This is a genomic window from Stenotrophomonas sp. YJH_SMC_57 (genome assembly GCF_059369755.1).
Genome location: NZ_JCAFSZ010000010.1, coordinates 164599 through 212247, shown reverse-complemented (window position 1 = coordinate 212247; position 47649 = coordinate 164599). Strand labels below are relative to the sequence as shown.

The following is a 47649-nucleotide window of genomic DNA, read 5'->3' as shown; positions in this document are numbered from 1 at the left end:
ATGCCGACCTTGGTCGGCACTGCACGCAAACGCTGCGACCGGAAACGCTGTCGGTGTGCCGAGCAAGCTCGGCACCTACGGAAAATGCCGCCTGCAAGGGCGGCATTTTCGTTCCGGCGGGCAGACTTCCGGTAGATGCCGACCTTGGTCGGCACTGCACGCAAACGCTGCGACCGGAAACGCTGTCGGTGTGCCGAGCAAGCTCGGCACCTACGGAAAATGCCGCCTGCAAGGGCGGCATTTTCGTTCCGGCTGCGCCGGAACCGTAACGCTGCGCGTTACTGCTTCAGCGGAATCACGCGGATCTCGACGCGGCGGTTCTTGGCACGGCCGGCATCGGTGCTGTTGTCGGCAATCGGGTACGACTTGCCGGCGCCCAGCGTTTCAATGCGCACGCTCTGCACGCCCTGGCCGATCAGGTACTGCGCCACCGAGTCGGCGCGTTCCTTCGACAGGCGGTTGTTGACCGCATCGCTACCGATGCTGTCGGTGTGGCCGACCACTTCGATCATGGTCTGGTTGTAGTCACGCAGGGTGCCGGCAACACCGTTGAGCGAACCATAGAACTGCGGCTTCAGGGTCGCCTTGCCGAAGTCGAAGGTGATGCCGTCCGGCAGGTTCAGCATGATGTTGTCGCCCTGGCGCTGCACATCGATGCCGGTGTTGGCAGTGCGCTCGCGCAGTGCACGTTCCTGGCGATCCTGGTACTGGCCGACAGCGGCACCACTGAGTGCGCCGATACCGGCACCGATCAGCGCGTGCTGGCGGCGCTCGGTGGCGCTGTCGCCGGTCAGCAGGCCGGCGGCCACGCCGATGGCGGTACCGATCAGCGCGTTGCGGCCGGTGCGGTTCTGCTGCTCGGTCGGGTTGCCGTACTGGTCACTCTGCACATAGGAGCCGCCGGTGGCGCAGGCCGACAGGACGGCCGCACTCATCAGGGCCAGTGCGACGTTGCGGGTGGTGTTGCGGATCATGGGGTTCTCCTTGGTTTCCGGTCGGCCGGCGGCTTGCGGGCGCAAAGAGAATAAACAGCCCGATGCGATGCCGGAATGATGATGCAGCGCGCCGACAGGGCCGCGTTCAGCTATCTGACCGGATCGCTCAGCTCGCGCTTTACCCCGCTCCCGACTGGCGGTAAGCAACCAGAGCGGCATCGCGACCCGCCGCCAGGTCCACCAGAGGCGAGCGCGGATAGCCAGGGGCATGCGCCTCCAGCAGCAACGGGTGCTGCCACGGCGCGAAGCGTGCCTTCATCGGCAGCGCAGCCAATTCCGGCACCCAGCGGGTGATATAGCGGGCCTGCGGATCGAACTTCTCGGCCTGGGTAACCGGATTGAACACGCGGAAGTACGGCGCGGCGTCGGCGCCGGTTCCGGCCACCCATTGCCAGCCCATCGTGTTGTTGGCCAGGTCGGCATCGACCAGGGTGTCCCAGAACCAGCGCGCGCCGTGCAGCCAGTGTGCGCGCAGGTGCTTGCACAGGTAGCTGGCCACGATCATCCGCACCCGGTTGTGCATGTAGCCGGTGTGCCACAGCTCGCGCAGGCCGGCATCGACGATCGGCACGCCGGTGTTGCCGCGCTGCCAGTCATGCAGTTGCGCCGCGCTGGGCGTGGCCCACGGGAAGCGATCAAAACGCGGGTTGAGATTGTCGGTGGGGGTCTTCGGGAAGTGGTGCAGCAGGTGGTAGGCGAAGTCGCGCCAGCCCAGCTGGCGCAGGTAGCCGTCGATATCCGCGTCGGTGCCTGCACTGCGCAGGGCCTCCAGCGCATGGGCGATGCGCCACGGCGCGATCTCGCCGAAGTGCAGATGCGGCGACAACCGCGACGTTCCAACGCGATCCGGCAGGTCGCGCTGCTCGCGGTAGCCGCGCAACGCACCGTCCTCGAACACGGACAGCGCCTCCAGCGCGCCGGCCTCGCCCGGCTGCCAGTGCTCCCAGAAACCGGCATCCCAGTCCAGCGCAGGCGAAAGCCGCAGCTCATCCAGCGCAAGGCTGTCGACCGCGTGCGCAGTCAGTGCCTTGGGTGCGGCCGTCAGCGCCGGCAGGCGCCAATGACTGAGCACGTTGCGCCAGTACGGAGTGAACACCTTGTACGGCTGGCCTTGCTTGCTCGCGATGTCCCAGGGTTCGAACAGCAGGCTGCCATTGCAGCTCTGCGCATCGATGCCCTGCTCGCGCAGCGTGCGCTTGATCTCCGCGTCGCGCGGCTGGGTGGCCGGTTCGTACTTGCGGTTCCAGTACACCGCCTCGGCGCCGGTCTGTTCGACCAGCGCCTGCAGCGTCGCCAAACTGTCGCCGCGGCGCAGCACCAGCGACGAGCCGCGCGAACGCAGGTCGGCATCCAGCGCCGCCAGCGAATGCTGGCGCCACGCATCGGAGGCCGCGCCCGGCATCCACTCGCCTTCCTCGTGCGGCGCATGTATGTAGACCGGCACCACCTCGTGGCCTGCGTCCAGCGCGGCCTGCAGGGCCGGATTGTCCTGCAGCCGCAGATCTCGACGGAACCACACCAACACTACCGACACGTGCATCGCCTTCATTCTGGATGGCGCACATGATAGCCAGCGACGGTGAAGGTGATGCGTGCGCGGGGCATCCACGCATGACGTGGATCTACCGGTTGAAGCGTTGCATCGCCTCGCTGATCAATGCCCGTGCTTCGGCAGCGTTGCCCCAGCCATTGAGCTGCACCGGGTTGCGGCCGGCCGGCAGGTCCTTGTAGACCCGGAAGAACGCCTCGATGCGCTGCCGTTCGATCTCCGGCAGATCGGCCAGGTCGCGGATGTTGGCGAAGGTCGGGTCGACCTTGTCGGTGGGCACGCCGATGATCTTCTCGTCATGCTCGCCGCCATCGATCATCTTCAGGTAGCCGATCGGCCGGAAGCGCACGATCACCCCCGGATGCAGCGGCTCGCGGGTCAGCACCAGCGCATCCAGAGGGTCGTTGTCACCGGCCAGCGTGCGCGGCATCGAGCCATAGTTGGCCGGATAGGCGACCGGCATCGACTGGAAGCGATCAACATGCACCAGCCCATCTTCCTTGATCTCGTACTTGGTGAAGCTGCCGGCCGGGATCTCCACCGCCAGGTTCACTTCCTGCGGGGCCTGCTTCGGCTGGGCCACCAGGAAAGGATGCAGCACGGCATCGGCGGCGGTCACTGCACTGGCCAGCAACAGCAGTGCGGTACCGATGGCAGCGAGGGAAAGGATACGAGAGCGAGTGGTCATCGGTGTGTGCTCATTCCCAGCAACGGTCGGCGCGACCCTTGGCGGTCTGCGAACGGGGGCAGTCGCGCGGCGTGATGCGGCCGTCGATCAGTTCCGTTCGCGTCTTGCTGCCCTTGGCGTCACGCTGCAGTTCGAAGGCATCGTAGAGACGGCCCGTCACCGTGCGCGCTTCATAGCGCAGGCGCTGCGGGTCAACGTTCAGGACCTGGAACAACTGGGTGTCCTCGGCCACCGGATCCATCGTCCTGCGTGCTTCGTCGGAAAGGCGGTACTGCTTCGGCCCGGCCACGGTCACCACGTACTGTGGCGTCGCGGCCTGCCCTTCACCACGGCGGCCGTACGTGTGATCGTGGCCCTGCAGCACCAGATCGACGTTGTGGCGGCGTACCACCGGCAGCAGCACGTCACGCAGCGCGGCGTTCTCGCGGCCTTCGCGCGGCGAGTAGAACGGCTGGTGCAGCAGCACGATGGTCCACGGCTGCGGATTGCCGGTCAGCACCTTGTCCAGCCACTGCGCCTGCGCCTTGGCCGTACCCAGGTCGAGTGCAGAGGTGCCATCGACCACCGCCACGCGCAAACCCTGCGCATCGAACCAGTAGCTGGTCTGCTGCGCTGCACTGGCGCCATTGCCCGGCAACGCGAAGGTTACCGGCCAGTGCTTGCCCAGCACGCGGCGTTCCTGCGGGGTGTCCTCGAACTCCTCGAAGTACTCGTGGTTGCCGATCGCCGGCGCCACCAGCGTCTCCTGCGCCAGCCAGCCGGTGGCGGCGAACCACTCGCCCCACTCGCTGTCGTCCATGTTGTCGCCGCCGCTGACCAGGTCGCCAGCGAACAGACTCATGCGCGCCTGCGGTGCCGCCTTCTGCGCAGCACGCACGACCCGGCTGACATGGCTGACGTTCTTGTTCTGGGTGTCACCGAAGTACAGCAGGGTCAGCGGCTGATCGGCGGCCGCCAGCGTGCGCAGCTGGCTCCACGCGCTCCAGCTGCCGTTGCCCTGCACGCGGTAGACATACTGGGTATCCGGCTGCAGGCCGCCGATGTCAGCACGATGGTGATGCGACAGCCCGTTCTCGGTCTGCAGCGCACGGGTCGTTGCGCGTACCTGGCGGATGCCCTCGATGGCCGGTGAATCTCCGGCCACGGCGATTTCCAGCAGCGGCGCCTGCACACTGCCGTCGGTCCGCCAGGCCACCGCAAAGCCGTGGCTGGGATCGGCCGCGGGCGAGGCGACGATGCGGTCCGGCACCGTCGTCGCTGCGTAGTGGTGGCTGCCTGCCGGTACCTGGGTGTTCGGTTCGGCCGCCGCGAACGACAGCGGCGGCAACGCCAGCATCAGGCCCAGCGCCAGGCCACGCATCATGTGAAGCCCGCTCATGCGCCACACTCCAGCGGCAACGCCAGCTGCTTGGCGATGCTCTCCCAGTCGAACGCGACCACGCCCTGATCATCATGCACCGCGTACAGCGCACCGTGCGGGAACCGTGCACTGGGCTGCTGCATCATCCAGATCCCATCGGTGTTGGCCACGGTATTGCCCTGGAACGCGCCCACCGGCTTCAGCGTGTGACGGTCGAACAGGTGGAACACGCTACGCTGCTTGCCCTGCTCGGTGGTGATCCACCAGCCGTCCTTGCCACAGGTGCGCAGGGTCACGCCTTCGGCCTGCGCCTTGAACACGTCGCGGCCGAAGGTGGTGCCGGTGAAGCGGCCGGCCAGGGTGTAGACCTTGAACTCGCTGGCGTAGCTTTCGTCCTCTTCGGCAATCAGCAGGCGATCGTTCTCGGGGTCGCCCCAGATCGATTCGACCACGCGCAGCGCACCGGCCTCGGTGGTATCACCGATGCTGGCTACAAGCTTCGCTTCGACCTTCGCACCGTCGCGGGTCACGTGGTACTGGCGCACGCGCTTGTCCAGTTCAGCCAGCGGCGGCAGGATGTCACGCCCCTGCGCATCCTCGCCGTTGTCCCAGGAGTCGGTGACGTAGACGCTGTAGCCATCGGCCCGGCGGTCGACCCACAGGCCGTACGGCTTGCGCAGGTCGTCCGCAGCGAACGTCGCCAGCGGGGTGAAGTCCGGCAGGCCCAGCACCTGCACGCGGTGATTGTCGCGCTCCACGATCCACAGCAGGTCGTCGGTCACCGCGATGCCGTTTGGGCGGTCGAACTGCCCCGGCGCGGTACCGCTGCTGCCAACGTCACGAAGATGCTGGCCGGTGCTGCCGTCGTAGACCACCAGCTTGTCGGTGGCCTTGGCGGTGGCGATCAGCCACAGCGTTCCGTCCGGCGCACGCCAGGCCGCCGGCGAATCGATGTTGTCGGCCGGCGTCATCGGCGAAAGGAACGCCTCGGCGATGGTGGCCACCGCACGCTCACTGGTGGCCTTCGCTGCCGTCGCGGCCGCCGCCGGATCATTGCCCGTGGCCGGCGCGCAGCCAGCCGCCAGGCTGGCCATCAGTGCGGCAGCCAGGACGGTGATGCCACGCCCCATCACAGTGCCACCTTCAGGCCCAGCGCGTAGGTGCGGCCGTACTCTTCCATCTGCAGAGTGCGCGAACGCGTGCCCTGGTACAGCTCCAGCGGCTTGTCCAGCAGGTTCTGCGCTTCGAAGTACATGCTCACGCGCGGGGTGAACTTGTAGTCCAGCGAGAAGTCCAGCTGGGTGTTGGGTGCCACATAGATGTCGAAGGCACGGCCCTTGCCGATGCTGTCCAGGTATTCGCTGCGGTACACCGCTGCCAGCCGCGTGCTCAGGCCGTACTTCTCATAGCCGACGTGCGCGCTGTAGACGTGCTTGGAGGCGCGCGGCAGGGTGAAGTCTTCGCCCGCACGATCCTTGATGCCAGCATCGAACGTAGTGTCGAGCCAGGTGCCGCTGGCACCGACCAGCAGCCCGTCCAGGCCGGCCGGCAGGAACGCCAGCTGCTGCTGCCAGTTGAATTCCGCACCGCGCACCGTGGCCTTGCGGCCGTTGATCGGCTGGGTCACGTCGAAGCCGCCATAGTCCGGGTCATTGGTGCGCACGGTTTCCACGATGTAACCGTCGATCGACTTGTGGAACAGGCCCAGCGACACGATGCCGGTGCTGCCGATGTACTTCTCCACCGACAGATCGATGTTCTTCGATTCGTAAGGATCCAGCTCCGGATTGCCCAACCGCACTTCCTCGTCACCGCGGCTGTAGCCCACGCGCGGCGAAATGTCACCGAACGAAGGGCGCGAGACGGTCTTGTTGGCCGAAGCGCGCAGCACCCAGTCGTCTGCGGCGTCGTAGCGCAGGTACAGGCCTGGCAGCACGTTGGTGTAGCTGCTGCTGGCCACGCGCGGGGTGACGGTGAAGCTGCGGCCGTTGGCCGCCACGTCCACCTGGTTGCCGGTAGCCTTGAACTGGGTATTTTCCACGCGCACGCCGCCGATGATGCGCAGTGCGCCGATGTCCCAGGTACCCATCGCGTAGCTGGCGAAGATGTCCTCGCTGGCCACGTAGTCTTCTTCCAGCGAGGTCATTGCATTGCCGCCGACATCCTGCGGCCGCGCACTGTACTGGCTGCCATTGGCCGCCCAGAACGCGCGCATCGCGGCCGAATCCATACCGTCACCCATGTTGCCGTGGCGATGCTCCGGCGAGGAGGTGGTCCAGCTCGACAGCGCCACCTTCGGGCCGACGCGCAGCTCGTTCTCGTCGACATTGACGTCACGGTCGCGCCAGCGGCCCAGCAGGCCGATCTTGATGCTGCCGCTGTCGCCGTCGAAGCGCACGTTGACCTGCGCGCTGTGTTCCTTGTCATTGACCTGCTTGGGCGAAAGCACGAAGCGGTCGAACGCGTAGTTGCCGTTGTCCAGCCACTGCGGGTTGTCGAAGCTGTAGCTGGGCAGGCGGCTGCGCTGGTCCAGGGTGCCGTTGAATGCCTTGCCGTTGAGCTTGAAGCGGGCCTCCATCTCGTCGTTCACACGCTCTTCGGTGCGGGTGTAGCCGACCTTGTAATCGACCACGGCATTGGTCAGCTTGTTCTCGCCGCCCAGGCTTGCCGCAAAGGTGTTTTCCTTCTTGGTGCGGTAGCGCATGCGCTTGTCGATCGAATCCTTCGGCATGCCATCCAGGCGGTACTGATCGGTGCCGGTCTTGACCATCTTCGCATCGTCGAAGTTGAAGATCACCCGCTGGCGGGTTTCGGCGTCGTCGAACTGGCTGTACAGCGTGCGCAGGTAGTACTTGCTGTCTTCGTTCGGGCGCCAGTCGAGGTTGAGGTTGGCACCGATGCGCTTGCGCTCGATCTCGTACTTGCGGTGCTGCAGGTTGATCGCGGTGACGTCGCCCGGCGCGGCATCGTCCTCGCCGTCGTATTCCACTTCGGTGTTGTCCGACTCGAACCTGCGCTTCTGGTAGTTCACGCCCAGCGCCACGCCGAAGGTGTCGTTGAACACTTCGCTGTAGTTGAATGCGGCCTTGGGGCTGGTCTCGCCGGACAGCTGCTGATGGCTGCCCTCGATCTTGGCGCGCAGGCTGCGGCCGTCGCGATCGAAGGCCGAGGCCGACTCCACCAGCACCGCGCCACCAATGGCATCGCCCGGCATGTCCGGGGTCGGCGACTTGACCACGCGCAGGCGCTCGGTGGAATCGGAGGGAATCACGTCCAGCGGCGCAGCGCGGCTGGAATCTTCCGGCGTGCCGATGGCGATGCCATCGACGCTGACACTGTTGAGGTTGGCGTCCAGGCCGCGGATGACCACGAAGCGGCCCTCGCCCTGGTCACGCGTCACGCTGACGCCCGGCAGGCGCTGCAGCGACTCGGCCACGTTCTTGTCCGGGTACTGGCCCAGCGCATCGGAGGACACGGCGTCCTCGATGGCATCGCTGCTGCGCTTGAGGTCGACCGCGCGGATCTGCGATTCGAGCTGCGCTCGCACTTCGATGCGGTCGAGGTCGACCGCGTCGGCGGCCACCGCGCCGGTGGCGGCGACCGCCTGCTGCCCGGCGGCCTGCAGCGGTGCAGCCACCCCCATCGCCAGGGTCAGGGTGATGGCAACGGCCAACGGAGTCTTGATATGCACTGGGAATCCCCATTCCTGTTAAGAATGGGTCTGCACGGTATGTCCGCAAGGTTGCATGGCCATGACATGGATCTGCACATTTGGCGAAGCGCGGGTTTGGGTTCGGCCCACCGATCCGGCAAAATGGCGTCCTCTCTCCTTTTCCCCTTCCCGACCATGAAGATCGTCGAAGTGCGCCATCCGCTGGTGCAGCACAAGATCGGCCTGATGCGCAACGCCGCGCTCAGCACCAAGGATTTCCGCGAACTGGCCAACGAGCTGGGCACGCTGCTGGCCTACGAGGCCACCGCCGACCTGGACACAGAGCCGCATACCCTGCCCGGCTGGGCCGGCCCGGTCACCGTGCAGCGCATCGCCGGCGCCAAGATCACCGTGGTGCCGATCCTGCGTGCCGGCCTGGGCATGCTCAGCGGCGTGCTGTCGCTGATCCCGGCCGCCCGCGTCAGCGTGGTCGGCCTGCAGCGTGATGAGGAAACCCTGCAGCCGGTGCCCTACTTTGAACGCTTGACCGGCCGCCTGGAAGAGCGCGATGCGCTGATCCTGGACCCGATGCTGGCCACCGGCGGCACCCTGATCGCCACCATCGACATGCTCAAGCGCGCCGGCGCGCGCCGCATCAAGGGCATCTTCCTGGTGGCCGCACCGGAGGGCATCGACGCGGTCAAGGCCGTGCATCCGGACGTGGAGATCTACACCGCGGCCATCGATGCCCAGCTCAATGACAAGGGCTACATCCTGCCGGGCCTGGGCGATGCCGGCGACCGCATCTTCGGTACCCGCGTCGGCTGATCCGCTGAACCGGGGTCAGAGCCCTTTCGCTGTGAAGGGGATCTGACCCCAGGCACGGCATTACAGGCCGGCCGCGAAGGCTTCCAGCTGGCCGATGGCAGTGTTCCAGCCGTCGAAGAAGCCCAGCTGCTCATGCTGGTCACGCAGCGCCTTGTCCGGGTGCATCACCCGCGCGGTGTAACGGCAGCCCTGGCCCTCGTCCTCCATTGTGATGATGGCGGTGAAGCCCAGCCACGGCGACTGCGGGCGCCAGCCCGCGCCCAGCATCGAGGTGAACACCAGGTGCTGCTGCGGCACCACCTCCAGGAAGCTGCCCGGATTGTCACTGCTGCCGCCGTCGGGGCCCTGCATGAAGGTGTGGAAGGCCCCGCCAGGGCGCAGGTCGAACGCACGCACCTCGGTGGTCCACGGCTTCGGGCACCACCACTGGCGCAGCAGTTCGGGGTCTGTCCAGGCCCGCCAGAGTGCCGCGCGCGGCGCGTTCAATACGCGGCTGATGACCAGATCGGTGTCGGGGTTGCTACCTGCGTCCACGGCCATGGGCCTGCTCCTGTCGGTGAAGGGTTTCAACGAACGCGACCATGCGGTCGGCGCGTGCTTCCCACACAGCACGCTGCGCGGCCAGCCATTGCTCGGCCTGCTCCAGCCGCGCCGGCACCAGTTCGCAGGTGCGTATGCGCCCCTGCTTGTGGCTGCGCACCACGCCGCTGCGTTCCAGCACGGCCAGATGCTTCATCAGCGAGGGCAAGGCCATCTCGAACGGCTCGGCCAGCACCGACACGGTGCACGGCCCCTGCCCCAGCGCGGCCACGATCGCGCAGCGCGTCGGGTCGGCCAGCGCGTGGAAGACGGCCTGGAGGCCTGGCTCATACTTACCCATATGGCTAAGTAATACGCCGATCTGAATGCCGATGCAAGCGAGTACGGCCAAGGCGGTCTTTCTTCACGTGGCCTTCCCGCCCACAAGCCAATGCTCCGCGCACCCGCCACCGCTTGGAGTCACCCGATGAAAGCGTCTTTCCTGCTGGCCGCTGTCCTGCTTGTCGGCCTGCCACTGGCCGCCAACGCCACCACCCCGCAGCAGCAGCGCATGGCCGACTGCTCGGCCAAGAACAAGGGGCTGAAGGGCGACGCCTACAAGACCGCGCAGAGCGCCTGCCTCAGTGGCCACGCCGCCGACGCCAAGCCGGCCAATGCGCAGCAGGAGCGCATGCGCAAATGCAATGCCGATGCGGGCGCCAAGAAGCTGGCCGGTGATGCACGCAAGACCTTCATGAGCAGCTGCCTGAAGGCATCGTAATCGTCGCGTCCGCATAGAACGCCATCCATGCATGGCGTGGATCTGCTGCGTCAGTGAAAGGCCGGGCACTTCCCGGCCTTTTCATTACCCCAACGCGCGCGCCTTCAGTTCCCCCTGCTCGTGCAGGGTGACGAAACGCCCCTTGTCATCACGACCGAGCTGCGCCAACGCCACCTGCGGATCGTGGGTGAAGAACAGATGCACGTTGCGCGCCAGTTTGTCTTCGAGGAACTGCCGCTTCTCGTCGATCAGCAGCTCGGCGTTGCGGTCGTAGCCCATGGTGATCGGCACGTGTACCCATGAGCGGCCCGGAATCAGGTCGGCGCAGAACACCACGCCACCGCGCGCACGCTCGCCGGCATCGGCATGGCCGACAATCTCGGCCAGCATCAGCCCCGGCGTATGCCCATCGCTGTAGCTGAAACGCACGCTGCGTCCCAGCGCCCTGGAGTACTCCCCGTCCACCACTTCCAGGCGGCCACTGGCCTGCAGCAGGCCGGGCAGTTCCGGAATGAAGCTGGCCCGATCCCGCGGATGCGGCTGCACGGCGCGCTGCCAATGCTGTGCGCCCACCACGTAGGTCGCGTTGGGGAACAGCAGCTCGGGCTCGCGCCCTTCGCTCCATGCCGCCAGCAGGCCACCGGCATGATCGAAGTGCAGGTGGCTGAGCACCACCACATCGATGTCCTCGTGCTCGAAACCGGCTTCGCGCAGCGAATCGATCAGCACGTGCTGGCTTTCCTGCACGCCATAGCGCTCGCGCATGCGCGGATCGAAGAACGCGCCGATACCGGTTTCGAACAACACCGTCTTGCCTTCCAGCGGGCTGGCAAGCAGCGCACGGCAGGCCAGCTCGATGCGGTTGAGCTCGTCCGGCGCTGCCCATTTTTCCCATAACGCGCGCGGCGCGTTGCCGAACATCGCACCGCCATCGAGGCGCTGCGAGTTTCCACGAATAGACCAGAGTTTCATGGGTCGATTATCGGCGCCGGCTCGTTAAATAATCGCTAGAAAGGAAACGGAAAACCCCGCCGTTGCGGGCGGGGTTTCGATGATCCAGCGGATTGCCGGCCAGCGGCCGGCACAACCGGATCAGCGCGCTGGCACGACCTGGGCGCTGCCCACCGGGTTGCGCGGGTCGCTGCCGCCGAACAGCGTGTTGGACTTGCGGTCCCATTCCACGGTCTGCAGGTTGCCCCACACATGGCTGGAACCGCGGCCACCGGCAGCGACGTTGCCTGGCAGGTCGATCCTGTGGCCCATCGCCTGCAACTGCTTCACCGTGCCGGCATCGAACGCATCGTCTTCGGCTTCGATCAGGTCCGGCAGCCACTGGTGGTGGTAACGCGGCAGCGCAGCCACCTGCTGTGCGTCCAGGCCGGCGTCGTAGCCGAGGATGCCCAGCAGCACCATGGTGATGATGCGGCTGCCACCCGGGGTGCCCAGCACCACCACCTTGTCGGCGTTCTCCATGAAGGTGGGCGTCATCGAGCTGAGCATGCGCTTGCCCGCCTTCGGCGCATTGGCTTCATAGCCCATCACGCCGAACGCGTTGGGCGTGCCCGGCTTCAGCGCGAAGTCGTCCATCTCGTTGTTCAGCAGCACGCCGGTGCCCTTCGGAATCAGCCCCGAGCCGTACAGCAGGTTGACGGTCTGGGTGGCGCCAACACGGTTGCCGTCGCGGTCGATGATCGAGAAGTGGGTGGTCTCGTCATCTTCCAGCGGCGTCGGGTTGCCCGACAGCAGGTCGCTGGGCGTGGCCTTCTCTGGGTGGATGGTGGCCCGCAGGCCCTGCGCGTAATCCTTGCTGGTCAGCACCTTCTGCGGGATCTGCACGAAGTCCGGATCGCCGAGGAAAAAGGTGCGGTCACGGTAGGCGCGGCGCATCGACTCCACCACCAGGTGGGTGCGGTGGGCCGGGTCCATCGTCTTGATGTCCCAGCCTTCGAGGATCTGCAGCATGCTGGCCAGCGCGATGCCGCCGGACGACGGCGGCGGCGCCGTGGTGATCTTCCAGCCGTTGTAGTTGAAGACGATCGGTTCGCGCTGCTTCACCCGGTATCCGGCCAGTTCCTCGGCGGTCCACTTGCCTCCGGCCTGCTTCACGCCTTCCAGCAGCAGTCTGCCGGTCTGGCCCTTGTAGAAGCCGTCGAAGCCACCGGCGGCCAGGCGTTCCAGCGTCTGCGCCAGTTCCGGCTGCTTGAACAGGTCGCCGGTGGCGATCGGCTTGCCGTTGCGCAGGTAGACCTCGCGGGTGCCGGGAAAGCGCTCCATCACTTCACGGCGCGAGGCATAGCCCTTGGCCATGCGCTCGTACACCGGGAAACCTTCGCGGGCGATGCGGATGGCCGGCTGCAGTGACGCCGACAGCGGCAGCTTGCCGTGCTTGGCCGACAGTTCGACCAGCGCCGCAGGCAGGCCCGGAATACCGGCCGACCAGGCGCCGTTGACCGAGCGGTCACGGTCGAGGTTGCCCTGCTTGTCGAGGAACGCCTTGGGCGTTGCCGCAGCCGGTGCAGTCTCGCGCGCGTCCAGCATCACATCCTTGCCGGTGGCCGCTTCGTGCAGCAGGAAGAAGCCACCGCCGCCCAGCCCGGAACTGATCGGTTCGACCACCGCCAGCGTGGACGACACCGCCACTGCGGCGTCGAAGGCATTGCCGCCCTGCGCCAGGATGTCGATGCCGGCCTGGGTGGCCAGCGCATGGCCGCTGGCAATGGCGGCGCCGTCGGGGCGTTCGGCACGGACCGGACTGTCGGCCCAGGCGATCGGGCTCAGCAGCAGGCCGAGCAGCAGCAGGGGGCGGACGATCAGCGTCTTCATTCGGATGGGGGCTCCGCATAGAGTTCGGGGTGATCGTGCTGCAGCTGGCGCAGCTTGGCCAGCAGCTGGTCTTCCGTTTCCACGATCTCCGGGTCCGGATCGATGCATTCGACCGGGCAGACGACCACGCACTGTGGCTCGTCGAAATGACCCACGCATTCGGTGCAGCGCGCAGGGTCGATCACGTAGATGGTTTCACCCATCGCAATGGCCTGGTTCGGGCAGGCCGGCTCGCATACGTCGCAGTTGACGCAGAGCTCGTTGATTTTCAGCGACATGGCGATACTCCTCGCCCGCGCCTTGGGACAAGGACCGGCCAGCGCGGGCGCGCGGGCCGGTCAGGTCATCAGCGGCGCCCTTGCGGAGCGTCGCCCGGGCCATGCCGGAGCATGGCCGCCATGGCTCGGTCTTACTTGGCTTCGACGAAAATGTACTCGGCACCGGTCGGCTGGATCGCAGCCTGCACGCGGGCGTTGTCGGCCGACTGGCCGATGAAGACGACGCGCACGCCCTTCATCGAATCCGGCCCCACGTCCTTGAACACGGCCTGGATCATGTCAGCCATCTTGCCCGAGGCCGACGAACCGAAGGCCAGCATGTTGCCCGGCTGCACGCCACGGGCCACGGCCTGGGTCGCGCTCTCGGTCTGGCGCTCGTACTTGGCCTGGAAGTCCGGGTCCGATTCCGGCGAGAGGTAGTACAGGAACGGGCTGTTGGTGATGTTGCCCATGTTCTGGATCGCCACTTCCTGCAGGTACTTCTTCCAGCCTGCATCGTCGTCCTTGGACGGAGCGACCAGGGCCTGCTTGGCCTCGTCGACCGGAGCGGCCTCTTCCTTCTTGCAGGCGGTGAAGGCCAGGGCCAACGAAGCGATCAGCATCGCGCGCATGGTGGTGTTCATGGGTTTCCTCCCGGAATGGTGCGTGGTGGTGTACGTAATGGGGTGCGGGTGCAGCGGGGCTTACGACTGTGCCGACTTCGCTTCGCGGACCTTGCGCAGGGCTTCGAGCACCGCGGCCGGCACGAAACCGGACACGTCACCGCCCAGGCGCGCGATCTCGCGGACCAGCGAGGACGAAATGAAGCTGTGCTGCTCGGCCGGGGTCAGGAACAGGGTCTCGACCTCGGGAATCAGATGGCGATTCATGCTGGCCATCTGGAACTCGTATTCGAAGTCGGACACCGCGCGCAGGCCGCGCAGCAGCACCCCACCCTGGACCGAACGGACGAAATGGGCCAGCAGCGTATCGAAGCCGATGACCTCGACATTGCCGTGGTGGCCCAGTGCGCCGCGGGCCAGCTGCACACGCTGTTCCAGCGGCAGCGCCGGGCCCTTGGACGGGCTCTGCGCCACGCCGACCACGACCTTTTCGAACAACGGCGCGGCCCGGCTCACCAGGTCGATATGACCATTGGTGATCGGATCGAACGTGCCGGGATAGACGGCAATGCGGCGGTTGGCCACGGTCATGGGCGGATGCAGATGTTCAGATGAAGTCAAAGTGTAGCAGTGGCGCGGCGGTACAGGGCAAAGCGCACCTCACGGGTGCCGCCCTCGCGGTGCAGCAGCCATTCCGCCGGCAGCACGGGCACGTGTCCGGCCGGCGACTCCAGGTACAACCAGGCATCGGCGGCCAGGTGCCGCGGCAGCTGGGCCAGCACGTCCTGCCACAGGCCATCGGCGAACGGCGGGTCGATGAACACCAGGTCGGCCTGCTGCGCCGGGGCGCTTTGCAGCCAGCGCAGGGCATCGGCCTGGACCACGGTGACCTGGCCGGTGGCCTGCAGTTTGGCGACGGCGGCGGACAGGTTGCGCCCGAGCTGGGCATCGCGCTCGACCAGAGTGGCGTGGGCGGCGCCGCGCGAGACGGCCTCCAGGCCCAACGCGCCGCTTCCGGCGAACAGGTCGAGCACCCGCGCCCCGCCCAGCCGGGGCATCAGCCAGTTGAACAGGGTTTCGCGAACGCGGTCGCTGCTCGGCCGCAGGCCCGGCAGGGTCGGCACCGGCAGGCGGGTATTGCGCCAGCGGCCACCGATGATGCGGACCTGGCCGTCATTGCCACCGCGGCCGCTCACCGGCGCCCCCGGCGGGAGGTATTCGAGAATTTCAGCATGAAGGGGATTGTAGTCGTCCGGGCGGCGCCCGGAACCCGCAGAAGCCACAGCAACAGCCGAAGCAACTTCAAAAGCTGGCTTCCTGTGGATTGGCGGGGTGGGTCAGGTTGTGGGGGACGCCGTGAATCCGTCCATGGAGGCTCGGTCGCGCCATCCATGGCGCTCACGCCCCCGCAACCGGACCCACCCCGCCTTCGACAGTTTCCTGCGATCTGCAGTAGATCCACGCCATGCGTGGATGAACATCTGTCAGATATCGAAGGAATTGATGAGATCAGAAGCCCAGCCGTTGCCACCGTCACCGGGAACCTGTCAGAGGCGGGGCGGTGTGGGTGGGCAGGACCGTTGGCGCCATGGATGGCGCCATCGAGCCCCCAGGGGTGAGGGCGCTTTGCTTGCGAAGCACTGCTTCGCAAGCGCACGAACGCACAGCCGCCAGCGGCTGGGCCGGTCTGGGGGTTTACGGCGTGTCCTGCCCACCCACACCGCCCCGCCATCCCACGGAATGCCCGCTGTTGCTGTTGCTTTTGCTGTCGCTGTTGCTTCGGCCTCTGCGGGTACAGGGTGCAACCCTGCCAGACCAACCCCTTGATTTCGGGACAATCAGCCATACCCCTTGGCCAGGCCGCACGCGCTGGCGCGGCATTGCACATGGAGCCTTATCGATGACCGAGACCCCCCAGACCGAAACCCTTGGCTTCCAGACTGAAGTCAAGCAGCTGCTGCAGCTGATGATCCACTCGCTGTACTCCAACAAGGAAATCTTCCTCCGCGAGCTGGTCTCCAACGCCGCCGACGCCGCCGACAAGCTGCGCTTCGAGGCCCTGACCCAGCCGGCCCTGCTGGAAGGTGACAGCGAACTGCGCGTGCGCGTCAGCTTCGACCCCGCCGCCCACACCATCACCATCGAAGACAACGGCATCGGCATGAGCCGCGCCGAAGCCATCGCCCACCTCGGCACCATCGCCAAGTCCGGCACCGGTGACTTCCTGCGCCAGCTGTCCGGCGACCAGAAGAAGGATTCGCAGCTGATCGGCCAGTTTGGCGTTGGCTTCTACAGCGCCTTCATCGTCGCCGACGAAGTGGAAGTCACCTCGCGCCGCGCCGGCCTGGCTGCCGGCGAAGGCGTGCGCTGGAGCTCGCGCGGCGAAGGTGACTTCGACGTCGCCACCGTGGACAAGGCCGAGCGCGGCACCCGCATCGTGCTGCACCTGAAGGACGGCGAGCACGACTTCGCTGACGGCTGGCGCCTGCGCAGCATCCTCAAGAAGTATTCGGACCATATCGGCCTGCCGATCCAGATGCCGAAGGAAGGGGGCGAAGAGGGCGCGGCCATCGAATGGGAAACCGTCAACCGCGCCAGCGCGCTGTGGACCCGCCCGCGCACCGAGATCAGCGACGCCGATTACACCGAGTTCTACAAGCACGTGGCGCACGACCACAGCGACCCGCTGGCGTGGAGCCACAACAAGGTTGAGGGCAAGCTGGAGTACACCTCGCTGCTGTACGTGCCTGGCCGCGCGCCGTTCGACCTGTACCACCGCGACGCGCCCAAGGGCCTGAAGCTGTACGTGCAGCGCGTGTTCGTGATGGACCAGGCCGAGCAGTTCCTGCCGCTGTACCTGCGCTTCATCAAGGGCGTGGTCGATTCCAACGACCTGTCGCTGAACGTCTCGCGCGAGATCCTGCAATCCGGCCCGGTCATCGATTCGATGAAGGCCGCGCTCACCAAGCGCTCGCTGGACATGCTGGAAAAGCTGGCCGCCGACAAGCCCGAGCAGTACGCCACGTTCTGGAAGGAATTCGGCCAGGTACTGAAGGAAGGCCCGGCCGAGGACTACAACAACCGCGAGAAGGTGGCCGGCCTGCTGCGCTTCGCCTCCACCCGTGGCGACGGCGACGCGCAGAGCGTGTCGCTGGCCGACTACATCGGCCGCATGACCGAAGGCCAGGACAAGATCTACTACCTGACCGGCGAGAGCTACAGCCAGGTACGCAACAGCCCACACCTGGAAGTGTTCCGCAAGAAGGGCGTGGAAGTGCTGCTGCTGACCGACCGCATCGACGAGTGGCTGATGGGCTACCTGACCGATTTCGACGGCAAGGGTTTCGTTGACATCGCCCGTGGCGACCTCGACCTGGGCGCACTGGAAACCGAAGCGGACAAGCAGGAGCAGGAAGCGGCGGCCAAGGACAAGCAGGGCCTGGTGGAGCGCCTGAAGACGGTACTGGGCGATGATGTGGCCGAAGTACGCGTCTCGCATCGCCTGACCGATTCGCCGGCGGTGCTGGCCATCGGCGAACAGGACCTGGGCCTGCAGATGCGCCAGATCCTGGAAGCCAGTGGGCAGAAGGTGCCGGACAGCAAGCCGGTGCTGGAAATCAACCCGGGCCACCCGCTGATCGCCAAGCTGGATGCCGAAGCCGATGGCACGCGCTTCGACGACCTGGGCCGGGTGCTGTTCGACCAGGCCGCACTGGCCGCCGGTGACAGCCTGAAGGACCCGGGTGCCTATGTGGCGCGCCTGAACAAGCTGCTGCTGGAGCTGTCGGCCTGACCGACAGGACGGTCGCCGGGCATGGCCCGGCGCTACCGGGTGCGGGTGGATGCCAACCTTGGTTGGCACTCCTGCTCTGGTAGATGCCAACCTTGGTTGGCGCTCCAAAGGCGTGCCAACCAAGGTTGGCACCCACCAAGGGCAGCGGTTGGCACCCACCAAAGCCTAGCGGCTCAGGCGTCCCGGTCCAGCAACGAGCCCAGCATCTGGTCCTCGCGGCGGATCACCGAGGCGTTGGCGTCGAACGCCAGCACTTCGGCCCGGGCCGCCAGCAGGTCGCCGAGCGGCGCGCCGGATTCGGTGCCGGTAGTCGTCACCACAGCCTGCACCCCGCCCTGCTCCGCGGCACCACGCTGCAGCTGCAGGTGCTGGGCATCGGGGGTCGCCAGGTTGGCCACGTTGTGTGCGGCCACCTGCACACCCTGCTGGGCCGCACGCATTCCGCCGAGGGCCATTCCCATCACGTTGTTCATGGCGGTCTCCGGGCCACCCTGCGCAGCCCTCCGGACCGGTTAACGGCCGGCAGGCCGCGTCCTTGAGTCCACATCGGCCCGACAGGCCCGAGTGGTAGCATATCCCTCTGATTTCAGCGCCTTTTGCCAATGCTCAGTTTTTTCCGCCGCAAGAAGCCCCAGGACGCCCCCGCAACCGAGGCGCCCAAGACCCAGCACTACTCGGCTGAAGAGCTGGCGGCGGCATTCCCGTCCGCTGCCCCGGTCGACCAAGCCCCGGCCGCTCCGCCAGCCGCGCTGAACACGCCCGAGGCTGCCACGCCCACGCCGACGCCTGCACCTGCGCCGGTCGCAGTGCCCGAAGCGCCGGCCGCCGCACCGGCACCGCCGGCCGCGGAACGCGTCATCGCCGCAGAAGACTTCGAAGCCGAAGCCCTGGCCGCTGCAGCCGTACTCGCACCGCTGGCGCCGGTCACCCCGGCCGAAGCACCGGCTGCGCCCGCCGCTGATCTGCCGGTGCTGGTCGACGCCGCCCCGGCTCCGGCCGGCAAGCCGGGCTGGCGCGAACGCCTGCGCAACAGCGTCATCGCACGCAGCTTCGGCGGCCTGTTCTCGCGCAATCCCAAGCTCGACGACGACCTGCTGGACGAGCTGGAAACCGCGCTGATCACCGCCGACGTCGGCGTGGGCGCCACCACCGACCTGGTGGAAGGCCTGCGCAAGCGCATGAAGTCGCGCGAATTCGCCGACGCCAATGCGCTGCTGGCCGCGCTGCGCAGCGAACTGATCGCGATCCTGCAGCCGGTGGCCAAGCCGCTGGTGATCGACCGCACTGCCAAGCCCTTCGTGGTGCTCACCGTCGGCGTCAACGGCGTTGGCAAGACCACCACCATCGGCAAGCTGGCCAAGCGCTTCAAGGACGAGGGCCACAGCCTGATGCTGGCCGCCGGCGACACCTTCCGCGCCGCCGCCGTGGCCCAGCTGCAGGCCTGGGGCGAGCGCAACGGCGTGGCCGTGGTCGCCCAGGGCCAGAACGCCGATGCCGCATCGGTGGCATTCGATGCGCTGCAGGCCGGCAAGGCCCGCGGCACCTCGGTGCTGATCGCCGACACCGCCGGCCGCCTGCACACCCAGTCCGGGCTGATGAACGAACTGGGCAAGATCCGCCGCGTGCTCGGCAAGATCGACCCCACCGCCCCGCACGAGGTGCTGATGGTGATCGATGGCACCACCGGCCAGAACGCGCTGTCGCAGCTGCGCCAGTTCAATGCCGCGGTGAACGTGACCGGCCTGGTGGTGACCAAGCTGGACGGCACCGCCAAGGGCGGCGTGGTGTTCGCGCTCGCCCGCGAGTTCGGCATCCCGATCCGCTTCGCCGGCATCGGCGAGCGCCCGGAAGACCTGCGCGTGTTCGATCCGGAAGCCTTCGTCGACGCCCTGCTGCCTGAAGCGCTGGGCGCCTGATATACCGCGCAGCCCCCCGTGGGGTGGTTCTACTGGAACCGGTAGAGCCACCCCATGGTGGCTGCCCTCCTCCGGAACACCGATGCCACGCCAGCCGCACGCCAGCGCCAACACTGCCGAGGAAGACGGCTTCGTCCGCCGCCTGCTGCACTGGTTCGACGGCCACGGCCGCCACGACCTGCCCTGGCAGCACCCGCGCAGCCCGTACCGGGTCTGGCTGTCGGAGATCATGCTGCAGCAGACCCAGGTGGCCACGGTCATCCCGTATTTCCAGCGGTTCCTGCAGCACTTCCCGACCCTGCCCGACCTTGCCGCGGCCAGCAACGACGCGGTGATGGCGCAGTGGGCCGGGCTCGGCTACTACGCCCGCGCACGCAACCTGCATGCCGCGGCCAAGCGCTGCGTGGAACTGTACGGCGGCGACCTGCCGCGCGATTTCGATGCACTGCACGCGCTGCCCGGCATCGGCCGCAGCACCGCTGGCGCGATCCTCAGCCAGGCCTGGAACGACCCGTTCGCGATCCTCGACGGCAACGTCAAGCGCGTACTCAGCCGCTACCACGGCATCGACGGCTTCCCCGGCCTGCCGGCCATCGAGAAGCAGCTGTGGGCGATCGCCGAGGCACATGTGGCGCAGGTCCCAGGCGGGCGCATGGCCGACTACACCCAGGCGCAGATGGACCTGGGCGCGACCGTCTGCAGCCGCGCGAAACCGGCCTGCGTGATCTGCCCGCTGCACGACGACTGCATGGCGCGCCGCGAAGGCCGCACTGCCGAACTGCCCACGCCCAAGCCCGTCAAGACGCTGCCCGAACGCGAAGCGGTGGCGCTGCTGCTGCGCGACGCCCAACAGCGCGTGCTGCTGCAGAAACGGCCGGACACCGGCATCTGGGCGCAGCTGTGGACCCTGCCGCAGGCCGAAGCCGGCAGCATGCTGCAGGACTGGTTCGATGCGCACGTCGACGGTTCATTGGAAGATGCCGAGGAACTGCCGGTGCTGCAGCACACCTTCAGCCACTACAAGCTGCATCTGCAGGTACTGTCACGGCAGGTAAGCGGCCTGCGCGTGGAAGAACCCACGCTGCGCTGGGTCGCTGCCGACGAACTGCCCGCGCTGGGCCTGCCCGCGCCGATCCGCAAGCTGCTCGACGGCACCGCCATCAAGGCGCCGAAACGAAATTCCAAGAAACCCCGCAACCACGAGTGAGTGCCATGTCCCGAACCGTCTTCTGCCAGTACGAACAACGCGATGCCGAGGGCCTGGACTTCGTGCCCTACCCCGGCGAACTGGGCCAGCGCGTCTTCAACAACATCGGCAAGCAGGCCTGGTCGGCGTGGCTGGCGCACCAGACCATGCTGATCAACGAAAACCGCCTTTCGCCCCGCACGCCCGAACACCGCGCGTTCCTGGAAGGCGAACTGGTCAAGTTCCTGTTCGAGAAGGACGCGGAGAAGCCGGCCGGCTTCACCCCGGAAGCCTGATACCCCGGTAGTGCCGGCCGCTGGCCGGCAACACGGCATCTGCCCGAAGCCGGCCAGCGGCCGGCACTACGCCGCTATTTCGTGTCTTCCTCGCGCTCCTGCACTTGGGCCTGGCGCAGCTCCTGCTCGGACGCGCGCAACGCCTTCACATCCAGCTTGCGGATGCTCTTGATGAAGCACGGCATGCGTGGGCCGCCCGTGGGGTCGCGCACCAGCACCTTGTCGAAGCGCGTCGAAACGCGATTCATCTGGCTGGTCAGGCCGATGGCGGTGGCAAACGTCAGGTCCTGGCAGGGGCCGTTCAACTCCAGCAGATAGGCTTCGCTGGGGCGGGTCCATACCGCCAGCGCGCTGTCTCCCAGTTCGGTCCAGCCATTGAGGCTGCCGAAGAACTGCATGTCGTTCTGCGGCGCACCGGCATGCGCACGGTACAGGTCCAGCTTCTCGGCGCTGCTGAGCCGGCCGGTGGTCGCACAGGCGGCCAGAGCCAGGCAGAGGCCGGCCATCAGGATCGGGGTCTTCATGGCGATCTCCTCGGGGTACTGTCGCCATCATGCGCCTGCCAGGGTGGCGTCCGTGCGACGACCGGGCCCCCATTCAGCCGCCGGTCGGCGGTCGACCAAGGTCGACCTCTACCAAAGCAGGCCCAAGGCTCCGGAATCCGGTAGTCGCCAACCTTGGTTGGCGCTTGCCCCGCAGCAGCAGCCGACCAAGGTCGGCTTCTACCAATGCGGGCCCAGCGCCTCAGACGTCGGCGTGGGCCAACGCGTGCAGCCGCCCTTCGCGCAGTTCCAGCACCCGATCGAGGCGACGCGCCAGGCTGCGGTCGTGGGTGACCAGCACCAGGCTGGTGTGGCGGGCACGGTTGAGTTCCAGCATCAGGTCGAACACGGTGCCGGCGGTGCGGTCATCCAGGTTGCCGGTCGGCTCGTCGCCGAGCACGCAGGCCGGATGGTTGACCAGCGCACGCGCCACCGCGGCGCGCTGGCGTTCGCCACCGGACAGCTCGCCCGGCTTGTGGTCCAGGCGATGGCCGAGGCCGACCGCCTCCAGCAGGGCCGTTGCGCGGCTGGACGCCTCAGCCACGGCGGTACCGGCCAGCAGCACCGGCATCATCACGTTTTCCAGCGCGGTGAATTCCGGCAGCAGGTGATGGAACTGGTAGACGAAGCCCAGCGCCTGGTTGCGCAGCAGGCCGCGCGCGGTATCCGACAGCGCCGACATGCGCTGGCCAGTCACATAGACCTCGCCGGCGGTCGGAACATCCAACCCGCCCAGCAGGTGCAGCAGCGTGCTCTTGCCGGCGCCGGACGCACCGATGATCGCCACGGTTTCGCCGGCTGTCACGGTCAGGTCCAGGCCATCGAACACCGGGGTCTGCATGCGTCCTTCGGCGTATGTCTTGCCCAGTGCTTCGGCGCGGATCACTTCATCGCCGCGGTTGAAGACCTTATTCATAGCGCAGGGCCTCCGCCGGCTGGGTGCGTGCTGCCCGCCAGGCGGGATACAGGGTGGCCAGGAAGCTCATCAGCAGCGCGACCACGGTGATCGCCACCACGTCGCCGGTCTGCATGTCGGTCGGCAGGCCGGTGATGTAATACACGTCCTCAGGCATCAGCTTGACGTTGAACACCGCCTCGATGGCACCGAGGATGCGTTCCAGGTTGAGGGTCAGGGTGATGCCACCGATCAGCCCGGCCAGGGTGCCGAAGATGCCGATCAGCGAACCCTGAACCATGAACACCTGCATCACCCCGCCCGGGGTCAGGCCCAGCGTGCGCAGGATCGCGATATCGGCCTGCTTGTCGGTGACCAGCATCACCTGCGAGGACACCAGGTTGAACGCACCCATCGCGATGATCAGCGACAGCAGGATGCCCATCACCACCTTCTCCATGCGCAGCGAGTGGTAGAGGTTGGCGTTCTGCTGGGTCCAGTCACTCACGCGGTAGGCGCCGCCGAGGCTCTGCGCCAGGTCCACGCCCACCTCCAGCGAGCGGTCCATGTCGTGCAGTTTCAGCCGCACGCCGGTAGCACCGTCGCTGCGCAGCACGCGCTCTAGGTCCTGCATGTTGGCGAAGCCGACGCCACGGTCGACCTCGTTGTAACCGGCCTCGAAGATGCCGCTGACGGTGAAGCGCTTCATCCGCGGCACTGCACCGGCAGGCGTGCCCTGAACTTCAGCGAAGGTCACCAGCACCTGGTCGCCGACGTCCACGCCCAGCCAGATCGCCAGCTCCTTGCCCAGCAGCAGGTTGAAGCTGCCCGGCTTGAGGCTGTCGTAGCTGCCCTTGGTGACCTTCTTGTCGATCACCGACACCTTCGGCTCCAGCGCCGGGTCGATGCCCTGGATGATCGCGCCCTGTACGCGCGGGCCGCTGATCATCGACTGGATCTCGATGTACGGCGCAGCACCCGCCACGCGCGGATCCTTGCTGGCGATGTCGACCACACGCATCCAGTCCGGCATCGGCTCGCCGTCGCGGCTGATGGTGGTGTGCGCGGTCATCTGCAGCAGGCGGCTGCGGATTTCCTTCTGGAAACCGCTCATCACGGCCAGGGTGGTGATCAGCACCGTGACGCCGAGCGCGATGCCCAGGATCGATGCCATCGAGATGAAGGAGATGAAGCCGTTGCGGCGCTTGGCGCGCAGATAGCGCAGGCCGATCGCCACGGGGATGGGTTTGAACATGCAGGCACGCCAGTCAATTCAGCTTATGGTGCCATCGTACGCGGCCGACGGGAAACGGCACGTGCGGCCACGGCCAGTCGCAGTTCACGTCGCTGCCCGGAATCGAGCACATCCGGCCAGAACAACAGGCGCCGACGGCGTCGGCCCTCACGCCAGGACAACAACAGCCAGGCACCACGCACCACCAGCCGTGGCACCTCGATGTCCTGCCCGGCCACCTGCAGCGGCTCTGGAAGCGGCGGCAGCCGCACCTGCAGGCGCGGCCTGCGCAGCCGCCAGGCCAGCTCGGCCAGGCCAAGGCCCCAGGCCAGCAGCACGGCGGGCATCAGCAGGCGTGGCGGCAGCTCCGAGGCGCGCAGCAGCCAGGGCGCGGCCAGCAGCACCGCCAGCTGGGCGGCGGCCTGCAGCCGCGAGGGACGCCACTCAAGGCTTGAGGGCGAGGATCTTCTGCATGAGAGGGATCGCGTGCGCATGCGGGCAGGCCTCATAGCCCATGAACCAGCGCCACAACTTATCGTCCTCGCAATCGAGCAGGAACAGGAAAACCTCGCGCTCTTCGGTCGGCGCAGTGCTCCATTCGTGGTCCAGGTAACGGCCGAACAACTGGTCCAGTTCGCGCATGCCGCGGCGGCAACGCCAGCGCAGCTTCTTCAGCAGAACATCTTCTTCCATCGTGCTTCTCCAGATACAGCAAAGCCACGCATGGCGTGGCTCTGCTGGGGTCATGCAACTACCCGGCGCCGTATCAGGCGCGGCGTTCCATCATCAGCTTCTTGATCTCGGCGATCGCCAGCGCCGGGTTCAGGCCCTTCGGACAGGTCCGGGCGCAGTTCATGATGGTGTGGCAGCGGTACAGCTTGAACGGATCTTCCAGATCGTCCAGGCGCGCACCGGTGTCCTCATCGCGCGAGTCGATGATCCAGCGGTAGGCCTGCAGCAGGATCGCCGGGCCCAGGTAACGCTCGCCGTTCCACCAGTAGCTCGGGCAGCTGGTCGAGCAGCAGGCGCACAGGATGCACTCGTAGAGGCCGTCCAGCTTCTTGCGGTCTTCCGGCGACTGCAGGCGCTCACGGTCCGGCGGTGCCGGGGTCTGGGTGCGGATCCACGGCTTGATCGACGCGTACTGCGCGTAGAAGTGGGTCAGGTCAGGAACCAGGTCCTTGACCACGTTCATGTGCGGCAGCGGATAGATCGGCACTTCCTTCTTGCCGCAGTCCGAGATGGCTCGGGTGCAGGCCAGGGTGTTGGTGCCGTCGATGTTCATCGCGCACGAGCCACAGATACCTTCGCGGCAGGAGCGGCGGAAGGTCAGGGTCGGGTCGATCTCATTCTTGATCTTGATCAGGGCGTCCAGGACCATCGGGCCACAGGCGTCCAGATCGACTTCATAGGTATCGGTGCGCGGGTTGCTGTCGTCGTCCGGACTCCAGCGGTAGATCTTGAAGGTGCGCACGTTCTTGCCGCCGTTCTTGACGGGGAAGTGCTTGCCCTTCGTGATCTTGGAATTCTTGGGGAGTGAAAACTCGGCCATGGCTGCTCTCGTTGGCTCAGGCGGCCCGCGCCCGTGGGCGCGGATTGCATGGTAGGCGGGGTCGGATCAGTACACGCGCGGCTTCGGCGGCACTACGGACACGTCGTCGGTCAACGTGTACATGTGCACCGGACGGTAGTCGAAGCTGCACTTGCCCTTCTCGTCGACGCTGACCAGGGTGTGCTTCTGCCAGTTGACGTCGTCGCGGTCCGGGAAGTCCTCGTGCGCATGCGCGCCGCGGCTTTCCTTGCGCTGTTCGGCCGAGTTGATCGTCGCCACCGCGTTGAGCAGCAGGTTGTTCAGCTCGTAGGTCTCGATCAGGTCCGAGTTCCACACCAGCGAACGGTCGGAGACCTTCACGTCCTGGAACGAGTCGAAGATCTTGTCCATCTTCTCGCAGCCTTCCTTCAGCGTCTGGCTGGTGCGGAAGACCGCCGCGTCGGCCTGCATGGTGCGCTGCATGCGATCGCGGATGACCGAGGTCGGGGTATCGCCGTTGGCGTGGCGCAGCTTGTCCAGCAGGCCCAGCGCCTTGTCGCAGGCATCGGCCGGCAGCGGCTTGTGCGATGCGCCCGGCTTGATGGTCTCGGCGCAGCGGTTGGCCACCGCACGACCGAACACCACCAGGTCCAGCAGCGAGTTCGAGCCCAGGCGGTTGGCGCCGTGCACGGATACGCAGGCCGCTTCGCCGATGGCGTACAGGCCCGGCACCACCGCATCGGGGTTGTCGCCGACCTTGCGCACGACTTCGCCGTGGTAGTTGGTCGGGATGCCACCCATGTTGTAGTGCACGGTCGGGATCACCGGGATCGGCTGCTTGTGCACGTCGACGCCGGCGAAGATGCGGGCGCTTTCGGCGATGCCCGGCAGCTTGTCGTCGATCACGCCCGGGCCGAGGTGGGTCAGGTCGAGCAGGATGTGGTCCTTGTGCTCACCGACGCCGCGGCCTTCGCGGATCTCGATGGTCATCGAACGGCTGACCACGTCGCGCGAGGCCAGGTCCTTGTAGTGCGGTGCATAGCGCTCCATGAAGCGCTCGCCGCTGCTGTTGCGCAGGATGCCGCCTTCACCGCGGACACCCTCGGTGATCAGGCAGCCGGCGCCGTAGATGCCGGTCGGGTGGAACTGCACGAACTCCATGTCCTGCATGGCGATGCCGGCACGCATGGCCAGGCCGCCACCGTCGCCGGTGCAGGTGTGCGCCGAGGTGGCGCTGAAGTAGGCACGGCCGTAACCGCCGGTGGCCAGCACCACGCCCTGGGCGCGGAACAGGTGCAGGGTGCCATCGGACATGTCCAGGGCCAGCACACCGCGGCAGGCGCCGTCTTCATCGAAGATCAGGTCGAGCGCGAAGTACTCGATCATGAAGCGTGCGTCGTGCTTCAGCGACTGCTGGTACAGCGTGTGCAGCATCGCGTGGCCGGTACGGTCGGCCGCCGCGCAGGTACGCTGCGCCGCCGGGCCTTCGCCGTACTTGGTGGTCATGCCACCGAACGGACGCTGGTAGATCTTGCCTTCGGCGGTGCGCGAGAACGGCACGCCGTAGTGCTCGAGCTCGATGATGGCCGGGATGGCCTCACGGCACATGTATTCGATGGCGTCCTGGTCGCCCAGCCAGTCCGAACCCTTGATGGTGTCGAAGAAGTGGTAGCGCCAGTCGTCCTCGCCCATGTTGGCGAGTGCGGCCGAGATACCGCCCTGGGCGGCAACGGTGTGCGAACGGGTCGGGAAGACCTTGGTCAGGCACACGGTCTGCAGGCCCTTGGCGGCCAGGCCGAACGTGGCGCGCAGGCCGGCGCCGCCGGCGCCGACCACGACCATGTCGTACTTGTGTTCGGTGATCTTGTAAGCGGACATCTAATCTGGATTCCTGTGTTGGTGCCTGGGCTCAGGCAACGCCGAGGGCGATGCGGCCCACCGCAAACACACTGACGATCATGCCGAGCACGGCGACGAACTTCACCGCGGTCTGCAGCACCAGGGCCAGCAGCGATTCGTGGATGTAGTCTTCCAGCACGACCTGCATGCCGAGCTGCGCGTGCCAGAACATGGCGATCAGCAGGCCGATCAGCGGCACGGCATTCCACGGCTTGGCCACGGCGGCGGCGGCGGTCGCGTAGTCCGAACCGAGCAGGCTCAGCACGAAGACCAGGAACCAGATGCCGAGCACCACCAGGGCGGCGGCAGTCAGGCGCTGGTGCACGAAGTGTTCGGTGCCGGTCTTGGCCGAACCAAGGCCGCGCACGCTCTTCAACGGGGTACGGAACCTGCTCACGCGGCACCTCCGAACATCACATAGGCCCACACCAGCAGGGTGATCACCAGGCTGCCGGTGACCGACAGCCAGCTGCTGCGGATGAAGGCGGGAATGCTGAAGCCGATGGCGAAGTCCTGCACCACATGGCGGATGCCATTGCACAGGTGATAGGCGAACGACCATGTCCACGCGAACAGGAACACGCGGCCATACCAGGCCCCGGCATGGCCGGTGAAGCAGTTCCAGGACTCGGGCCCCATCATCAGGGCCAGCAGGCCGGCGGCGATGATGAGGGCACCAACAGACAGAAAGACGCCAGTGGCTCGATGCAGGATCGAGGTGGCCATCTGAATCTGCCAGCGATACACCTGAAGGTGCGGGGAAAGTGGGCGTTGTCTGGTCGCCATTCGCTGGGCTCGTTGTCTCGGCTGGGCGGCACACGGCCGCGTTGGCTCAATGCTGATCAGAAATCGATGCAGCGTCCGTTTTTCTCCCAATCGCCGTACCGCACCGGATCAAGTCCGCCGCGGCCGCCGAATTCTTCTGCTTTTTCCTGTTCCACGGGCACGGGTGCCGCAGGGACCAGCGGGGCTTCAGATTCGTCGTCGGGAGTGGGGGTTGTTTGGCCTATCATGTTCGGTCTCGCAACGCACAAATTTTAGACCTCGTTCACGTGCCTGACAACCTGCCCCCTGCTTTCGTCGGATATCCGCGCCTTCCCGGCCACCAGCTGCTGAGCCTGCAGGGTGTCGATGCGGCCGTTTTCGCCCACGCCCAGTTCAGCAGCGATGTCACCGCCCTGCCCCTGCTGCACTGGCAGTGGAGTGCCTGGCTGAGTGCCAAGGGCCGCACCCTGGCGGTGTTCCAGCTGCTTCGGCTGGCCGAAGACCATGTGATGCTGGTGCTGGCCGACGGCGATGCCGATGCGATTGCGTCGCAACTGCAGCGCTTCGTGTTCCGCCGCAAGGTGAGGGTGCTGGTGCGCAGCGACCTGGCGGTGGCCGGCGCCTTCACCGCGCCTGAGGCCGCCAGTGGCGCCGCCATTGCGCACGCCGCAGGTGATGGCTGGGAGCTGGACCTGGGCAGCGATGCCCTCCCGCGCACCCTGCGCATCGCCGCTACCGACGCCTTCGCCGCCGGCAGCGAGGCCGATGAGGCGGCCTTCGCCCTGGCCTGGCGCCAGGCCGATCTGCGCTACGGCCTGCCCCGGCTTGAGGAAAGCCAGCGCGAGGTGTGGACTCCGCAGCAACTGGGGCTGGATCGCCTGAACGGCTACAGCGTGAAGAAGGGCTGCTACCCGGGCCAGGAAATCGTCGCCCGCACCCACTTCCTCGGCAAAGCCAAGCGCGCGGTGCAGCTGCTGCATACCGCGCAGCCGGCGCAGGCCGGTGATGGCGTGCAGCAGGACGGCGCGGCGCTGGGCACGATCGCCAGCGTAGCCGGTGACCTGGCGCTGGCGGTGTTGCCGTTGGAGGCCAGTGAGGCCGATCTGCAGGTCGGCGATGCCATCGCGCAGCGCATGCCATTGCTGGACGGATTGGCGCGCTGAATCCACCCGCCGCTTTGGTGGGTGCGGACCATTGGGCCGCACGCCTTCAGCGAATGAATGGTAGTGCCGGCCGCTGGCCGGCAACCACGCATGGTTGAAGTTGCCGGCCAGCAGCCGGCACTACCGATTACAGGCGCTCGCCGGTTTCCGGGTTGAAGAAATGCAGCCCCTGCGGGTGGATCGCCACGCGGATCTGCTCACCCACCGCCGGCAGCGCCTGCGGCGCCACGCGCATGGTCAGCGCATGCTGGCCACTGCTCAGGTTGACGAAGATCTCGTTGCCGACCGGTTCGATGCCTTCGATGCGGGCGTTGAACGCATGTGCATCGTCGGCGGTCGCCGGCTGCAGGTGCTCCGGGCGCACGCCCACCGCGATCGGCTTCTGCAGCCACGCCGGATCGATCGTGGCCTGGCCCAGCGGCGCGCGCCATTCGCCATCAACCACGGTCACGCCACCGGCATCACCCTGCAGCGTGCCACGCAGCACGTTCATCGCCGGGCTGCCGAGGAAGCCGGCCACGAACAGATTGGCCGGGCGGTCGTACAGCGCCATCGGCGTGTCGATCTGCTGGATGACGCCGTCCTTCAGCACCACGATGCGCTGGCCCAGGGTCATCGCTTCGACCTGGTCGTGCGTCACGTAGATCATGGTGGTGCCCAGCTTGCGGTGCAGCTGCGCGATCTCGGTGCGCACGCTGTGGCGCAGCTTGGCATCCAGGTTGGACAGCGGCTCGTCGAGCAGGAACACCGCCGGCTCACGCACCAGCGCGCGGCCCAGCGCAACACGCTGGCGCTGGCCGCCGGACATCGCCTTGGGCAGCTTGTCCATCATCTCGGTCAGGCCCAGCGTCTGCGCCGCCTCGGCGATGCGCCTGTCGATCGTCGCCTTGTCATGGCCGCGCAGCTTCAGGCCGAAGGCCAGGTTCTCGGCCACGGTCATGTGCGGGTACAGCGCATAGCTCTGGAACACCATCGCGATGTCGCGATCCTTCGGCGCCACGTCGTTGACCACGCGATCGCCGATGGTCAGCGTGCCGCCGCTGATCTCTTCCAGCCCAGCCACCATCCGCAGCAGGGTCGACTTGCCACAGCCGGACGGGCCGACCAGCACCATCAGCTCGCCATCGGCGACCTCGAAGCTGGCGTCCTTCACCGCGACCTGGCCGTTGTCATAGACCTTGCGCACACCCTGCAACTGCACTTTTGCCATATCACCTAATCCGGTCCGCCCGAAGCCGGGCTGTCTTTTGGGACTGCCTCGGCCCTCCCGATGGCAGTGATGATTGCGCGCCCACCGCATGGCGGCGAGCACTGCAATCGAATACAGTTGCCCATTCTGCCATGTAAACGTTTTCACGTGGCACTATCCGATGATCGGTGCGCACCGATCTGCGTCGGCGATTGAACGAAGGTTCCGCCGAGGTAGTGGTTTCGATTGGAACGGTCTTCCGGAGCCCCGGGAAACCCGCCCGACGAACCTCGGACAGGCAGTTGCGCGGATGTCCCCCGAACCCAGCCATGAAGCGATTGACAACGATGTCACCCGGATCTGAAACTCGAGCGATGCACGACACCCTCTTCCTGTTCGGTGCCACAGGTGATCTGGCCCAGCGCTACCTGTTCCCTTCGCTGCTTCGCCTGCTCGGCGACGGCCTGCTGCCGGAGGACTTCCGCATCCGCGCACTGGCCCTGTCCGGGCATGACACCGAAGCCTTCCATGACATCCTGCGGCCGCGCCTGCAGCAGGCCATGCCGATGGCTACGCAGGACGACATCGCCGGGCTGCTGCGCCGCATCGACTACCGCTCGGTGGACCTGCGCGACGTCGACTCGGTCGCCGCCGCGGTCTCCGACCTGGTGCACCGCAAGTGCGTCAGCTACCTGGCCATCCCGCCGGGCCTGTACATCTCCACCTGCGAAGGCCTGGCCAAGGGCGGCGCCCTCGCCGCGCCGGCACGGCTGATGCTGGAGAAGCCGATCGGCAGCGACAGCGAAAGCGCTGAAGAGATCATCTCCACCATCGGCCAGTGGATCGACGAGGACCGCGTGTTCCGCCTCGACCACTACCTGGGCAAGGCCGCGGTGCAGAACCTGATCGCGCTGCGCTTCGGCAACACGCTGCTGGAAGCGGTGTGGAACCGCAATTACATCGAATCGGTGCACATCCTGGTCGCCGAAAGCGAAGGCGTGGATGGCCGCGACGCCTACTACGCCCGTTCCGGTGCGCTGCGTGACATGGTCCAGAGCCACATCCTGCAGCTGCTGTGCATGGTGGCGATGGAGCCGCCGGCCTCGCTGGAAGCCGACCGCATCCGCGACGAGAAGGTCAAGGTGCTGCGCGCCCTGCGCCCGCTCGATGCCAAGCACGCCGCGCGTGACAGCATCCGTGGCCGCTACACCGCCGGCACCATCAACGGCCAGCCGGCCCAGGCCTACCAGCCGCCGGAAGGCAGCGACGTGGAAACCTTCGCCGGCGTCACCGCGCATATCGACAACTGGCGCTGGAGCGGCGTGCCGTTCCACCTGGTCACCGGCAAGCGCCTGCCCGAGCGCACCACCCGCGTGGTGGTCACGCTGAAGCCGGTCACCCACTGGCTGTTCGAGCGCCCGCAGCGTGCGCAGGCCGCACCGAACCGCCTGGTGTTCCAGCTGCAGCCGCAGGAGAACATCGAGCTGGGCCTGATGAGCAGCCTGGCCGGCCCGGAATGGGGCGCGCTGGAACTGCACCCGCTGGAACTGGAACTGTCGGTGCCGACCGGCCTGCACCGCCGCATCGCCTACGAGCGCCTGTTCCTGGATGCCTTCAACGGCAACCACACGCTGTTCGTGCGCGACGACGAAGTCCGCGCGGCCTGGGCCTGGATCGACAGCGTCGCCGATGCCTGGAAGGAAGCCAGGCTGCCGCTGGAACCCTACCCCGCCGGCCAGTGGGGCCCGGGCAACGCAACGGAGTTCCTGCCGCAGGGCGTGGATGCGCCGGACAGCGGAGCCTCGGCATGAGTGTCGGCTCGCAGCCGGTGCTGGTCGCCGACATCGGGGGCACCAACGCCCGTTTCGCACTGGCCGATACCTCGCTGGACGCGCCGCTGCTGAAGGACAGCATCCGCGAGTACGCGGTGGCGGAGTTCCCGTCGCTGGGCGACGCCGCACGTCATCACCTCGAACAGATCGGTGCCAGCGCGGGCCGTGGCGTGTTCGCGGTGGCGGGCCGCGTCGACGGTGACGAGGCGCGCATCACCAACCACCCATGGGTGATCTCGCGCAGCCGCACCGCGGCGATGCTCGGCTTCGACGAACTGCACCTGATCAACGACTTTGCCGCACAGGCGATGGCGATCTCGCTGCTGCAGCCGGAAGACGTGATCCAGGTCGGTGGCGCGGCATGGGTACCGGGCAAACCCGGACAGCCGCGCAACTACGCGGTGATCGGACCCGGCACCGGACTCGGCGTCGGCGGCCTGATCCTGCGTCACGGCCGCTGCTATCCGCTGGAAACCGAAGGCGGCCATGTCAGTTTCCCGCCGGGAACGCCGGAGGAGATCCGCATCCTGGAGATCCTGTCCGAGCAGTTCGGGCGCGTCTCCAACGAACGGCTGATCTGCGGCCCCGGCCTGGTCAACATCCATCGCGCCGTGTGCGAGATGGCCGGCATCGATCCGGGACAGCTGCAGCCGGTGGACGTGACTGCCCGTGCGCTGCATGGCGACCCGCAGGCGATGCGCACCGTGGACGTGTTCTGCGCCGTGTTCGGCGCCATCGCCGGTGACCTGGTGCTGACCCAGGGCGCCTGGGACGGCGTGTTCCTGACCGGCGGCCTGACCCCGAAGATGCTCGATTCGCTGCAGCACTCCGGGTTCCGCCAGCGATTCGAGCACAAGGGCCGCTTCTCTTCGATCATGGCGCGGGTGCCGTCGCTGGCGGTGATGCATCCCCACGCCGGGCTGCTGGGCGCCGCCGCCTATGCCGCCGACGCCGAACGTGACGCACCTGGAGTTGCCGCATGAGTCCCACCACCTTCCACGACGACCGCATCGAGTTCATCCAGCACGGCGACGCCGATGGCTGGATCGAGGCGGTCGCTGCCGAGATGGCACAGACCCTCAACCACGACATCCACGAAGTGGGCCGTGCCCGCATCCTGCTCTCTGGCGGCACCACGCCGGCGCCGGTCTACCAGGCACTGGCCGAGCTTGACGTGCACTGGGACCGGGTTGAAGTCAGCCTGGCCGACGAACGCTGGCTGTCGCCGCAGGATCGCGACAGCAACGCCTGGCTGGTGCGCGAACACCTGCTCAAGCGTGCCGAAGGTGCGCATTTCGACCCGCTGGTGCGCGTGGGCAAGCCGCTGCCGGAATGCGTCTACACCGCCAACCTGCAGGCCCAGCACAGCCAGCCGCCGAGCCTGGTGGCGCTGGGCATGGGCAATGACGGCCACACCGCCTCGCTGTTCCCGGGTTCGAAGGACCTGGCCCGCGCGCTGGAAAGCACCCTGCCCTACGCCGCGCTTGATGCCACCGGATGCCCCGGTGCGAACCAGTGGCCGCTGCGCATCACGCTCACCCCGCACGGCCTGCGCCAGTGCCGCCAGCGCCTGCTGCTGCTGCGTGGCAAGCAGAAACTGCAGGTGCTGCGCCAGGCGCTGGACAGCAACAACGCCCAGCAGTATCCGATCCTCAATGCGATCAACCTGGACGGCGCGCGCCTGCGCGTCCACTGGGCTGATTGAAGTCGGCGGCGGCGCGCTGCCGCCGCTTGCCTCTCGCCACCACGAACGCCGGTAGCCAATGAGCCTCCATCCGCAACTGCACGCCATCACTGAGCGCGTCATCCGCCGCAGCGCCGCCTCGCGCGCCGCCTACCTGGCCGCGATCGACGCCGCCCTGCGCGATGGCCCGTTCCGCAGCCGCCTGAGCTGCGGCAACCTCGCCCATGGCTTCGCCGCCTGTGGCGGTACCGACAAGAGCCGACTGCGCGGCGGCGTAACGCCGAACCTCGGCATCATCACCGCCTACAACGACATGCTGTCGGCGCACCAGCCGTTCGAGACCTATCCGGAGCAGATCCGGCAGATCGCCCGCGAGCTGGGCGCCACCGCACAGGTGGCCGGCGCGGTGCCGGCGATGTGTGACGGCGTGACCCAGGGCCGTGGCGGCATGGAACTGTCGCTGTTCTCGCGCGATGTGATCGCCCAGGCGACGGCCATCGGCCTCAGCCATGACATGTTCGACACCACGATCCACCTTGGTGTGTGCGACAAGATCGTGCCGGGCCTGCTGATCGGTGCGCTGGCCTTCGGTCACCTGCCGGCCGTGTTCGTGCCGGCAGGCCCGATGACCCCGGGCATTCCGAACAAGCAGAAGGCCGAAGTGCGCGAGCGCTACGCCGCCGGTGAAGCCACCCGCGAAGAGCTGCTGGAGGCCGAGTCCGCCTCGTACCATGGCGCCGGCACCTGCACCTTCTATGGCACCGCCAATTCCAACCAGGTGTTGCTGGAAGCCATGGGCGTGCAGCTGCCGGGTGCGTCGTTCGTCAACCCGGATACCGCCCTGCGCGATGCACTGACCCGCGAAGCCACCGAGCGCGCACTGGACATCACCGCGCTGGGCGACGATTTCCGTCCGCTGGGCCGGATCATCGACGAGCGCGCGATCATCAACGCGGTCATCGCGCTGATGGCCACGGGCGGCTCGACCAACCACACCATTCACTGGATCGCGGTGGCGCGTGCCGCCGGCATCGTGCTGACCTGGGACGATTTCGACGAACTGTCGCAGCTGATTCCGCTGCTGGCCCGCGTGTATCCGAACGGCGAAGCCGACGTGAACCGCTTCGCCGCCGCCGGTGGCCCGGCATTCGTGTTCGGCGAACTGATCAAGGCCGGCCTGATGCACGGCGATCTGGTCAGCGTGGCGCGTGGCGGCATGGCCGACTACGCCCGCGAGCCGCAGCTGCGCGAGGGCAAGCTGGTCTACCTGCCGGGCCTGGAGCGCAGCGCCGATGAAGAAGTGGTGCGCGGCGTCGACAACCCGTTCGAACGCCAGGGTGGCCTGCGCCTGCTGCGCGGCAACCTCGGCAAGTCACTGATCAAGCTGTCGGCGGTGAAGCCGCAGTACCGCAGCATCGAGGCACCGGCGGTGGTGGTCGATGCGCCGCAGGTGCTGAACAAGCTGCACGCCGGCGGTTTGCTGCCCGAGCATTTCGTGGCGGTGGTGCGTTACCAGGGCCCGCGTGCGAACGGCATGCCGGAACTGCATTCGCTGGCGCCGCTGCTGGGCCTGCTGCAGAACCAGGGCCGGCGCGTGGCGCTGGTCACCGACGGCCGCCTGTCCGGCGCCTCGGGCAAGATTCCGGCGGCCATCCACGTGACGCCGGAAGCGGCGCGCGGTGGCCCGCTGGCGAAGGTCCGCGAGGGCGACATGATCCGCCTGGATGGTGAAGCCGGCACGCTGGAAGTGCTGGTGGATGCCGCCGAATGGGCGGCGCGGTCGTTGGCGCCGAACACGGCTCCGGCGGCGCATGACCTGGGCCGGAATCTGTTCGCGATCAACCGTCGTGTGGTGGGCCCGGCCGACCAGGGCGCGATTTCGATTTCGTGCGGGCCGGCAGCGGCTGATGGTGGGCCGTGGGATTACGACGCGGAGTATGAGCTGGGGCACGATGCGGCGGCGGCGGCGGCGCCGCATGAGGCGAAGGACGCCTGAGGGTTGAAGAGCGTTGCGGGTGTGCGTTGGCGGTGAGTTTGCTGGTAGCGGCGGAGGGCAGGCCGTCGCCAGGACACGCCGTGAATACGTCCCTGTAGGCTCGTTCGCGCCATCCATGGCGCGAACGGTCCTGGCGACGGCCTGCCCTCCGCCGCATCACTCTCTCCGGCACATCGACGCCGCGAAGTGATCACTGAAAATCAAATTCAAAAGCAGAAGCAAAGGCAGAAGCAGAGCTATGGGTATCGAACAACATCAGGTGAAGGCGGCGGAGCTGTTGCATGCGGCGGGCATCCTGCCGGTGGTGACGATTCATACGCTGGACCAGGCGCGTGCGGTGAGTGCGGCGCTGCTGGAAGGGGGCTTGCCGGCGATCGAGCTGACCCTGCGTACGCCGGTGGCGATGGAAGCGCTGGCGATGCTCAAGCGCGAGCTGCCCGATGTGGTGGTGGGCGCGGGTACAGTGCTGACCGTGCAGCAGATGCAGCAGTCCATTGATGCGGGTGCGGATTTCCTGGTGACCCCGGGAACGCCGCCGGCACTGGCCGATGCGCTGGCCGCCGCGCCGCTGCCGGTGGTACCGGGTGCGGCGACGCCGACCGAGCTGCTGTCGCTGTATGCGCGCGGCTTCCGCGTGTGCAAGCTGTTCCCGGCCACCGCCGTGGGCGGGCTGGCGATGATCAAGGGCCTGGCCGGCCCGGTCGCCGATCTCAAGCTGTGCCCGACCGGCGGCATCACCGAAAACACCGCCGCCGAATACCTCGAGCAGAAGAACGTGGTCTGCATCGGTGGTTCGTGGATGGTACCGGGCAACTGGATCGCCGACGGCGAATGGGACAAGGTCCGCGCCAGCGCCGCCGTCGCGGCGAAGATCATCAAGCGCGTGCGCGGTCACTGACGCACCACGCGGACAGAGCCCTTTCCCACCGGGAAAGGGATCCGACCCCGGGCGACGAGCGCGCAAAGCGCGCGACCCGCTCCTGCTCTTCCTTCTTCATTCCGCGGTGGACGCGCACGGAACCTGTCCGTGGCCCTGCGGAGGGATTGCGCAGGGGCGTAAGCGCCATGGATGGCGCGCCCGAGCCTCCAGGGATGGATTCACGGCGCCCCTGCGCAATCCCTCCGCAGGGCCAACCCCACGAATCCTGCCGCACGCCGCGAGGGGCTCAGCCGTGGGCCGAAACCCTCACAACGGCCGTGCCGGATCCACCAGCCCGTACTGGCTCGCCATGCGCGCCAGCGCGATGTTGTCGTGGATTCCCATCTTCTCGAACAAGCGCGCCTTGTGCGTGTTCACCGTCTTCGCGCTCAGGCTCAGGCGCCGCGCGATGTCCTCCTGGCGCAGGCCCTGGGTCAGCAACAGCGCCACTTCCAGTTCACGCGGCGACAGGCTGTCGAACGGCGAACCGTTGCCCTCCACCGTCGACAACGCCAGGTTCTGCGCGATGCTGGTGCCCAGGTAGCGACGACCGGCCGCCACGTCGCGCACCGCACGCAACAGTTCCTGCGCGTCGCAGCCCTTGCCGATGTAGCCGGCGGCACCCGCCTCAAGCAGGCGCTTCGGCAGCGGGCCGTCCTCCAGCACCGACACGATCACCACGCGGGTATTGCGATGGCTGCGGACGATGCGCTCGGTCACTTCCATGCCACTGACACCCGGCAGGTGCAGATCGCACAGCACCACGTCCGGCAGCAGCTGGCGCACTTCACGCAGCGCGTCTTCGCCGGTCTCGGCTTCGCCCACCACCTCGATGTCGGTTTCCCCCGACAGAATCATCTTCATCCCGGTGCGGACCAGTGCGTGGTCATCCACCAGGTAGACTCGAATCGTCATTCACGTACCTCTTCGAATGCGGCCATTGCAGGTCAAGCTAGGCAGGGTGCCGTAACCCTGCAAGCGCGTTCGTAATGCGGCAATGGCAATCTGCCCTGCGCATCACAGTACGGCGCCTGGTGCTTGCCCCCTGTCTTGCAGAACCTGCTGCAACGAAACAACTGATCTATCACGTAGACGTCCCCGAAGGGTCATCCACGTCAAACCCCCTGTGATGATGCTTCGCTGGCCTTCGCTGGCGGCGAGCCGTGACGTCGCCATGGGTGCCGGCGACTGAACATGACCAGATAGCACCCTACCACCCAAACCAGCGCGGCACACCATCCGGCCAGGATATCGGAGGGGTAATGCACCCCCAGATAGACCCGGGACACGCTGACCAGCAGGCTGAACGCCGGGGCCAGCAGCAGCACCGGCCAGCGCCAGCGGGTGTTCCAGGCCAGCAGTACCAGGGTCGCCGCCAGGGTCATCGACCCCATCGCGTGACCACTGGGGAAACTGAACGTCGATTCCGGCGCGATCGATTCCCACAGGCTGGGGCGCTGGCGCTGGAAGAAATGCTTGCTGCCCATGTTCAGCAGCGCCGAGCCGACGAAGCTGACGGCGACGAAGGTGGCCTCGCGCCAGCGCCGGTAGCCCAGCAGCACGCCGATGATCAGCACATCGGCCGGAATCAGGAACCATTCGTAGCCCAGCCTGGAAATGAGCACGAAGAAGCGGTCCAGCAGCGGCGAATGCAGGCCATGCATCTGCCACAGCAGCGGTGCATCGAAATGGAACGATTCAAACTCGTGCACTTCATCGGCCAGCGCGACGAAGCCGGCCAACGGCAGCAGCACGCCACCGAACAGCAGTACCAGTCGCCAGGCGTTGCGCGCCATCCAGTGGCGGAAACCGGAGGCCGACTCCGGCGCAGCGAGGATCGCAGGCTTATCCGGCGCTTCGGACATAGTTGTGTTCGACGTAATCGTCGATCAGGGCGACGAACTCCTGGGCGATGTTGTCGCCACGCAGGGTCACCTTCTTCTCGCCATCGACGAAGACCGGTGCCGCCGGCGTCTCACCGGTACCCGGCAGGGAGATGCCGATGTTGGCGTGGCGCGACTCACCGGGCCCGTTGACGATGCAGCCCATCACCGCCAGGGTCATGTTTTCCGCCCCCGGGTGGTGGATCTTCCACAGCGGCATCTTCTCCCGCACGTGGTTCTGCACCACCTTGGCCAGTTCCTGGAAGAATTCGGACGTGGTGCGGCCGCAGCCCGGGCAGGCCGTGACCAGCGGCGTGAAGGCGCGCTGGCCGGTGGTCTGCAGCAGTTCCTGGGCGACGATCACTTCCTGCGTACGCGACTGGCCCGGTTCCGGGGTCAGCGAAATGCGGATGGTGTCGCCGATACCTTCCTGCAGCAGCACGCTCAGCGCCGCCGACGACGCGACGATGCCCTTGCTGCCGATGCCGGCCTCGGTCAGGCCCAGGTGCAGGGCGAAGTCGGACCGCTGGGCCAGGTCGCGGTACACCGCGATCAGCTCCTGCACGCCGCTGACCTTGGCCGACAATACGATGCGATCGCGCGGCAGGCCGAGCTCCACCGCCTGCTCGGCCGAATCCAGCGCCGAACGGATCAGCGCCTCGCGCAGCACGCGGCCGGCGTCCCAGGGCTGTTCGCGCAGGTTGTTTTCGTCCATCAGCTTCGCCGCCAGGGCCTGGTCCAGCGAGCCCCAGTTGGCGCCGATGCGCACCGGCTTGTTGTAACGGATCGCAAACTCGATCAGCTGGGCGAACTGCAGGTCCTTCTTCTTGCCGAAGCCGACGTTGCCCGGGTTGATACGGTACTTGGCCAGTGCTTCGGCACAGGCGGGCTCGGCGGTCAGCAGCTGGTGGCCGTTGTAATGGAAGTCACCGATCAGCGGCACATCGATGCCCATCATCGCCAGCTTGTCGACGATGCGTGGAATCGCCGCAGCGGCTTCAACGGTATTGACGGTCAACCGCACCATTTCCGAACCGGCACGCCACAACTCGGCCACCTGCTTCACGCTGGAGGCCACGTCGGAGGTGTCGGTGTTGGTCATCGACTGCACCACCACCGGCTTGCCTCCGCCTACGGTGACCCCGCCGATCTGCACGGCATGGGTCTGGCGGCGCGGCCAGGAGGTGGCATCGGAGGGAGGAGTCGGGCGGGTGACGGCGTCGTGCATGGGCGCATTCTACCGCCCGCCTCCGCATTCCGGGTGACTCGCATTCAGCCGGCGGCACGGCTGCGGCCTATTGTCGCAGGCACCGGCGCCCGCGAACGCATACGATGGGCATGAATGACCGGTCCCGACGCTCCGTTTCTCCGTACCCTGTGCAGCCTGCGCTGGCTTGCCGTGGGCGGCCAGGCCGCAACCATCCTGGTGGCCACCTGGGTGCTGGGCCTGCCGTTGCCGCAGCTGCCGTTGTGGGCCGGCGTGGCGGTGCTGGCCCTGTTCAACGTCTACACCCAGCTGCGCCCGGAAGCGGCTGATACCGCGCCCCTCACCGCTTTCGGCCACATTCTGGTGGATGTGATCATCCTGACCTGGATGGTGGGCTGGAGCGGCGGCATGGCCAATCCGTTCAGCTCGCTGTTCCTGATCCTGATCGCACTGGCCGCATTCGCCCTGCCCCTGCGCTGGGCGCTGGCGGTCGCGCTGGCCTGCCTGCTCGGCTACGCCAGCAGCGGCATCTTCGGGCAGCCCCTGCCGGACGGCTATTTCCGCGCACAGGACCTCAACCGCTGGGGCGTGGTGGCCAACTTCCTGATCTCCGCCGCGGTGGTGCTGGCCTTCTCGACCCGGCTGGCATTGGCACTGCGCCAGCGCGAGCTGGAGCTGTCGGCGCTGCGCGAGCGCTTCGCACGCAACGAAGGCATCGTCGCTCTGGCCACCCATGCCGCCTCGGTGGCGCATGAACTGAATACCCCATTGGCGACGATGACCCTGCTCGCCGACGACGTCGCCGAGCGCAGCGAAGAGCCGGAAGTGCGCGAGGATATGGAAACCCTGCGCGAACTGCTGGTGCAGTGCCGCGAACGGGTACTGGCACTGGCCGCACCGGCGTCGGCCGATGCGCCGGGCCGCAGTCACTCCAGCGCCCAGCAGGTACTGGAGCAATGGCGCCTGGTGCGGCCGACCATCAACCTGCACCGCAACGACGATGCGCCGCTGCGGCTGCCGCTGGACCCGGGCGTGGGCCACCTGCTGATGGTCCTGCTCAACAACGCCGCCGATGCCGGCGAGAAGGCCGGCCGGCCGCGCGTGGACCTGGACCTGCGTATCGAAGGCGACGACCTGATCGGCGAAGTCCGCGACTACGGCCACGGCTTCGATGCCCGCGCCGCCGTGCTGCCGGGCAAGCTGTTCGGCAGCAGCAAGAGCGAGGGCATGGGCGTCGGCCTGGCCCTGTCCCATGCCACCATCGAACGCCTCGACGGCGAGATGTGGATGCGCCCGGCCCAGGGGGCCGGCAGCCGCGTCGGCTTCCGCCTGCCGCTGGCCCCACGCGAGGACACCCCATGAGCCTTCACCACTCCACCCTGGGCCTGCTGGTCGACGACGACGAGCTGTACCTGCGCACCCTGCAGCGCAGCCTGGCCCGCAAGGGGCTTGAAACGCAGACCGCACAGGATGCCGCCAGCGCGCTGGCACTGGCCCGCCAGCATCCGCCAGCGTTCGCGCTGATCGACCTGAAGCTGGGCAGCGATTCGGGCCTGGCCCTGATCCAGCCGCTGCGCGCCCTGCGTGCCGACATGCGGATCCTGCTGGTGACCGGCTACGCCAGCATCGCCACCGCGGTGGAAGCCATCAAGCTGGGTGCCGACGACTACCTGCCCAAGCCGGCGACCGTACCGATGATCCTGCGCGCATTGGGCGAGGAAGACGACGGCCCGGCTGACGATGGCGAAATGGAAGTGCCCGACGCGATGACGCCGATCAGCCGCCTGCAGTGGGAACACATCCAGCAGGCGATGCACGAGACCGGCGGCAATGTCTCGGCAGCCGCACGCCTGCTCGGCATGCACCGGCGCTCGCTGCAGCGCAAGCTGGCCAAGCGGCCGAGCCCGGAACGCGACCCGACCCGCTGACCGCTGCGGGACGTTCCCGGCTCAGGCCTCCGCCAGCGCTGCCGGCGCGGCCTGCCCGCTGCTGAAACGTGGTTCCATTGCGCCCGCCCTCGCGGCCGCCGTCTCCTGCAGCAGCGGCGACGGCAGCACGCAGGCCGGATGCATGCGCAGGAATCCATAGATCGCGCCGGCCAGCCCGATCATCAGGCCCGGGGTGAAGGCGGCACGGGTCAGCCCGCCGACCATGCCCTGGTGCTCCTCGATCGAAGACACGATCTCGATGGCTGCATCATCCCGCGCATAGGGGCAGCCTTCCGGGTCCAGCGCGGCGGCCAGCACCAGCAGCTCCCGGGTCGACACGTCGCCGTGGCACAGGGTATGGCTGAAACCCCATTTGCCGCGTGCATCGGCCACCGCCCGGCGCATGTCGCGCAGCTGTGCCGGATCGCCGGTACGCGCATACAGGTCGGCGGCCGCCAGTCCGATGCCGACGCTGCCATGGCACCAGGTCGGGAAATTCTTCTGCCCGTCCTGCAGATGGATGTCACGCCAGTGCCCGGTGTGCGGCTCGAACAATGCCGCCTGGAACGCGAAGGCCTCTTCTGCCAGTTGCCGCCAGGCAGCGCGCTCCGCCGCACTGCCCGCCTGCGAACGTGCCAGCCGTGCCAGTGCCCACCCCATGCCCATCGCACCATGGCCAAAGCCACCGATCGGCTCCCGGAACTGTGGCGTCGGCCAGCGCGCGCCATCGGCATCGACGATCGCCGCGTCCTGCATCCGGCGTCCTGCTGCGGCCGCCAGATCCAGCCAGCGCGGGCTGCCGGTGGCCTCGGCCAGTGCCAGCAGCGGCAGGATCATGCCGGACACGCCATCAATCAGTTCGAACTTCACCGGCCCCTGGAAACCACGGCGTTCCGCGGCTTCCGCGCAGTGCTCTGCCAGCGCCAGCAGTGCCGGCCGCTGCAACAGATCGTGCAACGCCAGCAGTGTCCAGATCTGCGAGCCGGTGCCGACGAATCCACCATCGATCTCGGCAGGATGGCGCTCGCACATGGTCTGGAACACTGCGATGGCGCCGTCGATGGCCGGTTCCAGGCCAGCCACCGGATCAGCACGCCCCTGCGCTACTTCACGGCGGTAAGCCGCCAGCGCGAAGGCAATGCCCCCCAGGCCGAAGTACAGGTCGGGCTGCACCGGTTGGACCGTCCAGCCGCTGCGGGTCACCTCGGGCGTGATCCAGGTCATCGAGCCGTCTTCACCGTGCACGGCCAGCCGCAGCAGGTTCTCCACCGCGCGCGCCGCGAGTGCGCGCCGACGCGCATCCAGCGCGTCGGCGCGCGGCTGCCGTGCCGCATAGCTGTAGCCGGAGCGGGCCTCTGCACGCGCCAGCGCATGCTGGTTCAGGTCGGTGGCCACCAGCGTGCTGCGGATGGTCACGTCTTCCAGATCGATGCGCATCGCGCGCCAGCTGGCGACGATCGAGTGGATGCGTGGCGCATCCAGCAGCGATGCGAAGATCGGAATGTCTCCGTAGCGCAGGTCATCCACCTCGCCGCGCACGGTGTCCAGGTCCGAAGGTGCAGCCGGTGATACCGCCGCGTTCCTTACCAGCAGGTCGACGGCACGTTCGACTGCCTGGGATTCGTTGTGCAGCGACGCCGGATGCCAGAGCATCCGCCCGAGCTCGGCATAGGCCATGGTCGGCCGCCGCACATCCCGCACCTGGCACCCTTCGAACCCTGCCAGCAACGGCATCAGCTCGCCCTTCGCATCCAGCGCGCGCAGGCGCCCACTGGCGTCGACGAAGCCTTCGCTGATGTGGTCCCAGTACAGCGAGACATCCGGCTGCGGGCTCGGATGGTTCTGTGCGATGGCGACCTCCGCCTCGACCAGGCCCAGCCGCGCCGGCGCGGTCCCGTCTTCGATGATCACCGGCACCTGCACCCGTGGCTGCTCGCCCGGCAGCGCGCCGGCCGCGGACAGGTCCACGCCTTCCATGCCGAGGCCGGTGGTGCGGAACGGCACGATACCGGTGCGCAGCACGGAATTGCGCATCAGTTTGACGGCCGTGTCGTAGGCATCGCCCAAGCCTGAGGGTTCGACGTCGATGACGCGCGAAAACACACTTTCGGCGTCGACCACCACCGGCACCGGCCCGACTGCAATCAGGTTCTCAAGATGGATATCGGTACCCCCGACCAGGCGCAGGATGGCCAGCCAGTGACCGAGGCCGCGGTAATAGGCACGCAGCTCTTCATCACCGGAACAATAGCGGTGCGCGGCGAATGCGGCCCAGCCGTGGCTGCCACGATCAACCACGCGGGGCACGCGTACCCGGCCAGCGCCTTCGCCGAAGACTGCGGCAAGCAGGCCATCGAGCGTGGCATCGATGCGCAGCGAGCGCGGCTTGTACATCAGGGTGCCGCCGTCGAACTGCAGCCGCGCCACGGTGCGGCCGCCGCCATGCAGGTCCCCCCGCCCCAGCGAGACGGCACGCAACACGCCTGCCGGCCTGCCGAGCAGCTCCGTCAGCAGCGCGCGATCGCTACCAATGCGCGCGGCCAGCTCCACCACGGCCGCACATTGCCCTTCGAGCATGCGCGACAGCCGCGGCAACAGCACCGGGTAGCGTCGCTGCAGATGCTGCTGGAAGCCCTCGCTGGTGGCGAGCGCCATGAATTCATCCAGCGCCCCGGCGCTGTCAAGCGGGCCGATGTCACCGCCACGTGCGGCGGCATGCAGCTCCAGCAGCAGCACGCGATTGAGCTTGAGCTGGGCATGCTCACGAAGCGCCGCATCGCCCTGCCCGTGCAGCAGCTTGCGTTCGTCCGGCCGCAGGTCGATAGCGGGGTCATGCAGGCCAGCGGCCAACGCGGCGCGCGCATCGGCAAGGAAATGTTCGGTGATGCGCGCAAACACGGCCGCAGCCGGAGAAGCGGTCATTACGCCCCCTGCAAAGTGTCCAGAGTCTGTTCCAGTGGCCGGCACGCAGCGCAAGCCGCTACGTGCCGGCTCGGGCTACATCAACAGCACAGGCAGTGATTGACCACCGACATCGTGGTGGTGCACTCGGTACCACCACCGGTGATCAGGGTGTCGGAGGCCGACGTGAGCGCGGACTCGGTGGCCGCAGCGCCATAGATGAACAGCGAACCGGCGGGGTTGGCGCACCCATCCACATCGTCCGAGCCGTTGAGCCAGCCGGACACAACATCGTCATTCAGATCCATTCGCAATCTCCTGTCATTCACAACATGAGGCGTTGAGAACGTGGATCGATTCCACGTTCCTTCGGATACGGCCAGTCCCTGGCATCAACTTCATGCTGCGAGCGATACTGGATGACAGGTACTGCCGCCCGTGCACACTGCATCGGCATTCGATGCGGCGTCAAGCTGCGCTGCGGCAGGCACGCGGATGCACGGCACGCGCAACACGGAAGGACGCGTGCATGGCCAGGATGTGGGATGCAGGGATGGCCGGCCGGTGGCCGGCATCTCCAGGGCAGGCTCAGCGCTTCAGCTGCGCAAGAATCTCGCGGGTCATCGGATCGGCGATCGCCACGTCCTCACCCTGCAACGCCGGCAGCAGGCCACTGGCCAGCTGCTTGCCCAGCTCGACACCGAACTGGTCGAAGGCGTTGATGTTCCAGATCACCGATTGCACGTACACGGCGTGCTCATACATCGAGATCAGCGCACCCAATGCCTGCGGGGTGAGTGCATCAAGCAGGATCAGCGTGCTCGGACGACCGCCCGGGTAATCGCGGTGCGGGTCGTCGCTGCCCTGGCCATTGGCCAGCGCCTCGGTCTGCGCCAGCAGGTTGGCCAGCAGGGCCTGATGATTGACCGTGTAGGGATCATCGCTGTGCACGCAGCCGATGAAATCGGCCGGCACGATGCTGGTGCCCTGGTGCAGCGCCTGGAAGAAGCTGTGCTGCACATCGGTGCCCGCCCCGCCCCACCACACCGGCACGGTGTCGGTGGTGACCGGCTGGCCATCGCGCTGCACGCGCTTGCCCAGGCTCTCCATCACCAGCTGCTGCAGGTAGGCCGGCAGCAGCGCCAGGCGCTGGTCGTAGGTCATCACCGCATGCGTGGCACAGCCCAGCAGGTTGCGGTTCCAGATGTCGGTCAGGCCGTGCAGCACCGGCAGGTTGCGCTCCAGCGGCGCGTCCAGCGCATGCGCATCCATCTGCGCCGCGCCTTCCAACAGCTGCTCGAAACGCTCGAAGCCGATCGCCAGCGCGATCGGGAAACCGACCGCCGACCACAGCGAATAACGGCCCCCCACCCAGTCCCACATCGGCAGCACGCGATCGGCAGCGATCGCGAATGCCTTGGCGGCACGTTCCGGATTGGCGCTGACTGCATACAGGCGTTCACTGCCGCCGAGCCAGTCGTGCAGGATCTGGCCGTTGAGCAGGGTTTCCTGGGTACCGAAGGTCTTGGAGATCAGGATGCCGGCGGTCTTGGCTGGATCCAGCGTGGCCAGCGTGCGCTGCATGGCGGCGCCATCCACGTTCGACGCGAAATGCACGCGCAGGCGCGCGCCGCTGACCGGGCGCAGCGCATCGGCCACCAGGCGCGGGCCGAGATCGGAACCGCCGATGCCGACGCTGACCACGTCGGTCACGCCGCTGTCTTCCAGCGCACGCACCAGCACGCCCATGCGCTGGCGGATTCCGCGCGCAGTGGCATAGGCCTCGGCCGCCACCGGCGCATCGACCACGTCACCACGCAGTGCGGTATGCAGGGCAGCGCGGCCTTCGGTCAGGTTGACCTGCTCGCCACGGAACAAGCGGTTGATGGCACCGCCGACATCACGCTCGGCGGCCAGTGCCAGCAACGCCTGCAGCGCCGCGGCATCGTATTTCTGCCGGGCGAAGTTGACGTACAACGGACCGACCCGCAGCGCCAGGTCCTGGACGCGGCCGGGTTCGGCGACGAGCAGGCTGGGAATGCTTGCGCCCTTCAGGCGCTGGGCGTGGGAATGCAGCGAGTCGAATCCGTTGTTCGTTGTCATGCGGCCTGGGTCGGGATCGTGTCGTTGGTGTGGGTAATCTGGTTGTTGCCATCAACGTACACCAGCTTCGGCTTGAAGCTGTCGGCTTCCTGCTCGGTCATGCTGGCGAACGCGGCGATGATGATGATGTCACCGACCTGCACGTGGCGCGCGGCGCCACCGTTGAGCGAGACAACGCCGCTGCCGGCTTCGGCGCGGATGGCATAGGTCGAGAAGCGCGCACCGTTGGTCACGTCCCAGATGTGCACCTGCTCGAACTCGCGGATGCCGGTGGCAGCCAGCAGGTTGTCGTCGATGGCGATCGAGCCTTCGTAGTTCAGCTCGGAATGGGTGACGGTGGCGCGGTGGATCTTGGTCTTGAGCAGGGACAGGTGCATGGGGGCGCTGCAACGGCAAAGGAAAGAGCGGATTCTAGCACCCGCTTGGCCATCGTCAGGGGCCCGTGGCAGGACGCTGAAGGCCGTTCAGGCGTCCTCCCGCGGCGGGGTTGCCGGGATCGCACTGGCGGTGCCGACCATGGACAGGCGGAACACGGTGTGGAAGGCCAGCCCGGCGACCCCGCCGAGGCCCCCTGCAGCCAGCACCAGCAGGCCATAGCCGACCACATCGAAGGTGTCGACGTAACGCAGGCGCTGCAGCAGCGGACCGCTGTCCTCACCCGGCCAGGTACAGATGGCCATGACCAGCGCCGCCAGCCCGAAGCCGACCCACA

Annotated in this window: 49 protein-coding genes (1 of these 49 only partly in view); 15 read left to right on the top strand and 34 right to left on the bottom strand. The window is 67.2% G+C overall.

What is annotated here, in order from left to right; translation table 11 throughout:
- The coding region (locus AC5P7U_RS15625; protein WP_495221241.1) for a hypothetical protein at positions 1-269 on the top strand (269 nt) is incomplete at its 5' end.
- Positions 270-278: 9 nt separating this feature from the next.
- On the opposite strand, the gene AC5P7U_RS15620 is transcribed toward AC5P7U_RS15625, so the two are convergent.
- From AC5P7U_RS15620 to AC5P7U_RS15595, 6 genes are all read right to left on the bottom strand, one after another.
- Positions 279-974: a YiaD family glycine zipper/OmpA-like lipoprotein gene (locus AC5P7U_RS15620; RefSeq protein WP_008267948.1), complete on the bottom strand. Its 696-nt coding sequence runs from the start codon at positions 972-974 to the stop codon at positions 279-281.
- A 139-nt stretch (positions 975-1113) separates the two neighbouring features.
- Positions 1114-2529 carry a cryptochrome/photolyase family protein gene (locus AC5P7U_RS15615; RefSeq protein WP_495221240.1) on the bottom strand — a complete coding sequence of 472 codons (1416 nt, stop codon included), beginning with the start codon at positions 2527-2529 and terminating at the stop codon, positions 1114-1116.
- Positions 2530-2617: 88 nt separating this feature from the next.
- The gene (locus tag AC5P7U_RS15610) at positions 2618-3232 is read right to left on the bottom strand and encodes an inorganic diphosphatase (protein WP_006433506.1); all 615 of its coding nucleotides are present in this window, start codon (positions 3230-3232) and stop codon (positions 2618-2620) included.
- Between the two features lie 10 nt (positions 3233-3242).
- The gene (locus AC5P7U_RS15605; RefSeq protein ID WP_495221244.1) at positions 3243-4595 is read right to left on the bottom strand and encodes a purple acid phosphatase family protein; all 1353 of its coding nucleotides are present in this window, start codon (positions 4593-4595) and stop codon (positions 3243-3245) included.
- Positions 4596-4606: 11 nt separating this feature from the next.
- Positions 4607-5722 carry an NHL repeat-containing protein gene (locus AC5P7U_RS15600; protein WP_006433334.1) on the bottom strand — a complete coding sequence of 372 codons (1116 nt, stop codon included), beginning with the start codon at positions 5720-5722 and terminating at the stop codon, positions 4607-4609.
- Positions 5722-8235: a TonB-dependent receptor gene (locus tag AC5P7U_RS15595; protein WP_495221243.1), complete on the bottom strand. Its 2514-nt coding sequence runs from the start codon at positions 8233-8235 to the stop codon at positions 5722-5724. Before AC5P7U_RS15595 ends, AC5P7U_RS15600 begins: the two co-directional genes overlap by 1 nt.
- Before the next feature lie 204 nt (positions 8236-8439).
- On the opposite strand from AC5P7U_RS15595, the gene upp reads away from it, so the two are divergent.
- On the top strand, positions 8440-9072 hold the full coding sequence (gene upp, locus AC5P7U_RS15590) for a uracil phosphoribosyltransferase (RefSeq protein ID WP_049457648.1): 633 nt from the start codon (positions 8440-8442) through the stop codon (positions 9070-9072).
- Between the two features lie 60 nt (positions 9073-9132).
- On the opposite strand, the gene AC5P7U_RS15585 is transcribed toward upp, so the two are convergent.
- Entirely contained in the window at positions 9133-9612 is a 480-nt protein-coding gene (locus AC5P7U_RS15585; protein ID WP_006433248.1) for an SRPBCC family protein, read from the bottom strand.
- Positions 9593-9952 carry an ArsR/SmtB family transcription factor gene (locus AC5P7U_RS15580; RefSeq protein ID WP_308308230.1) on the bottom strand — a complete coding sequence of 120 codons (360 nt, stop codon included), beginning with the start codon at positions 9950-9952 and terminating at the stop codon, positions 9593-9595. Before AC5P7U_RS15580 ends, AC5P7U_RS15585 begins: the two co-directional genes overlap by 20 nt.
- A gap of 126 nt (positions 9953-10078) precedes the next feature.
- Here AC5P7U_RS15580 and AC5P7U_RS15575 point away from each other — a divergent pair, with 126 nt between their 5' ends.
- The gene (locus AC5P7U_RS15575; protein WP_006433189.1) at positions 10079-10372 is read left to right on the top strand and encodes a PsiF family protein; all 294 of its coding nucleotides are present in this window, start codon (positions 10079-10081) and stop codon (positions 10370-10372) included.
- 84 nt (positions 10373-10456) lie between these two features.
- Here AC5P7U_RS15575 and AC5P7U_RS15570 read toward each other — a convergent pair whose 3' ends face one another.
- The 6 genes from AC5P7U_RS15570 to rsmD form a co-directional block, all read right to left on the bottom strand.
- The gene (locus AC5P7U_RS15570) at positions 10457-11344 is read right to left on the bottom strand and encodes an MBL fold metallo-hydrolase (RefSeq protein ID WP_006433186.1); all 888 of its coding nucleotides are present in this window, start codon (positions 11342-11344) and stop codon (positions 10457-10459) included.
- A 120-nt stretch (positions 11345-11464) separates the two neighbouring features.
- Positions 11465-13195 (bottom strand): gamma-glutamyltransferase, encoded by a 1731-nt coding sequence (ggt, locus tag AC5P7U_RS15565; protein ID WP_006433142.1) that lies wholly within the window; start codon positions 13193-13195, stop codon positions 11465-11467.
- Complete coding sequence (locus AC5P7U_RS15560) at positions 13192-13473, bottom strand: YfhL family 4Fe-4S dicluster ferredoxin (protein ID WP_004153175.1); 282 nt, start codon at positions 13471-13473, stop codon at positions 13192-13194. Before AC5P7U_RS15560 ends, ggt begins: the two co-directional genes overlap by 4 nt.
- Positions 13474-13604: 131 nt before the next feature.
- Positions 13605-14096 carry a hypothetical protein gene (locus tag AC5P7U_RS15555; protein WP_006433096.1) on the bottom strand — a complete coding sequence of 164 codons (492 nt, stop codon included), beginning with the start codon at positions 14094-14096 and terminating at the stop codon, positions 13605-13607.
- 60 nt (positions 14097-14156) lie between these two features.
- Positions 14157-14666: a pantetheine-phosphate adenylyltransferase gene (gene coaD / locus AC5P7U_RS15550; protein WP_006433094.1), complete on the bottom strand. Its 510-nt coding sequence runs from the start codon at positions 14664-14666 to the stop codon at positions 14157-14159.
- A gap of 26 nt (positions 14667-14692) precedes the next feature.
- Positions 14693-15301: a 16S rRNA (guanine(966)-N(2))-methyltransferase RsmD gene (rsmD, locus tag AC5P7U_RS15545; protein ID WP_414554808.1), complete on the bottom strand. Its 609-nt coding sequence runs from the start codon at positions 15299-15301 to the stop codon at positions 14693-14695.
- A gap of 674 nt (positions 15302-15975) precedes the next feature.
- On the opposite strand from rsmD, the gene htpG reads away from it, so the two are divergent.
- Complete coding sequence (htpG, locus tag AC5P7U_RS15540; protein WP_197564151.1) at positions 15976-17868, top strand: molecular chaperone HtpG; 1893 nt, start codon at positions 15976-15978, stop codon at positions 17866-17868.
- Positions 17869-18041: 173 nt separating this feature from the next.
- On the opposite strand, the gene AC5P7U_RS15535 is transcribed toward htpG, so the two are convergent.
- Positions 18042-18341, bottom strand: coding sequence for a hypothetical protein (locus AC5P7U_RS15535; RefSeq protein WP_006433090.1), 300 nt, complete (start codon positions 18339-18341; stop codon positions 18042-18044).
- A 129-nt stretch (positions 18342-18470) separates the two neighbouring features.
- Here AC5P7U_RS15535 and ftsY point away from each other — a divergent pair, with 129 nt between their 5' ends.
- The 3 genes from ftsY (at position 18471) to AC5P7U_RS15520 (ending at position 21266) form a co-directional block, all read left to right on the top strand.
- A complete protein-coding gene (gene ftsY, locus AC5P7U_RS15530) occupies positions 18471-19784 on the top strand; it encodes a signal recognition particle-docking protein FtsY (RefSeq protein ID WP_197564152.1) in 1314 nt (437 codons plus the stop codon).
- An 82-nt stretch (positions 19785-19866) separates the two neighbouring features.
- Positions 19867-20991, top strand: a complete 1125-nt coding sequence (gene mutY, locus AC5P7U_RS15525) for an A/G-specific adenine glycosylase (RefSeq protein WP_006433085.1) — start codon at positions 19867-19869, stop codon at positions 20989-20991.
- Between the two features lie 5 nt (positions 20992-20996).
- The gene (locus AC5P7U_RS15520; protein ID WP_006433083.1) at positions 20997-21266 is read left to right on the top strand and encodes an oxidative damage protection protein; all 270 of its coding nucleotides are present in this window, start codon (positions 20997-20999) and stop codon (positions 21264-21266) included.
- Positions 21267-21340: 74 nt separating this feature from the next.
- Here the strand turns inward: AC5P7U_RS15520 and AC5P7U_RS15515 are convergent, their stop codons facing one another.
- From AC5P7U_RS15515 to AC5P7U_RS15470, 10 genes are all read right to left on the bottom strand, one after another.
- On the bottom strand, positions 21341-21790 hold the full coding sequence (locus tag AC5P7U_RS15515; protein ID WP_006433036.1) for a DUF6491 family protein: 450 nt from the start codon (positions 21788-21790) through the stop codon (positions 21341-21343).
- Between the two features lie 220 nt (positions 21791-22010).
- Positions 22011-22724: a lipoprotein-releasing ABC transporter ATP-binding protein LolD gene (gene lolD, locus AC5P7U_RS15510; RefSeq protein ID WP_006433035.1), complete on the bottom strand. Its 714-nt coding sequence runs from the start codon at positions 22722-22724 to the stop codon at positions 22011-22013.
- Positions 22717-23958: a lipoprotein-releasing ABC transporter permease subunit gene (locus tag AC5P7U_RS15505; RefSeq protein WP_006433034.1), complete on the bottom strand. Its 1242-nt coding sequence runs from the start codon at positions 23956-23958 to the stop codon at positions 22717-22719. Before AC5P7U_RS15505 ends, lolD begins: the two co-directional genes overlap by 8 nt.
- Before the next feature lie 23 nt (positions 23959-23981).
- On the bottom strand, positions 23982-24431 hold the full coding sequence (locus AC5P7U_RS15500; protein WP_049457520.1) for a hypothetical protein: 450 nt from the start codon (positions 24429-24431) through the stop codon (positions 23982-23984).
- Positions 24382-24630 carry an FAD assembly factor SdhE gene (locus AC5P7U_RS15495; protein ID WP_005409080.1) on the bottom strand — a complete coding sequence of 83 codons (249 nt, stop codon included), beginning with the start codon at positions 24628-24630 and terminating at the stop codon, positions 24382-24384. Before AC5P7U_RS15495 ends, AC5P7U_RS15500 begins: the two co-directional genes overlap by 50 nt.
- A gap of 73 nt (positions 24631-24703) precedes the next feature.
- Positions 24704-25489, bottom strand: a complete 786-nt coding sequence (locus AC5P7U_RS15490) for a succinate dehydrogenase iron-sulfur subunit (RefSeq protein ID WP_005409079.1) — start codon at positions 25487-25489, stop codon at positions 24704-24706.
- Positions 25490-25555: 66 nt separating this feature from the next.
- On the bottom strand, positions 25556-27346 hold the full coding sequence (sdhA, locus tag AC5P7U_RS15485; RefSeq protein ID WP_197565010.1) for a succinate dehydrogenase flavoprotein subunit: 1791 nt from the start codon (positions 27344-27346) through the stop codon (positions 25556-25558).
- 31 nt (positions 27347-27377) lie between these two features.
- Positions 27378-27764: a succinate dehydrogenase, hydrophobic membrane anchor protein gene (gene sdhD / locus AC5P7U_RS15480; RefSeq protein WP_006432981.1), complete on the bottom strand. Its 387-nt coding sequence runs from the start codon at positions 27762-27764 to the stop codon at positions 27378-27380.
- Positions 27761-28153, bottom strand: a complete 393-nt coding sequence (gene sdhC / locus AC5P7U_RS15475) for a succinate dehydrogenase, cytochrome b556 subunit (protein WP_005409076.1) — start codon at positions 28151-28153, stop codon at positions 27761-27763. The genes sdhD and sdhC overlap by 4 nt, the downstream gene beginning before the upstream one ends.
- A 56-nt stretch (positions 28154-28209) precedes the next feature.
- Positions 28210-28380 (bottom strand): DUF1674 domain-containing protein, encoded by a 171-nt coding sequence (locus AC5P7U_RS15470; RefSeq protein ID WP_005409075.1) that lies wholly within the window; start codon positions 28378-28380, stop codon positions 28210-28212.
- Positions 28381-28419: 39 nt separating this feature from the next.
- On the opposite strand from AC5P7U_RS15470, the gene ygfZ reads away from it, so the two are divergent.
- Positions 28420-29295 (top strand): CAF17-like 4Fe-4S cluster assembly/insertion protein YgfZ, encoded by an 876-nt coding sequence (ygfZ, locus tag AC5P7U_RS15465; RefSeq protein ID WP_197565011.1) that lies wholly within the window; start codon positions 28420-28422, stop codon positions 29293-29295.
- 127 nt (positions 29296-29422) lie between these two features.
- Here ygfZ and AC5P7U_RS15460 read toward each other — a convergent pair whose 3' ends face one another.
- A complete protein-coding gene (locus AC5P7U_RS15460) occupies positions 29423-30505 on the bottom strand; it encodes an ABC transporter ATP-binding protein (RefSeq protein ID WP_308308270.1) in 1083 nt (360 codons plus the stop codon).
- Between the two features lie 353 nt (positions 30506-30858).
- On the opposite strand from AC5P7U_RS15460, the gene zwf reads away from it, so the two are divergent.
- From zwf to eda, 5 genes are all read left to right on the top strand, one after another.
- Positions 30859-32295: a glucose-6-phosphate dehydrogenase gene (gene zwf, locus AC5P7U_RS15455; protein ID WP_053511423.1), complete on the top strand. Its 1437-nt coding sequence runs from the start codon at positions 30859-30861 to the stop codon at positions 32293-32295.
- Positions 32292-33299, top strand: coding sequence for a glucokinase (gene glk / locus AC5P7U_RS15450; RefSeq protein ID WP_006432897.1), 1008 nt, complete (start codon positions 32292-32294; stop codon positions 33297-33299). Before zwf ends, glk begins: the two co-directional genes overlap by 4 nt.
- Positions 33296-34021, top strand: coding sequence for a 6-phosphogluconolactonase (pgl, locus tag AC5P7U_RS15445; protein WP_197565060.1), 726 nt, complete (start codon positions 33296-33298; stop codon positions 34019-34021). The genes glk and pgl overlap by 4 nt, the downstream gene beginning before the upstream one ends.
- 58 nt (positions 34022-34079) lie before the next feature.
- Entirely contained in the window at positions 34080-35996 is a 1917-nt protein-coding gene (gene edd / locus AC5P7U_RS15440) for a phosphogluconate dehydratase (protein WP_006432893.1), read from the top strand.
- A 238-nt stretch (positions 35997-36234) separates the two neighbouring features.
- A complete protein-coding gene (gene eda / locus AC5P7U_RS15435; protein WP_495221237.1) occupies positions 36235-36894 on the top strand; it encodes a bifunctional 4-hydroxy-2-oxoglutarate aldolase/2-dehydro-3-deoxy-phosphogluconate aldolase in 660 nt (219 codons plus the stop codon).
- A 288-nt stretch (positions 36895-37182) separates the two neighbouring features.
- On the opposite strand, the gene AC5P7U_RS15430 is transcribed toward eda, so the two are convergent.
- The 3 genes from AC5P7U_RS15430 to ispG form a co-directional block, all read right to left on the bottom strand.
- A complete protein-coding gene (locus tag AC5P7U_RS15430) occupies positions 37183-37830 on the bottom strand; it encodes a response regulator (RefSeq protein WP_006432784.1) in 648 nt (215 codons plus the stop codon).
- 200 nt (positions 37831-38030) lie between these two features.
- A complete protein-coding gene (locus tag AC5P7U_RS15425) occupies positions 38031-38780 on the bottom strand; it encodes a phosphatase PAP2 family protein (protein ID WP_006432783.1) in 750 nt (249 codons plus the stop codon).
- A complete protein-coding gene (ispG, locus tag AC5P7U_RS15420) occupies positions 38761-40026 on the bottom strand; it encodes a flavodoxin-dependent (E)-4-hydroxy-3-methylbut-2-enyl-diphosphate synthase (protein ID WP_180879752.1) in 1266 nt (421 codons plus the stop codon). Before ispG ends, AC5P7U_RS15425 begins: the two co-directional genes overlap by 20 nt.
- 114 nt (positions 40027-40140) lie before the next feature.
- Between ispG and AC5P7U_RS15415 the strand changes: the two genes are divergently transcribed.
- Together AC5P7U_RS15415 and AC5P7U_RS15410 are read left to right on the top strand one after the other, a co-directional pair.
- Entirely contained in the window at positions 40141-41367 is a 1227-nt protein-coding gene (locus tag AC5P7U_RS15415) for an ATP-binding protein (protein ID WP_197565038.1), read from the top strand.
- A complete protein-coding gene (locus AC5P7U_RS15410) occupies positions 41364-41933 on the top strand; it encodes a response regulator transcription factor (protein ID WP_008265983.1) in 570 nt (189 codons plus the stop codon). The genes AC5P7U_RS15415 and AC5P7U_RS15410 overlap by 4 nt, the downstream gene beginning before the upstream one ends.
- Before the next feature lie 21 nt (positions 41934-41954).
- Here AC5P7U_RS15410 and AC5P7U_RS15405 read toward each other — a convergent pair whose 3' ends face one another.
- From AC5P7U_RS15405 to AC5P7U_RS15385, 5 genes are all read right to left on the bottom strand, one after another.
- Positions 41955-44855: a type 2 lanthipeptide synthetase LanM family protein gene (locus AC5P7U_RS15405; RefSeq protein ID WP_006432617.1), complete on the bottom strand. Its 2901-nt coding sequence runs from the start codon at positions 44853-44855 to the stop codon at positions 41955-41957.
- An 80-nt stretch (positions 44856-44935) separates the two neighbouring features.
- On the bottom strand, positions 44936-45142 hold the full coding sequence (locus tag AC5P7U_RS15400) for a DUF6229 family protein (protein ID WP_049423517.1): 207 nt from the start codon (positions 45140-45142) through the stop codon (positions 44936-44938).
- A gap of 280 nt (positions 45143-45422) precedes the next feature.
- The gene (gene pgi, locus AC5P7U_RS15395) at positions 45423-46937 is read right to left on the bottom strand and encodes a glucose-6-phosphate isomerase (protein WP_197564605.1); all 1515 of its coding nucleotides are present in this window, start codon (positions 46935-46937) and stop codon (positions 45423-45425) included.
- Positions 46934-47314, bottom strand: coding sequence for an aspartate 1-decarboxylase (panD, locus tag AC5P7U_RS15390; protein WP_006432456.1), 381 nt, complete (start codon positions 47312-47314; stop codon positions 46934-46936). The genes pgi and panD overlap by 4 nt, the downstream gene beginning before the upstream one ends.
- 87 nt (positions 47315-47401) lie before the next feature.
- Positions 47402-47649, bottom strand: the 3' portion of a protein-coding gene (locus AC5P7U_RS15385) for a hypothetical protein (RefSeq protein WP_197564606.1). Its footprint extends 250 nt past the window's final position; 248 of the gene's 498 nt are visible here — the last part of the coding sequence; its start codon lies beyond the right edge, outside the window — the gene reads right to left on this strand; the stop codon is at positions 47402-47404.

Coding starts and splice junctions, on each gene's coding strand:
- AC5P7U_RS15410 (WP_008265983.1), top strand. CDS start 41,364: ATGAGCCTTCACCACTCCACCCTGGGCCTGCTGGTCGACGACGACGAG.
- pgi (WP_197564605.1), bottom strand. CDS start 46,937: ATGACAACGAACAACGGATTCGACTCGCTGCATTCCCACGCCCAGCGC.
- AC5P7U_RS15580 (WP_308308230.1), bottom strand. CDS start 9,952: ATGGGTAAGTATGAGCCAGGCCTCCAGGCCGTCTTCCACGCGCTGGCC.
- eda (WP_495221237.1), top strand. CDS start 36,235: ATGGGTATCGAACAACATCAGGTGAAGGCGGCGGAGCTGTTGCATGCG.
- AC5P7U_RS15560 (WP_004153175.1), bottom strand. CDS start 13,473: ATGTCGCTGAAAATCAACGAGCTCTGCGTCAACTGCGACGTATGCGAG.
- AC5P7U_RS15405 (WP_006432617.1), bottom strand. CDS start 44,855: ATGACCGCTTCTCCGGCTGCGGCCGTGTTTGCGCGCATCACCGAACAT.
- panD (WP_006432456.1), bottom strand. CDS start 47,314: ATGCACCTGTCCCTGCTCAAGACCAAGATCCACCGCGCCACCGTCACC.
- AC5P7U_RS15575 (WP_006433189.1), top strand. CDS start 10,079: ATGAAAGCGTCTTTCCTGCTGGCCGCTGTCCTGCTTGTCGGCCTGCCA.
- AC5P7U_RS15515 (WP_006433036.1), bottom strand. CDS start 21,790: ATGAAGACCCCGATCCTGATGGCCGGCCTCTGCCTGGCTCTGGCCGCC.
- AC5P7U_RS15430 (WP_006432784.1), bottom strand. CDS start 37,830: ATGACGATTCGAGTCTACCTGGTGGATGACCACGCACTGGTCCGCACC.
- AC5P7U_RS15460 (WP_308308270.1), bottom strand. CDS start 30,505: ATGGCAAAAGTGCAGTTGCAGGGTGTGCGCAAGGTCTATGACAACGGC.
- zwf (WP_053511423.1), top strand. CDS start 30,859: ATGCACGACACCCTCTTCCTGTTCGGTGCCACAGGTGATCTGGCCCAG.
- AC5P7U_RS15500 (WP_049457520.1), bottom strand. CDS start 24,431: ATGCGCACGCGATCCCTCTCATGCAGAAGATCCTCGCCCTCAAGCCTT.
- AC5P7U_RS15585 (WP_006433248.1), bottom strand. CDS start 9,612: ATGGCCGTGGACGCAGGTAGCAACCCCGACACCGATCTGGTCATCAGC.
- AC5P7U_RS15520 (WP_006433083.1), top strand. CDS start 20,997: ATGTCCCGAACCGTCTTCTGCCAGTACGAACAACGCGATGCCGAGGGC.
- AC5P7U_RS15555 (WP_006433096.1), bottom strand. CDS start 14,096: ATGAACACCACCATGCGCGCGATGCTGATCGCTTCGTTGGCCCTGGCC.
- AC5P7U_RS15605 (WP_495221244.1), bottom strand. CDS start 4,595: ATGATGCGTGGCCTGGCGCTGGGCCTGATGCTGGCGTTGCCGCCGCTG.
- mutY (WP_006433085.1), top strand. CDS start 19,867: ATGCCACGCCAGCCGCACGCCAGCGCCAACACTGCCGAGGAAGACGGC.
- AC5P7U_RS15400 (WP_049423517.1), bottom strand. CDS start 45,142: ATGGATCTGAATGACGATGTTGTGTCCGGCTGGCTCAACGGCTCGGAC.
- edd (WP_006432893.1), top strand. CDS start 34,080: ATGAGCCTCCATCCGCAACTGCACGCCATCACTGAGCGCGTCATCCGC.
- ggt (WP_006433142.1), bottom strand. CDS start 13,195: ATGAAGACGCTGATCGTCCGCCCCCTGCTGCTGCTCGGCCTGCTGCTG.
- htpG (WP_197564151.1), top strand. CDS start 15,976: ATGACCGAGACCCCCCAGACCGAAACCCTTGGCTTCCAGACTGAAGTC.
- AC5P7U_RS15470 (WP_005409075.1), bottom strand. CDS start 28,380: ATGATAGGCCAAACAACCCCCACTCCCGACGACGAATCTGAAGCCCCG.
- upp (WP_049457648.1), top strand. CDS start 8,440: ATGAAGATCGTCGAAGTGCGCCATCCGCTGGTGCAGCACAAGATCGGC.
- ispG (WP_180879752.1), bottom strand. CDS start 40,026: ATGCACGACGCCGTCACCCGCCCGACTCCTCCCTCCGATGCCACCTCC.
- AC5P7U_RS15535 (WP_006433090.1), bottom strand. CDS start 18,341: ATGAACAACGTGATGGGAATGGCCCTCGGCGGAATGCGTGCGGCCCAG.
- AC5P7U_RS15495 (WP_005409080.1), bottom strand. CDS start 24,630: ATGGAAGAAGATGTTCTGCTGAAGAAGCTGCGCTGGCGTTGCCGCCGC.
- coaD (WP_006433094.1), bottom strand. CDS start 14,666: ATGACCGTGGCCAACCGCCGCATTGCCGTCTATCCCGGCACGTTCGAT.
- lolD (WP_006433035.1), bottom strand. CDS start 22,724: ATGAATAAGGTCTTCAACCGCGGCGATGAAGTGATCCGCGCCGAAGCA.
- AC5P7U_RS15620 (WP_008267948.1), bottom strand. CDS start 974: ATGATCCGCAACACCACCCGCAACGTCGCACTGGCCCTGATGAGTGCG.
- AC5P7U_RS15600 (WP_006433334.1), bottom strand. CDS start 5,722: ATGGGGCGTGGCATCACCGTCCTGGCTGCCGCACTGATGGCCAGCCTG.
- pgl (WP_197565060.1), top strand. CDS start 33,296: ATGAGTCCCACCACCTTCCACGACGACCGCATCGAGTTCATCCAGCAC.
- AC5P7U_RS15570 (WP_006433186.1), bottom strand. CDS start 11,344: ATGAAACTCTGGTCTATTCGTGGAAACTCGCAGCGCCTCGATGGCGGT.
- AC5P7U_RS15425 (WP_006432783.1), bottom strand. CDS start 38,780: ATGTCCGAAGCGCCGGATAAGCCTGCGATCCTCGCTGCGCCGGAGTCG.
- ftsY (WP_197564152.1), top strand. CDS start 18,471: ATGCTCAGTTTTTTCCGCCGCAAGAAGCCCCAGGACGCCCCCGCAACC.
- glk (WP_006432897.1), top strand. CDS start 32,292: ATGAGTGTCGGCTCGCAGCCGGTGCTGGTCGCCGACATCGGGGGCACC.
- AC5P7U_RS15505 (WP_006433034.1), bottom strand. CDS start 23,958: ATGTTCAAACCCATCCCCGTGGCGATCGGCCTGCGCTATCTGCGCGCC.
- AC5P7U_RS15610 (WP_006433506.1), bottom strand. CDS start 3,232: ATGACCACTCGCTCTCGTATCCTTTCCCTCGCTGCCATCGGTACCGCA.
- sdhA (WP_197565010.1), bottom strand. CDS start 27,346: ATGTCCGCTTACAAGATCACCGAACACAAGTACGACATGGTCGTGGTC.
- AC5P7U_RS15490 (WP_005409079.1), bottom strand. CDS start 25,489: ATGGCCGAGTTTTCACTCCCCAAGAATTCCAAGATCACGAAGGGCAAG.
- AC5P7U_RS15415 (WP_197565038.1), top strand. CDS start 40,141: ATGACCGGTCCCGACGCTCCGTTTCTCCGTACCCTGTGCAGCCTGCGC.
- sdhC (WP_005409076.1), bottom strand. CDS start 28,153: ATGGCGACCAGACAACGCCCACTTTCCCCGCACCTTCAGGTGTATCGC.
- AC5P7U_RS15595 (WP_495221243.1), bottom strand. CDS start 8,235: ATGGGGGTGGCTGCACCGCTGCAGGCCGCCGGGCAGCAGGCGGTCGCC.